The following is a 57,273-nucleotide window of genomic DNA, read 5'->3' as shown; positions in this document are numbered from 1 at the left end:
TGAAGGTGAACAGCCCGCTTTCCACGTGCGGCAAGAAGGCATCCTGCTGGCTCTTGTTAAAACGGTGCACCTCGTCGACGAAGAGGATGGTGCGGCGGCCGGAATTGGCGCGGATCAACTGGGCCCGCTCAACCGCCTCGCGGATGTCCTTCACCCCCGACAGCACCGCCGACAATGCCATGAATTCGGCGTTGAAGGAGTCGGCCATGAGCCGCGCCAGCGTCGTCTTGCCCACGCCCGGCGGCCCCCACAGGATCATCGAATGCGGCTCGCCCGATTCGAACGCCACGCGCAAGGGCTTGCCCGGCCCCAGCACATGCTGCTGGCCGATCACGTCATCGAAGGATTGCGGCCGCATGCGCTCGGCCAGGGGGATCAGGTTCATCTTGAAATCAGTCGGTGCGGCGGCAGGTACATCCGCCGCCAAAGGCAGTAGTCTAACGCAGAGTCGTGTACACGCACTGCGACGTGGGCCAGACTGGCGCCGGGCGCGCGTTTCCGCTTAGCGGTTAAAATACCGGTTCGCCGCGCGGCTCGTCCGCGCCAGTCGCCACCTTTCCCGCTTTAGCATCCCATGCCATTTGTCGTCACCGATTCCTGCATCCAGTGCAAGTACACCGATTGCGTCAGCGTCTGTCCGATGGACTGCTTCGTTGAAGGACCGAATTTCCTGGCCATCGATCCCGATGGCTGCATCGACTGCTCGATGTGCGTACCGGAGTGCCCGGTCGGCGCGATCTATAACGCCACCGACTTGCCGGCGGCACTGGCGCATTTCGAAGGCCTCAATGCCCGGCTGGCCAAGCATTCCGGTTGGAAGCCCATTACCAGGGTACAGGCGCCGATGGCCGACCATGCGCAGTGGAAGGACGTGAAGGACAAGCTGCCGATGCTGAAAATGGCCGACGGCAAATAAGCCCCGGCCATGAACGGAAAAGCCCCGCAAGTTCGCACTTGCGGGGCTTTTTCATGGGCCGCAACAATCTAGTTGCTGCTCAGTTGTTGAATACGTCCGCCCCCTTGGGGATGGTGAAGGTGAAGCTGTTGACCTTCAGCGGCGGGTTCTTCTCGAAGCTGTCGAAACTGAGCACCGAAACCTGCCCAAAGGAGTCGTGCAGCTCCATCGCCACCGGCATGCCGTTCCTGAAGCCGATGCCGATGCGGTCGAACGTCGTGTCGCGGCTCTTGGGCACTGCCTCCAGCCATTCCAGGCCGTCCCTGGCGCCCGCCTCCTTCAGGGTGAAATTCTTTTCCAGGTCGTTGCTGCCGAACAGGATCGCCGCCGGTGAAGAACCCAGCGCATTGCCCAGTTTCTTGGTGGTGACCTGGTTCAAGTCCTTGTCGTAGATGAACAGCTTTTCGCCGTCGGCCTGGATCACCTGCTCATAAGGCTTCTGGTAAGTCCAGATGAATTTGCCCGGGCGCGAAAACACGAAGGCGCCGCTGGAAGTGTTGACCACCTTGGCCGCGCCATTGTCGTTCCGCACCAGGCGCTGGGTGAAATCGCCCTTGGCCGATTGGGTGCTGGCGACGAATTGCTTGAACTGCTCCAGCGCGGCTGCCGAGGCCCGGCCCGGCGTCAGCGCGGTGAAGATGATCGCTCCGGCCACGGCCAGCGCCGACAGCGACGCCGCCGCAAGGATGCGGCGCAGGTTGATGGCGCGCGCCCGGGCTGGTCCCCGGCCGCGGCGTTCGATTGCTTCAAACAGGGGATGCCTGGAATTGTTCATATCGTTTCCGTTCTTACAGTTGCGCAACAAGGTAAAGGCGGCCGCTCCTGGCCTGCCGCCTTGTCCCCGCTTAGTCGGCATCGTTGCCCGCCGGCACCAGGATCTCGCGGTTGCCGTTGGACTGCATGGTCGATACCACGCCGCTCTGCTCCATCTGCTCCAGCAGGCGCGCGGCGCGGTTGTAGCCGATGCGCAGGTGGCGCTGCACCAGCGAGATCGAGGCGCGACGGTTCTTCAGCACCACGGCCACGGCCTGGTCGTACAGCTCGTCACCCTCGCCGCCGCCGACGCCCGCGCCGGCTCCGCCGCCTTCGGCATCTTCCAGCACGCCGCCCTCTAGGATGCCTTCAATGTAATTCGGTTCCCCCTGGGCCTTGAGATGGTCCACCACGCGGTGGACTTCATCGTCGGAGACGAAAGCGCCGTGCACCCGCACCGGCAAACCGGTGCCGGGCGGCATGTACAGCATGTCGCCCATGCCCAGCAGGGTCTCCGCGCCCATCTGGTCGAGGATGGTGCGCGAGTCGATCTTGGACGATACCTGGAAGGCGATGCGGGTCGGCACGTTGGCCTTGATCAGGCCGGTGATCACGTCCACCGACGGGCGCTGGGTGGCCAGGATCAGGTGGATGCCGGCGGCGCGCGCCTTTTGCGCGATGCGGGCGATCAGTTCTTCTACCTTCTTGCCCACCACCATCATCAGGTCGGCCAGTTCGTCGATGATGATGACGATGGTTTCCAGCTGCTCCAGCGGCTCCGGCGCGTCCGGGGTCAGGCTGAACGGATTGGGGATCTTCTCGCCGCGCTTGTCGGCATCGATAATCTTCTGGTTGTAGCCGGCCAGGTTGCGCACGCCCAGCTTGGACATCTTCTTGTAGCGGCGCTCCATTTCCTCCACCGCCCAGTTCAGCGCGTGGCCGGCCTGACGCATGTCGGTCACCACCGGCGCCAGCAGGTGCGGAATGCCTTCGTAGATCGACAGTTCCAGCATCTTGGGGTCGATCAGGATCAGGCGCACCTGCTTGGGGGTGGACTTGTACAGCAGCGACAAGATGGTGGCGTTGATGCCCACCGACTTGCCCGAGCCGGTGGTGCCGGCCACCAGCAAGTGCGGCATCTTGGCCAGGTCGGCCACCACCGGGTTGCCGGCGATGTCCTTGCCCAGCGCCACGGTCAGGCTGGAGTGGCTGTCGTTGTAGACCTTGGAGCCGAGGATCTCGGTCAGGCGCACGATCTGGCGCTTGGGATTGGGCAGCTCCAGGCCCATGTAATTCTTGCCCTGGATGACTTCCACCACGCGAATCGAGGTCAGCGACAGCGAACGCGCCAGGTCGCGCGCCAGGTTGACGATCTGGCTGCCCTTGACGCCGGTGGCCGGCTCGATCTCGTAGCGGGTGATTACCGGGCCCGGATAGGCCGCGACCACCTTGACCTCGACGCCGAAGTCGGACAGCTTCTTCTCGATCAGGCGGCTGGTGAATTCCAGCGTCTCGACCGACACCGTCTGCTGCGCCGGCGGCGCTTCATCCAGCAGGGAGAGCGGCGGCAGGTCGGTATTGCTGTCGTCGAACAGGCTGGTCTGCTTTTCCTTCTGCACGCGGTCCGATTTCTGCACCTCGACGATCTGCGGCTCGATGCGGATCGGCGGCGCCTCGACGATCTTGGCGCGCTCCTGCACCACCACTTCCTCGCGCTTGACGGCGGCTTCGGCGCCGGCCTTGCGGTCGGCCCGCGCGGCGAAGAAATTGCGCACCCACAGCAAGCCATCCTCGATGGCGCCGCCGATGCGTTCCACCGCGGCCAGCCACGACACATGGAAGAACAGGGAAAAGCCCAAGCCGAACAGCAACAGCAGCAGCAAGGTGGCGCCGGTGAAGCCGAAGGTCGGTTGCACCGCCGTGCCGATCATCTCGCCCAGCACGCCGCCGGGGGAATGCGGCAGCTTGGGCGCCAGGCGATGCATGCGGGTGAATTCGATGCCGAGGCTGCCGGTCATCATGAAGACGAAGCCGACGGCGCGGATCAGGGGTTCCTGCCGGTGTTCGGGCTCGACTTCCTTTTCCATCAGGAAGCGGTTGGACAGGCGGCGGTAGCCATTCCAGACCGAGCGCCCCAGGAGCACGCACCACCACCAGGCCGACAGGCCGAAGATGTACAGCATCAGGTCCGCCATCCAGGCGCCCACGCGACCGCCCCAGTTGGCCGCGCGCGGCACCGAGCTGGCCACCGACCAGCCGGGATCGGTCTTGGAGTACGTCAGAAGGATCAGGACCAGATAGGCCAGCAGCGCGGTCAGCGCCAGCCAGCGCGCTTCGGAAATCAGCCGCACCAGGCGGTTGGGCATCGGCGGGGCCGGCGCTTTGGTGTTGCGGATATGGGCTTGACTCGTCTTCGACATAACTTCCGTGCAAAAAAAGCGTAGCCGTCATTGTAACGGCATTAGATTGGCGTCATGCGCTTTTGGGGGCTCGCGCACAGGACTCCGGGCGCGGCGGCATTATCGTTTTCACAAGTTCCCGCGCGGCAAACGGCAGGTGGAGCCGGGCCCGCGCGGCCTATCGGATGAATAGCGTAATTCCATCAGCTGGACAGGGGCCTTCGTCTATAATCTTACCCGTTTTGCAGCGCAGTATCGGCGCGCCTTTCACTGGCGCGTTCGCACCGCTGCCCCGCGGCCCTGAGTTGAAATCCCGGAATTCGTCTCAAGCTAGTTGCAACGATCCCATCAAACAGAATTAAACAGACAAAGAGTATCTTATGAGCACGCCCAAACATGCCAAGGTCCTGATCCTCGGTTCCGGCCCCGCCGGCTACAGCGCCGCCGTGTATGCCGCGCGCGCCAACCTCAATCCGGTGATGATCACCGGCGTCGAGCAAGGCGGCCAGCTGATGACCACCACCGATGTCGAGAACTGGCCGGGCGACCCGCTAGGCGTGCAAGGTCCGGAGCTGATGCAGCGCCTGCTGCAGCACGCCGAACGTTTCAACACGGAAATCATCTTCGACCACATCCACACCACCAAGCTGTCCGAACGTCCGTTCCGCCTGATCGGCGACTCCGGCGAATACACCTGCGACTCGCTCATCATCGCCACCGGCGCCTCGGCCCAGTACCTGGGCTTGCCGTCCGAACAGTCGTTCATGGGCAAAGGCGTTTCCGCCTGCGCCACCTGCGACGGCTTCTTCTATCGCGGCCGCGAAGTGGCGGTGGTCGGCGGCGGCAATACCGCAGTCGAGGAAGCGCTGTACCTGTCCAACATCGCCAGCAAGGTCACCATCATCCACCGCCGCGACAAGTTCCGCGCCGAACCGATCCTGATCGACCGCCTGCTGCACAAGGTCACCGAAGGCAAGATCGTCATCCAGTGGCACCATACGCTGGATGAAGTGGTCGGCGACGACAGCGGCGTGACCGGCATCCGGATCAAGTCGACCCAGGACGGCGCCATCACCGATATCCCGGTGCACGGCCTGTTCATCGCCATCGGCCACAAGCCCAACACCAGCATCTTCGACGGCCAGCTGGAGATGCATAACGGCTACCTCAAGACCCGCACCGGCACCGAAGGCTTTGCCACCGCCACCAGCGTCGAAGGCGTATTCGCCGCCGGCGACGTGCAAGACCATGTCTACCGCCAGGCCATCACCAGCGCCGGCACCGGCTGCATGGCGGCGCTCGATGCCCAGCGTTATCTCGAAGGGTTGGAATAAACTTTCGCTATCGCGTGAACTAGCGGCGCGGCTGCCCATCCAAAAGCCGGTGGAAGACAAGTGCTTCCACCGGCTTTGTTTTTTATCAACAGAAAGGAAAAACATGACCTTTCCCCGCGCCGCCCGGCTTTCCCCGCTTGCCTTGGCCGCCTTGCTGGCTGCCTGCAGCGCCTCCCAGGAGCCCAAACCGCATGACACCGGCGGCAGTGCCGGCTGCGATGCCGCCAAGGTCGACTATCTGATCGGCCAGAATATCAGCGGCTATATCGAGCGCAAGGCCATGCAAGAGTCGGGCGCATCCGATGTCCGTATCCTGCGTCCTGGCGACGCCGCCACCATGGACTTCAACCCCGCTCGCCTCAACATCCACACCGACCCCGGCAAGGTCATCATCAAGCTGGCCTGCGGCTGAACCACGGCCGGCGTTCTGATAAAGTAGCCCACTGGGAAGTTTGACCGGGCTGCATCATGGCGACAATCAAGGATTTTTCCGCACTCAAGGGACTGCGCAAGCAATTGCAGGCAGAAGAGCAGGCGCGCGCCGAAGCGCAGGCCGAACGCCTGCGCAACGAGGCCAAACTCAGGGAAGACACCGATATCTTCCGCAACAGCATCGGCCAGGTGGCGCCGCTGCGCGCCAAGGCGGCCGACAAGGCGCACCATCTGCCGGAGCTGCCGCCGCCCATTCCACGCCAGCATCTGGCCGACGAGCAGGCCGCGCTGCTGGAGTCGCTGTCCGACGAATTCACCGTCGATACCCTGATGGACAGCGATGAAAACCTCAGCTTCGCCCGTCCCGGCATCGGCCCCGACGTACTCAGCAAGCTGCGGCGCGGCAACTGGGTGATCCAGGCCCAGCTCGACCTGCATGGCTATCGGCGCGACCAGGCGCGCGAGGCCCTGGGCGAATTCCTGCGCCAGTCCAGGAAACGCGGCCTGCGCTGCGTGCGCGTGATCCACGGCAAGGGCCTGGGTTCGGTCAACAAGGAACCGGTGTTGAAGCACAAGGTGCGCAACTGGCTGGCGCAAAAGGATGAAGTGATGGCCTTCTGCCAGGCGCGCGCGGCAGAAGGCGGCGCCGGCGCGCTGGTGGTGCTGCTCAAGTCCAGCGAGCGCGTCTCCGGCTAAGCCGCGCAGCTGGAGCGCTCGAGTGAGGCCATCGACGCCGCCAGTTCCCGTGCGATGCCGTCGAAATCCGGCCGGTCGCCAGGCGCTTCAGAGCGGCATCGGTCGCGCAAGCGGCCCAGCCGCTCAATGGCGGGTTCCAGGCCGGGCAGCGCGCAACGCTGCAGCAATTCTTCCAGCAGACAACCGAAAGCGCTTGCCTCCATCGCCTGCAAGGCCGCCGCATAAGGAGCGGCCGGGTCGCACAAGGATGCGGCGCCGAAGTCGCCCAGCAATGCGCTGCCCGGCGCCCGATGCAAAATGTTGTGCGCATACAGGTCGCCGTGCACCACGCCGCGGCGGTGCAGATGGGCCACCGCGGCGGCCACATCGCGGGCGACCCCCAAGGCATGGCGCCACGCAAAGACGGTCTCCTCGGCGTACACATCGCGCGTGCACGATACGAGGCTGGGCGGGCCGGCAAGATTGACGAAGCTGGGCGCAATCAATGGCATCACCAGACCGTGGACGCTGTCCGGATGCCCTCGCAACCTCCCCAGCACCGGAATCAGCCCCTGATGATCGCCGGCCGCGATGGCCGCAGCCATCTCACGCCGGGGCAAACCATCGCTGGTCACCTCTCCCTTGAACAGTTTCACGGCAACCGCGCGCGCCTCGCTCCCGGTGCGCCAACGCGCCTCATGGATCACGCCGGAAGCCCCTTCGCCCAGCTTGCGCAGCAATTCAAGATCGCGCCACTCAACCGGCGGCACCTGGGCGGCGTCATCCACGGCTGCCTCAAACCCTGCGCAAAATGGATTGCCGGCCACGGCAAGCCAGCTCAATCGCGGCAATGCCGCCAGCACCTCAGGAAACGTCTCGAACCGGTTGACCGCCAGGCGCAGCAGCTCAAGGCGGCGGCAGTTCGCCATCTCCGATGGCAGGGAACGCAGGCGATTGCCCGCCAGCATCAACTTCTGCAGCCGTGTGCAACGGCCGATTTCAGGAGGCAAGGCTTCGATGCGATTGTCGGTCAGCACCAGCCAGCGCAACGCCGCGGGCAACGCCGCTCCCGGCACGCGGCCGATGCGGTTGGCCTTGAAACCGATCATCTCCAGGCGCGCGCAGCGGCCCAGCACGGCGGGCAGTTCGGCAAACGCATTGTCGGAGCAAAAGATGATGCGCAGCTGATGCAAGCGCGGCAAGTCGTCCGGCAAGGCACTGAGTTGGTTGCCGCTGAGGTCGAGGATCTCAAGCGTATCGGCGAGATTGAAAATCTCGCGCGGAAATTCGCGCAGCCCGCAAGACAGCGAAAGCCGTTTGATGCCGGCCAGCGCACCGCTGCGTAATTGTTCAAGGGTATGCATACCGCCTGCCCGCCAAAAGAAAGCGCGCAGTGTATCAGGGACGGCGAACATCCCGGAACCCGGGCGATACGGGTTCTTGGAACGCATGTCATCAACAGGTCAATAAGCCAATAGACCAATAGACGTGAGATGCGCCCTAGAACAGATCCATCTGCCCCGAACCTGTACTGGCCTGCTGCCGCGCCGTCGGCGTCACCAGCGGCCGCCGGAACTGGCTGGCGTCGAGCGTGGCGAAGGCGCGGTTACGGTGGGTCAAGCCCAGCCGCCGGCTGGCTTTCTCGAAACGTTGCTGCAGCAGGTCGGCCCAGGCGCCGACGCCGCGCATGCGGGTGGCGAAATCGGCGTCATAGTCCTTGCCGCCGCGCATGTCTTGGATACGGTTCATCACGCGCGCGGCGCGCTCCGGGAAGTGCGCCTGCAACCACTGCCGGAACAAGGGGCTCACTTCCCACGGCAGGCGCAGCACGATGTAGCCGGCCTGCCCGGCGCCGGCCTCGATGGCGGCTTCCATCACGCGCTCAAGGTCCGGCTCGGTGATGAACGGGATCACCGGCGCGATCGAGACGCTGACCGGAATGCCGGCCGCGGCCAGTGTCCTGATCACCCGCAGGCGCCGCATGGGGCTGGCCGCCCGCGGCTCCAGCGTGCGCGCGATGGCAGGATCCAGCGTGGTGATGGTGACGGCGGCGATGGCCTGGCGTTTGGCCGCCATCGCCGCCAGCAAGTCGATGTCGCGCTCGATCAGCGAAGACTTGGTGATCAGCGCCACCGGATTGCCGCAGTCGTGCAGTACCTGCAGCACCCGCCGCGTCAGTTGCAGTTCGCGCTCGATCGGCTGGTAGGCATCGGTATTGATGCCGACCGTGATGGTGTCGGGCACGTAGGATGGCCGCGCCAGTTCGCGCAGCAACAGCTCGGGCGCGTTGGTCTTGGCAAACAGGCGGCTTTCGAAGTCCAGCCCCGGCGACAGGCCGAGATAGCTGTGCGACGGCCGCGCGAAGCAATAGATGCAGCCGTGTTCGCAGCCGCGATAGGGGTTCAGCGACAGGCTGAACGGCAAATCGGGCGAGCTGTTGCGGCTGAGGATGGACTTCGCCGTCTCTTCGGTGACGATGGTTTTCAGGGGCGCAGGTTCGTCCGCGTCGTCCGCGTCGTCCATATCGTCCGCCCCTTCCCGCTCCCTTGCCAGCGTCATCGCCTGCCAGCCGTCGTCGAACGCTTCCCGGCTGACCGATTCGTAGCGTCCGCGCAGATTGGTCACGGCGCCACGGCCCTTGCGCGCAATCTGGCTGGGGTGGATATAAGACTCCGGCGTCAACGTCGGATCGTCGTCGGCAAGCGCTTGGGGCTGCTCGGGGAACGGCGCGGCGATGCCTTCTGGAAACTTGGGAAACCTGGAGGATTTGGACATGATGGAGGCACGAAATACTGTGTTTATATACAGTATATTGCACCCTGCCATCCCGGCCTGCAAACCCTGTTTCAATTTTCCCTTGCCGGCCGGCCATATCGCCGCCGCAAGGGGGAGGCAAGCGCGAATTAATCGGTTATGCTTGGCCCACCTCGCTTCCCAATCCATAAGAAATCGAACAGGGAGGATCAGGACCTCGGGTCCCAAAGGAGACAACGATGCAACACCAGGCAAACCGGCCGGATACCGGCGCGTCCCTGCTGAGCAATGCCCCTGTGCTGCAGCCTGTGGCCGACAATCAATTGCTCGACCTGCAAACCATCGAGCGTTCGCACCAGCGCAGTTCTGCCTATGGCATCACCCGCCAGCAACGGCCCGACCTGGATACGCTCTCGCGCCCCGACCTGGCGCTGACGCTGGAGTCCAACCATGCGCTGTTCGGCCATGCGCGGCCGGTGATGGAAACGCTCTACGACCAGATCCGCAATACCCACAGCATGGTGATCCTCTCGGACGCCAGCGGCACCATCCTCCATACGCTGGGCGACAGCGACTTCCTGGCCAAGGCCGACCGCGTGGCGCTGGGCGCCGGCGGACGCTGGTCGGAACAGTTGCGCGGCACCAATGCCATCGGCACCGCCCTGTTCGAACAAAAACCGACCACCGTGCATGCGCAGGAGCATTACCTCGACGCCAACCGCTTCCTGACCTGCTCGGCCGCGCCCATCTTCGACCACCAGGGCAAGGTGCTGGGCGTACTGGACGTCTCCGGCGAATGCGGCAGCTTCCACAAGCACACCATGGCTCTGGTGCGCATGTCGGCGCAGATGATCGAAAACCACCTGCTGGCCGGCAGCTTCCCCGATTGCATCACCCTGCATTTCCACAGCCGGCCGGAATTCGTCGGCACGCTGGTCGAAGGCATCGCCAGCTTCACCCCGGGCGGGCGCTTCCTGGCGGCCAACCGCAGCGCGCTGTTCCAGCTCGGGTTGCCGCTGGGGGCGTTGCAATCGCATACCTTCAGCTCGCTGTTCGGCGTGCCGGTGTCGATGCTCTCCGAGCACTACCGCAAGGCCATGCCGGGATTGATGGAGCTGTATCTGCACAGCGGCATCCAGATCCATGCGCGCGCCGAGATGCGGCTGCAGGAACAGCATTTCCAGAACACGCGCGATGCGGTCGCCGAGCCGGCCCGGCCGCCGCTCCAACCGATAACGCGGTCCGCGCCGGAACCCGGCTTGCAGGCGCTCGACACCGGCGACGCGCAGATGCGCACCGTCATCGACAAGCTGCGCAAGGTGATCGGCCGCGACATCCCCATCCTCATCACCGGCCAGACCGGCACCGGCAAGGAATGGCTGGCCCAGGCCATCCACAAGGAGGCGCATGCGGCGCATGCGCCCTTCGTCGCGGTCAATTGTTCGGCCATCCCCGAGCACCTGATCGAGGCCGAGCTGTTCGGCTACGACGACGGCGCCTTCACCGGCGCGCGGCGCAAAGGGGCCGTGGGCAAGATCGCGCAGGCACATGGCGGCACGCTGTTCCTGGATGAGATCGGCGACATGCCGCTGGCGCTGCAGGCACGCCTGCTGCGCGTGCTGCAGGAACGCGCGGTGATGCCGCTGGGCAGCAACCGCCTGATTCCGGTGGCGTTCGCGCTGGTCTGCGCCACCAACCGCCCCTTGCGCGACATGGCTGCCAGCCATGCCTTCCGCCAAGACCTGTACTACCGCATCAACGGCTTGCAGGTACGGCTGCCGGCCTTGCATGAGCGCAGCGACCTGGCGCAGCTCATCGACCATATCCTCGAGCGCGAATCCGGAGGGCAAGCGCCGCAACTGGCTGCCGAGGTGCGGCATCTGCTGCTGTCCCACCGGTGGCCGGGCAACCTGCGCCAACTGAGCAACCTGATTCGCACCGCATTGGCCATGGCGGGCAGCGAGCAATGCATCACGCTGCAGCACCTGCCTGACGACTTCCTGGAAGAAACCGGCGCCCATCCCGGCCACGCCACGCCAATGCCCATGTCGGCGCCGGCTGCCTTGTCATTGCAAGACAACGAATGGTCGGCCATCGAGCACGCACTGCAGGCGCATGGCGGCAACGTCAGCGCCGCGGCCAAGGCGCTGGGCATCTCGCGCAACACCATCTACCGGCGCATCAAGGCCCGCGGCAGCTGAATCGATCAGCGGTTAACCAACTGCGGCAAGGCGTCGAACTCCTCGTCGGTGAATAGCCGCGAACGGGTCAGGAATCGTTTGCCGCTGCCATTGTCCAGCGAGAACATGCCGCCGTTGCCATTGACCACGTCGATGATCAGTTGGGTGTGTTTCCAATATTCGTACTGCTCGGCGCCGATGTAGAACGGCACGCCGTCAAGCTCGCCGAGATGCACGTCGGTATCGCCCAGCGTGAACTCGCCGGCGGGGTAGCACATCGGCGCGCTGCCGTCGCAGCAGCCGCCGGACTGGAAGAAAATCAGCTCGCCGTGGCGCTGTCTCAAGTCGCGCAGTAACCCGATCGCCGCCTCGGTCGCCCTCACGCGTTCCGGTGCCTGCATTGCCGTCTCCATGTTCTTTGTCTCCGCGATGAAAAACGGCGCCGGCCGCTGCCCGGCGCCGCCACCCCATATCGCCCGGCTCAGAAGAAGCCGAGCGCCTTCGGGCTGTAGCTCACCAGCAGGTTCTTGGTTTGCTGGTAATGGTCGAGCATCATCTTGTGGTTCTCGCGGCCGATGCCGGACTGCTTGTAGCCGCCGAACGCCGCGTGCGCCGGATACAGGTGATAGCAGTTGGTCCACACGCGGCCGGCCTGGATCTCGCGGCCCATGCGGAAAGCGCGGGTGCCGTCGCGTGTCCACAGGCCAGCGCCCAGGCCATAAAGCGTGTCGTTGGCGATCGCCAGCGCCTCCTCTTCGTCCTTGAAGGTCGTCACCGACACCACCGGGCCGAAGATCTCTTCCTGGAAGATGCGCATCTTGTTATTGCCCTGGAACACGGTGGGCTTGACGTAATAGCCCGCGCCCAGGTCGCCGCCCAACGCCTCGCGCCCGCCGCCGGCCAGCACCTTGGCGCCTTCCTGCTTGCCGATGTCGATATAGGAAAGGATTTTCTCCAATTGCTCTTGCGACGCCTGCGCGCCGATCATGGTGCCCTTGTCGAGCGGATTGCCCTGCTTGATGGCGGCCACGCGTTGCAGGGCCCGTTCGATGAAACGCTCATAGATCGACTCTTGCACCAGCACGCGCGAGGGGCAGGTACAGACTTCGCCCTGGTTCAACGCGAACATGGCGAAACCTTCCAGCGCCTTGTCGAAGAACTCATCGTCCTTGTCCAGCACGTCGGCGAAGAAGATATTGGGCGACTTGCCGCCCAGTTCCAGCGTCACCGGGATCAGGTTTTGCGAAGCGTATTGCATGATCAGGCGGCCGGTGGTGGTTTCGCCGGTGAAGGCGATCTTGGCGATGCGCTTGTTGGAGGCCAGCGGCTTGCCTGCTTCCACGCCAAAACCCTGCACCACGTTGAGCACGCCCGGCGGGATCAGGTCCTGTATCAGTTCCAGCAGCACCATGATCGAGGCCGGCGTCTGTTCGGCCGGTTTCAATACCACGCAATTGCCCGCAGCCAGCGCCGGCGCCAGTTTCCACACCGCCATCAGGATCGGGAAGTTCCACGGGATGATCTGCCCGACCACGCCCAGCGGCTCATGGAAGTGGTAGGCGTAGGTATCGTTGTCGATGGTCGAGATGCCGCCCTCCTGGGCCCGGATGGCGCCGGCGAAGTAGCGGAAGTGGTCGATCGCCAGCGGGATGTCGGCGGCCAGGGTTTCACGGATGGGCTTGCCGTTGTCGATCGTCTCGGCGGTGGCCAGCAACTCCAGGTTGGCCTCCATGCGGTCGGCGATTTTGAGCAGCAGGTTGGCGCGCTCGGTGGGCGAAGTCTTGCCCCAGGCCTTCTTGGCCGCATGTGCGGCATCCAGCGCCAGTTCGATGTCTTCCGCACTGGAGCGCGCCACTTCGCAGAAGGCGCGGCCAATCACGGGGCTGATGTTCTCGAAGTACTCGCCCTTGACCGGCGGTACGAATTTGCCGCCGATGAAATTGTCGTAGCGTTGCTTGAACGGGTCGCGTACGCCGAGCTTGCTGATGTCTGCCAGATTCATGTCGTCTCCATGGGTTTATAGGAATGAAAGCCCGGGAGGGATCGCTTGCCGCGCATGTTCAGGAATAAGCCGGCAAACGTCCCAACCTGGGGTTCAACCGGATATGGGGCAAACCGCATGCCAGCGCGCTGGCGCGGCGCCCGTATCGCGCTGCCGCCGGCAAAGCCCCTTGGCGGCGGGCTGGCGCCATGCCGGCATGTGGGCACATATGCGCCGCCTGTTGCAAGCGTGTGCCAGCCTTGTGTCAATCTGGAACATGCGCCTGCAACACCCTTGGGACATTCAATTGACGAAAGCGGCGTCGCCGGCCATCACGGTGGTATCGACATAGTCCGATCCGCCGTGGCGGGTGGCGGAAAAGTTGAGCGGGAAGCCGCGATGGTCGAAGTTGTGTTCATTGATGCCTGCCAGCGCATCGATGAGCTTCTCGCGCGTCGGATTGCGGCCGGCGCGGCGCAAGGCCTCGACGAACACGCGCGCCGAGATGAAACCTTCCATGCTGCCGAAAGAGAATTCAGATACGCCGCTGCCCAGCATCATCTTGCGGTAGTCGGCCACCAGCGGCATGGATACCTGCCAGGGCGAGGGCACGATCTGCGTGATGATCACGCCGCGCGACAGCGGCCCCAGCGCATCGGCCAGCGCCCGCACCCCAATGACGGATGCGCCGAAGAAACGGCCTTGGTAGCCGGCTTCATGCATGCCGCGCACCACGGCGGAATTGATCGCCGGGTCGCCGTTGACCAGCAGCACGGCGTCGGGCCGCAAGGCCATCATGCGCCGTATCAGGGCCGGGAAATTCCCATTGACGTTGCCTTCGATCAGGGACAGGGAAATCGAGCGCGCTTCAGCCTCTTCTTCCAACCCGGACAACAGTTGCCGGCCGAAATTATTGTTCTGGTAGACCAGCGCCACGCTCTTGACGCCAAAGCGGCCGAAGCGCTCCAGCAGATAGCGGTATTCACGGGTATAGCTGGCCCGCATCGTGAAAACGTAGCGATTGACATTGCGGTACAAGGAAGGGGCGCCGGTGCAGGGAAACAAGAACGGCACGCGCGCCCTGGTGATCGCCGGCAAGGAAGCGTCGATCCCCGGCCAGCCGGCGTAGCCGAACAGCGCAAACACCCGGTCCACATTGAGCAGCCGTTCGGTATTGGCCAGCGCGGCATCGGCCTGGTAACCGTCATCGCGGGTCAGCACCTCTATCTTGCGGTCGTATATGCCGCCTTGCGCATTGATCTCGGAAAAATAGGCCTTGGCGCCAATCGCACATTGTCTCGCCAGCGAGGACAACGGCCCGGTGACGCCGATGGATTGGCCAATGACGATGCGGTTCGGATAGACGCCCGGTTCGGCTCGCGCCGGCCCGCAGGCCGCTGCCGCCAGGCAGAGCAACAGGGCGCGCCACCGCTTGCCCATCGCCAGCTGGCGCCTGGATGCCGGCCGCAAGCACCGCAGCGCGGCGATGGCAATGCCGACAACATGAATGACCGCACCCGGCATGACCTCTCCCATTGCAAGAATCGCTGCATCTGCAGCCAGTGTCATGCTGGAATTGGATGGGAGGCAAGAAAAAACCGGCCAGCGGCCGGTTTCGGTCAGACGGCGTCAGCGCCGGTTTCACCAGTCCGGATTCGGATCACCTGCTCGACTTCCTGTACGAAGATCTTGCCGTCGCCGATCTTGCCGGTGCGGGCGGCCTTGATGATGGCATCCACGGCCGGTTCGACCGCGCCATCGTCAACCACCACTTCGATCTTCACCTTGGGGAGGAAGTCCACGACGTACTCGGCGCCGCGGTAAAGCTCGGTATGGCCCTTCTGGCGGCCGAAACCCTTGACTTCGGTGACCGTCAGCCCCGTGACTCCCACCTCGGCCAGTGACTCTCGCACCTCGTCCAGCTTGAACGGTTTGATAATAGCGGTCACTTGTTTCATGATAACTTCCTCTCTTGACATGTCCAAAAAAATCGATTGTTAACTAAAAAACCATAAGTAGATAGCTAACTTTTTATTTAACTTTATCGGCACTTACCTGCACGGCATGCACATGCAGCTCAATTGGCCGATGTCTGCCGTATTCATCCTGCCGGCCAGCGTCGGCTGCCAGCGCCCTTTTGCATTGTCAGTCAGGAGCATCCCGCTTTCAACCTCCCGTGGCAGGAAGTCGCCTAAAAAAAGCGCTCGCGGCCTCGATGCGCGGCAACCGGCTGTCAGGAGTCTGCGTCCGGTATCCGCGCCAGTCCATCGATCCAGACCGTTGCCTCCGAATCGCTGGGAGCGCGCCAGTCGCCGCGCGGCGAAAGCGAGCCGCCGCTGCCCACCTTGGGCGCATTGGGCACGCAAGAGCGCTTGAACTGGCTGGTCTTGAAGAAGCGGAACAGGAAGATGCCCAGGTTCTTCTTGATCTGCGCCAGCGTGTATTCGTTGTGCGCGCCGTGCAGGCCGTCGGGCCAGTGCCCGGCCTCGCGGTCCTGCCAGGCCGTATGCGCCAGGAAGGCAACCTTCGCCGGGGTGAAACCGTAGCGCAGGATGTAGTACAGGTTGAAGTCCTGCAACTCATAAGGGCCGATGAAATCCTGGGTGCGCTGGCCGGGCTCGCCGGCCGAGGCGCCCGGCACCAGTTCGGGGCTGATCTCGGTTTCCAGGATCTGCATCAGCACTTCCGGATGCTTCAGCCCCAGCGATGCGGATTCGGCCACCCAGCGCACCAGATGGGTGATCAGGGTCTTGGGCACGCTGGCGTTGACGTTGTAATGCGACATGTGGTCGCCCACGCCATAGGTGCACCAGCCCAGCGCCAGCTCTGATAGGTCGCCGGTGCCGATGACGATGGCGCCGTTGTGGTTGGCCAGGCGGAACAGGTGGTTGGTGCGCTCGCCCGCCTGCACGTTTTCGAAGGTGATGTCGTACACCGGCTCGCCGCGCGAATACGGATGCTCCAGGTCTTTCAGCATCTGTTCGCAACTGGGGCGGATATCGATTTCCTGCGCCGTGCAGCCGACCTGCTCCATCAGCTTGTGCGCCTGCACCAGCGTGCGGTTGCTGGTGGCGAAACCGGGCATGGTATAGGCCAGGATATTGGTGCGCGGCAGGCCCAGCTTGTCCATCGCCTTGGCGCACACCAGCAGCGCATGGGTGGAGTCGAGCCCACCGGAGACGCCGATCACCACCTTCTTGATATTGCTGGAAGACAAGCGCTGCACCAGCGCCTGCACCTGGATGCTGTAGACCTCGCGGCAACGCTCGTCGCGCTGCGCATTGTTGGCCGGCACATAGGGGAAGCGCGCCACGCGGCGCTTGAGCGGCAGGGACTTCTGTTGCGGCACGTCAACCTCGAAGCCGACCACCTCGAACTTGCGCACCTCATCGGCATGGCGGCGCACCGACTGGCCGAACGTGGTCTGGTGAAAGCGCTCACGCGACAGGCGCTCCAGGTCGATGTCGGCATAGATCACATGGGCCTGCTCGGCAAACCGCTCGGACTCGGCCTGCAATTCACCGTTTTCATAGATCAGCGCCTGGCCGTCCCAGGCCAGGTCGGTGGTCGATTCGCCATTGCCGGCCGAGGAATACAGGTAAGCCGCCAGGCAGCGCGCCGACTGCTGCGCCACCAATTGATGGCGATAACCGGACTTGCCGACCACGATGTTCGAGGCCGACAGGTTCACCAGCACCGTCGCCCCCGCCAGCGCGGCAAAGGAAGACGGCGGGATCGGCACCCAGACGTCTTCGCAGATTTCGATATGGAAGCGGAAATCGGGGATATTGCGGATGTCGAACAGCAACTGGCTGCCGAACGCGACGTCCTGGCCCAGCAGATGCACGCGACGGGTAATGGCGCAATCGGCGCTGCTGAACTGGCGCGCCTCGTAAAATTCGCTGTAGTTGGGCAGGTAACTCTTGGGCACCACCCCCTGGATGCGGCCGGCCGCCACCACCACGGCGCAGTTGTACAACTGGTGATCCACCTTCAGCGGCATGCCGACAATCAGCACGGCCGGCACGCGCAGCGAGGCGTCCAGCACCGATTGCAAGGCCTGCAGCGAGGCATCCAGCAAGGCGCGCTGCTGGAACAGGTCTTCGCAGCTATAGGCCGACAGTCCAAGCTCCGGGAAGGAAACCAGCACCGCCCCTGCGGCGGCGGCCTGCTCGGCCAGTTCGATGGTGCGTGCGGCGTTGTAGCCGGGATCGGCCACCTTGCACTGGGGCACCGCCACCGCGACGCGGGCGAAGCCGTGGCTGTACAGATTGAAGAATTCGCTTTGCATGTCGTATTTTCCGCTGCCTGATGGCACCCGATTGCCGCGCCTGCGACGCGTTTTTTCATTTTGCGTAGAATGCCTGTTCGATGCCTTGCCGCGGCAAGCGCAAATGGCAACCGAAGAAACAGGCAACGCAACCTAAATTGCAGTCAATGGATTATCGCACGCGAATCGTTTCTTCTCTGGCCGAGATCGGCCAAGCGGCATGGGACGGCCTGGTCGCCGCCCAGGATGAAGCCAATCCCTTCCTTTCCTACGCTTTCCTGCACGCGCTGCACGAGAGCGGCGCAGCCAGCGCCGAGACCGGCTGGCAGCCGCATTTCCTGACCGTCTGGCATGAGGAACGACTGGCCGGCGCCCTGCCCCTGTACCTGAAATCGCATTCCTACGGCGAATACGTGTTCGACTGGGCCTGGGCCGAAGCCTACCAGCGCCACGGCCTGGCGTACTACCCCAAGCTGCTGTCGGCCATTCCTTTCACGCCGGTACGCGGCAGCCGCCTGCTGGCATGCGGCGAACCGGCGCGCTCGGCGCTGCTGACGGCGCTGCAAGCCTTGCAGCAGGACGGAGCGCACTCCTCCACCCATATCCTCTATCCGCCGCCGGAGCAGGCCCAGGCGCTGGCCGATGCCGGCTTCCTGCTGCGCAGCGGCGTGCAATTCCACTGGCATAACGAGGGCTACGCCAACTTTGACGAATTCGCCGCCACGCTGGATCGCAAGAAACGCAAGAACATCCTGGCCGAACGGCGCAAGGTGGCCGAGCAAGGCGTGCGCTTTCTCACGCTGCGCGGCAAGGAGATCGATGAAGCGCACTGGCGTTTCTTCCACCGCTGCTACCGGCGCACTTACGCCGACCACTACTCCACGCCTTACCTCAATCTGGACTTCTTCCTGCGCATCGGCCAGGCCATGCCGGACAACCTGCTCCTGACCGTGGCCCAACGCGACGGCAAACCCATCGCCTCCTCGCTCACGGTGTACGACCGCAGCACGCTGTACGGCCGTTACTGGGGCGCGCTGGAGCATGTTCCCTGCCTGCATTTCGAAACGGCCTACTACCAGCCGCTGGAATTCTGCATCGCCGAGAAGATCGCCTGGTTCGAAGGCGGCGCCCAGGGCGAGCACAAGATGGCGCGCGGCTTCCTGCCGCAAAAGACCTGTTCGGCGCACTGGCTGGCGCATCCCGGTTTCTACGACGCGGTGGAACACTTCCTGCAGCGCGAAAGCGGCGGCATCGACGATTACATGAGCGAACTCAACGAGCGCAATCCGTTTCGCACCGCGTAAGGTTCACCCAAAAAAGAAGGCCGGCAAATGCCGGCCTTCTGTCCTTCTGTCATAGCCTCAGACGTTGTCAGGAGTTACTTGTAACCGACGCGATCCAGCATCTGCAACACCTTCTGCTGGTTGGCGCCGACCGCGCCGACGTTGATCACTTCGGCCTTGAACGAACCCATCTTCAGCAATGCCGGGTTATCGGTCTTGACGCTCTTGACCGCCGGCCATTCGTTGTTGCCCTCGGCGAAATAGCGCTGCGCATTGTCGCTGGCCAGGTACTCCAGGAACTGCACCGCCTCGGCCTTGTGCGGCGCATGCTTGGCCACGCCGGCGCCGGCGATGTTCACGTGGGCGCCATAGCTTTTCTGGTTGGGCCAGACGATGCCGACCTTCTCCATCAACGCCACGTCTTCAGGCTTGGTCGAGCGCAGCAGGCGCGCCACGTAATACGAGTTGGAAATGGCCACGCCGCACTCGCCCGAACCGACTGCCTTGATCTGGTCGGTATCGCCGCCCACCGGCTGACGCGCCTGGTTGGCGACCATGCCCTTGAGGATTTCCTCGGTCTTGGCGGCGCCGTTATGCTCCAGCAGGGAGCCGAACAGCGAGACGTTGTAAGGGTGCGCGCCGCTGCGGGTGCACAGCTTGCCCTTGTTCTTCGGATCGGCCAGCGATTCATAGGTGTCCACATCTTCCGGCTTGACGCTGGCCTTGTTGTAGACGATCACGCGGGCGCGGGTCGAGAAGCCGAACCACTGGGCGCCGTCGCTGCCTTCCTTGCTGTGCAGGTTGGCCGGGATGCGCTCATCGAGCACCTTGGACTTGATCGGCTGGAACAAACCTTCGCTTTGCGCTTTCCACAGGCGCGCGGCATCCACCAGCAGGATCACGTCGGCCGGGCTGGACGCGCCTTCGCTTTTGAGGCGGGCGACGATGCCGGCGTCGTCGCCGTCGATGCGGTTGATCTTGATGCCGGTGGTCTTGGTGAAATCGGCATAGAGCGCTTCGTCAGTCTGATAGTGACGCGCCGAATAGAGGTTGAGCACCTTTTCCTGGGCGACGGAAGACAGCGCGGTACCGGCCAGCAAAGCGCCGACCACGAGTTGACGAGAGAACATGAACTATCCTTTTCCAAAAAATTGATCGAATGCCGCGGCCTTAGAGATCCGGGCTTCTTTTTTTGGCGCTGGAGGCGGTCCGGGAAATGAAGCGGTTTGCCCGACCGGGAAACGGCAAGGTGCAGCACCTTCCACTTCCGCAGAGTTGGCATCGTGCGATGCCTTGTTGTAGGTATGAGGCCGTTGCTGCGGCACTTGCATCGCCGCGAATCAAAAACCGGATGCGACTATATCACAAATAAGAAGCATTACTATTTAAATCACAAGACCCGCGCAATACCAAAAAATACCCAAAAAAAATACCCAAAAACATTCAATGGAAAACTGGTCCTTGAAAACAAAATACCCCTGCCGACTCACGACGGCAGGGGTATGGCGAAAACGGGCGCGCCAACCGCTCAGGCCAGAACCTTGAGCGCGAAATCGACGCCGATACCGGCCCACCACTCCTGTTCCCTCTGGATCCAGAAGGAAATGCTGGGATGCTCCTTGACATAGTCGCGCCGGATTTCCATTTCGATCTTGCTCTTGAACTTGACCTTCACCTTCTCCAGGTCAAGCGTGATATGCGAATGCCGGAACATCACCGCCAACCGCAACGCCAGCACCGATTTGGCGAAATCGACATCGGCCAGCATCTCGCTGATCTTCTTCAGGTTGCCCTTCTGCCCCAGGATCAGCGTGCTCATCAGGCGTTGCTCGCGCGTGGTGAAACCCGGCAGGTCGGCGTTGGCGATCAGGTAAGACGAATGCTTGTGGTAACCGGTGGGCGACACCACCAGGCCCGCCTCGTGCAGCAAGGCGCTCCAGTACAGGTAACGCGCATAAGAATCGGTGGCCGGCTTGAGCAACTCGAAAAAGCCCAGCGCGGTGTCGGCCACGCCATGGGCGCGCGCCGCGTCGACATGGAAACGGTGGGAAAAGTCATTCACCGACATATCGCGCCGGTCCGCCTTGGTGGCGCGCAATTGCAGGTCCCACATCACGCCCATGCGCAACCCGGCTTCCACCGGCGTGACGACTTCGATGCCGAATTCCTGCATGAAACCGATCAACACCGCCAACCCGCCCATGATGACGCCGGCGCGGTCGGGCTTCATGCCATCCAGCTCGATCTGGCTCACATGGCCGAAGTCGATCAGGCGCTGCATCAGGTCTTCCAGGCCGGCCAGGGTGACGCGGCCATCGCCCATGCCGTTGCGGGCGATCGTGTCGGCGATGGCGCGTATGGTGCCGGAAGAGCCATAGATGTTGACGCCGCCATGAAAACTGAACAGGTGTACCGCGTCCTCCACATACGAGCGCGCCGACAGGATCGCGCGCTCGAACGCGGCCGCGGTGATGGCGCCATCCTGGAAAAACGCCAGGCTCTGGTTGACGGTGCCGATGCCAAAGGACTCGACATGGCGGATATGCCCGCCCAGGCCGCGGACGACCTCGGTCGAGCCGCCGCCGATATCGATCACCATGCGCTCTTCGTTGGGCTCGGCCAGCACCCCGGCCACGCCCATGTAGATCAGGCGCCCTTCCTCCTCGCCGGAAATGATTTCGACCGGATAACCGATGGCGCGCTCCAGCTCTGGCAACAGCTCGTGCGCGTTCTTGGCCACGCGCAGGGTATTGGTCGCCACCACGCGCACCGCTTCCAGCGAGTAGTCGCGCAGGATGGCGCGGAAACGGGTCAGCGAGTCGAGCGCGCTCTTGCAGGCTTGCTCGGTGAGGTAGCCGTTCTTGTCGATGCCGGCCGCCAGGCGGATAGGATCGCGCGCGCTCTTGATGACGCGGATGCCTTCATTTTCATATTTTCCGATATGCAAACGAAAGCTGTTGGAACCGAGATCTACCGCTGCAAACATTCATTCCCTTCCGAACAGGCTCTATGACCCGATGATTCTTGAAAATACTTAAAACGATTTAATCCGCCCTAACCGAGCAGACAAGATAATCGGCTTACGTGACAGTTTGATGACACTTTGGCACGCCGGAAGCGCCATACGGCGCACCGTCCACCGCCTCATCCCATGGCTGCCGCCCGCAAAGCCGCGCGCGGCCTGTAAAATGACGATCCTGTACGCTGCATTGCGGCACGAATATTATTTTATACAATTTATTCAATTTTCTCCGATGCCGGGCATTCTTTATCTCATTCCCAACACCCTCGGCCCTGTCGACATTCCCCTCCAGGCAGATGGCACGCCGCACCCGCTGGACGCCATCATCCCGCGCGAAGTACAAGCCGTGGCCGCGCGCCTGGATTATTTCGTCGCCGAAAACGCCAAGACGACGCGCGCCTTCCTGAAACTGCTGGGCAGCCGCCAGGCGCTGTCCAAACCGATCCAGGAAATCGGCATTGCCGAGCTTAACGTCAATACCGACGCCTCGGCCTTGCCGGCCCTGCTGGCGCCGCTGCGCGAAGGCCGGGACGGCGGGCTGATTTCCGAGGCCGGGGTGCCGGCCGTGGCCGATCCTGGCGCCAACCTGGTGCGCATGGCTCACCGGCAAGGCATCCAGGTGCGTCCGCTGGTCGGCCCGTCATCGTTGCTGCTGGCGGTGATGGCCAGCGGGCTGAACGGCCAAAGCTTCGCCTTCAACGGCTACTTGCCTACCGATGCCGACGCGCGCGGCAAGCATATCCGCCAACTGGAAGATCGCTCGCGCAAGGAGAAGCAGACCCAGTTGCTGATCGAAACGCCTTACCGCAATGCCGCCATGCTGGAAGCATTGTCCAGTCATTGCCAGAGCAACACGCTGGTGTGCGTGGCGACCGACTTGAGCTTGCCGACGGAGTCGGTGCGCACGCAGACGGCGGGGCAATGGAAAGCGGCGCTGGCGGCTGGCAAGGGGCCTGATTTCCATAAGAAGCCGACGGTATTCATGTTATTGGCGGATTGAGAGATCCAGGATGCTTGAGTAAAAAAACAAAGGCCGGCTGAAGTATCAGCCGGCCTTCTGTTTTCCGGTCGCCGCGTTCAGCGCAACGCAGGCAGCGGCGACGCCATCAGGGTCTTGGCGACACCCGCCCCGAAGGCCACGCCGAACTTCTTCAACACGCGGTCGGAAAGCTTCTCGGCCTGGGTGTAGTCGACCACGTCCTCAGCCTTGATCTCATCGCGCGCCACGCTGTCGACCGTGCCGTAACCGTCCGCCAGGCCCAGCTCGACCGCCTTGGAACCGGTCCACACCAGGCCGGAGAAGGTCTCGGGGGTTTCCTTCAGTCGCGTGCCGCGACCCTGGCGCACCACTTCGATGAACTGCCGGTGGATCTCGTCCAGCATGGACTGCGCATATTCACGCTGCTTGGCGCTTTGCGGGCTGAACGGGTCGAGGAAACTCTTGTTCTCGCCGGCCGTCAGCAGGCGCCGCTCGACGCCCAGCTTGTCCATCAGCCCGGTGAAACCGAACCCGTCCATCAGCACCCCGACCGAACCGATCAGGCTGGCCTTGTTGACGTAAATGCGGTCGGCCGCGGCAGCGATGTAATAGCCGCCGGAGGCGCACATTTCCTCGACCACCACGTAGATCGGCTTCTTCGGATACTCCTTGCGCAGGCGGGTGATCTCGTCGTTGATCATGCCGGCCTGCACCGGGCTGCCGCCGGGGCTGTTGATCTTGAGGATCACGCCGACCGAATCGGTCGCGGCAAAGGCCTTGTCCAGCGCCGGGATCACCACGCCGGCCGAGCCCTGGCCTTCGGATTCGATGGTGCCCTTGATTTCCACCAGCGCGGTATGCCGGCCCAGCGGTTCGCTCTCGGTCTTGCCGTAGGTGAAGGCCATCCAGACGCCGAACACGATGACCATCAGGATCACGATGCGGAAGAAAATGCTCCAGCGGCGCCGCGCGCGCTGTTCCTTGACCGCGAACAGCGCCAGCTTTTCCAGCACGTCGCGCTCCCAGCCGGTGTGTTTCTTGTCGTCGCGCCCGGCCTTGGACGCGGCGGCCTGCTCGGGAGCAGGCGTGGCGCCGGCCGGCGGCGGCGATTGGGGATTTTCGAATTCGTTATTGCTCATATGCTCACTCAAAACGAAAGGCGCTTCTTAGGCGCCTTCGCGGATTGCCCCGGGGCTCATGCCCCGGCAGCCTTGACCAGTTCATCCGGGCGCCAGTAAATCCGGCCATCCCGCTCTACCGTCATGATCTTACGCAAATGCGCGCCGGTACAAGGGCCGCCTTCGCATTTTCCGGTATCGGGCGCGTAAACCGCGCCATGTGTTGCGCACATGAGATACAGGCCGCTGGATTCAAAGAATTCGCCCTCGAACCAGTCCAACTCCACCGGCACATGCGCGCAGCGGTTCAGGTAGCCGTACACCTGGCCGCCATAGCGCACCACGAAGCCGCTGGTGTCGTCGCCGTGCACCAGCACCGGAAAGCGCTTGCCGCGGCCGCCCTCTTCGATCTCGGAAGAGGCGCAAATATCGATTTCGGTCTGGCTGCTCATGGCGTTGGCAATCAATCTGGCGATGGCGAAAGGCAGCGGCGCCATGCCGCTTGCCGGGGTCGGGGTCAGGCGTTGTCAGTGAGCCATTGGTGCAGCTCGCGGATCGATTTGGCGCAATACAGCGGATCGAGCGCCTCCAACTGCGCCGCCGGATGCGCGCCGAACTCCACTGCAACGCCTTTGGCGTTGGCGTTGATGGCCATCTGCAGGTCGTGGGTGGTGTCGCCGATCATCAGCGTGCGGCCCATGTCCTGCCCCAGTTCGCGCGTCAGCTCCTGCAACATGGCCGGATGCGGCTTGGAAAAGGTCTCGTCGGCGCAGCGGGTGGCGTCGAACACCGACAACAAGCCGGTGCTGTTCATCGCACGGTTCAGGCCGACCCGGCTCTTGCCGGTGGCCACTGCCAGGAAATAACCTTGTTGCGACAGGTCGGCCAGCATCTCGGGCACGCCGTCGAACAGCGTCAGATCCTTGTCCTGCCCCAGGTAATGGTGGCGGTAGCGCTCGACGATGCGCGGATAGTATTTGGGGTCGACATCGGGGATGGCCGCCTGCATGGCGTCTTGCAGGCCCAGGCCGATCACGTAGGAAGCGGCGCTCTTGTCGGGGATCGGCAGCCCGAGATCCCGCGCCGCCGCCTGGATGCAGCGCACGATGGTCGAGGTGCTGTCCATCAGGGTACCGTCCCAGTCGAAGACGATCAGGTCGAATTGCTTTCTAGCCATGTTTTTCGTTCACTCTCGGCAGGCCCGCCGGCATCGCGACGATGGCCGGGCGGACATGCAAAATTGTTAATGCCGGCCAGAAAGTATCACATCCGGCGCGCCACGGCATCGATCTTCAGTCGTCCGCGGCCGGCGCGGACTGGCCGGACCATAGCGGATCGCTGCCGACATCTTGCAGGCTGCGCAGGAAATTCTCGCATTCGGCCGGCAAGGCCGCTTTCAGCGTCACGGTCTCGCCGCTGTCCGGATGGGTAAAGCTGATCTGCCAGGCATGCAGGAACATGCGCTTCAAGGCGATGCGACGGCCATCGGGCTTCTGCAACGCCTTGTTGAGCGCGAAATCGCCGTACTTGTCATCCCCCACGATCGGGAATCCGCTGGACGACAGGTGAACCCGGATCTGGTGCGTGCGGCCGGTCTTGAGTTCGGCCTCCAGCAGCGCGAACTCGCCGAAACGTTGCAGCAGGGAAAACACCGTATGCGACGCCTGGCCGTCGGCCTGCACCCGCACCCGCCGCTCGCCGTCGGGCGTGCTGTATTTAAACAATGGCAACTTGATGTGCTGGCGCGCATTCTTCCAGTCGCCCTGCACCAGGGTCAGGTAGCGCTTGTCGGTCACGCCGTCGCGCATCTGGTCGTGCAGGTTGGTCAGGGCCGAGCGCTTCTTGGCAATCAGCAATACGCCGGAGGTGTCGCGGTCGAGCCGGTGCACCAGTTCCAGGAACTTGGCCTGCGGACGGGCCGCGCGCAACTGCTCGATCACGCCGTAGCTCACGCCCGAGCCGCCGTGCACCGCCACGCCGGCCGGCTTGTCGATCACCAGCATATGGCTGTCTTCAAGCAAGATCCGGAATTCGGCGCCGGGCACGGCAATTTCTTGCTTTTCTGCAACTCGTATTGGCGGAACGCGCACCACATCGCCGTCGACCAGGCGGTAGGTCTGGTCGATGCGGCCTTTGTTGACGCGCACCTCTCCCGACCGCAGGACACGATAGATATGGCTCTTGGGAACGCCTTTGCAGATCCGCAGCAGGAAATTGTCGATCCGCTGTCCGGCGTCTTCTTCGGAAATGGTCAGCAACTGCACTTGAGGGACGCTGTGCGAGCCTGCTGCGTTCCGGGGAGCCGCCGCCGTTTTGGCGGATTCAGAAGCCCCCCTAGAAAATCTCGCTAAGTCCTTCATTTTGAATATATAATCGTTCGACGCTGGTCAAAAAACCACGTCAGTAGAATAAAAAGGAACATTCTACACAAGAGGAGACTTCGTCAGCCTCGCGAATTGCAAAATTGACGAAGGGGGCCCCGAAAATGACGACGTGCGGCACTGCAGATGCCCAAAACGGCGCTGCGACGGCTGCAAAGCAGCCGTAAATGCCGCTCGACAGATTAACAAGGCCTCGAAACGAGTACGCATCTTCCCTGCGCGAGTCCAGTTTGCACCGCAGTTGCAATCGGATAACGCACTTGGAAGTGGAACAGAATTGTTTGGATCATCAGGATAAAAGTCTGGCAAGACTCGCATCCGTTGACCCGGATTCTGGATCGCAGCGCACAGCTCGCTGGCAACAAGCAGCGCAACAAGTGGTTGGCCCACATGGCCGGCCGCGATTTGCAGCGCTTTGCCCGGGCCGGGCCGCGAGCCAAAGCCGGATCACCGCGAAGCTTGCCGGTTGATGCATTGAACCCGATCGCCGTCGCCAACCCATATAAACATGAATCGTTTGGCTCCACAGACCAGCTTACCGTCCGCAGCAGACCGTGCGACCGCTTATTGCGGAACGCCGGGCGCGGATACGGCGCTGCCCGGCGTTCCCGTCCATCGCATCCGCGCCCCGTTGTGCTTGAGTGCCTCATTTGCTTGTTAAACAAGCTGCACTCCACACAGTAAGGCAATTCCCTCCCCGATCACTTCGTTCCCGCGTACATCCCCTGTACTTTTGACGCCGACTCCGCAACCGGACGGCGCCATTTGAAGGATCTTCGGATCCCGGAGTGAAAACATGAAACGTATGTTGTTCAACGCTACGCAGCAGGAAGAGCTGCGCGTAGCCATCGTTGACGGTCAGAAACTGATCGACATCGATATCGAAACGACTGGGCGCGAACAACGCAAGTCCAACATCTACAAGGGTGTCATCACCCGCATCGAACCCTCGCTGGAAGCCTGCTTCGTCAACTACGGCGAAGAACGTCACGGTTTCCTGCCGTTCAAGGAAGTGGCCCGCACCTACTTCAAGGAAGGCATCGATGTCCGCAACGCCACCATCAAGGAAGCGCTGCGCGAAGGCCAGGAAATCATCGTCCAGGTCGAAAAGGAAGAGCGCGGCAACAAGGGCGCGGCCCTGACCTCGTTCATCTCGCTGGCCGGCCGCTACCTGGTGCTGATGCCCAACAATCCGCGCGGCGGCGGCGTCTCGCGCCGCGTCGAAGGCGAAGACCGCCAGGAACTGCGCGAAACCATGGACAAGCTGGACCTGCCCGGCGGCATGTCCGTGATCGCCCGCACCGCAGGCATCGGCCGCAACGTCGACGAACTGCAGTGGGACCTGAACTACCTGATGCAACTGTGGCGCGCCATCGAAGGCGCCGGCCAATTGACATCGGGCGCCTTCCTGATCTACCAGGAATCCTCGCTGGTCATCCGCGCCATCCGCGACTACTTCCAGCCCGATATCGGCGAAATCCTGATCGACACCGACGACATCCACGACCAGGCCCAGCAGTTCATGACCCACGTGATGCCGGACATGATCCACCGCGTCAAGCGCTACCGCGACGACGTGCCGCTGTTCTCGCGTTTCCAGATCGAACACCAGATCGAAACCGCCTACTCGCGCACCGTGCCGCTGCCTTCCGGCGGCGCCATCGTGATCGACCACACCGAAGCCCTGGTCTCGGTGGACGTCAACTCGGCGCGCGCCACCCGCGGCAGCGACATCGAAACCACTGCGTTCAACACCAACCTTGAAGCGGCCGACGAAGTGGCCCGCCAGTTGCGCCTGCGCGACCTGGGCGGCCTGATCGTGATCGACTTCATCGACATGGAGAACAGCAAGAACCAGCGCGAAGTCGAAGGCCGCCTGAAAGACGCCCTGCACCACGACCGCGCCCGCGTCCAGATGGGCAAGATCTCGCGCTTCGGCCTGATGGAACTGTCGCGCCAGCGCCTGCGTCCGTCGCTGTCCGAAGGCAGCCACGTGACCTGCCCGCGCTGCAACGGCACCGGCCACATTCGCGATACCGAATCGTCCGCCCTGCAAGTCCTGCGCATCATCCAGGAAGAGGCGATGAAGGAAAACTCCGCCGCCATCCATGTGCAGGCGCCGGTCGACGTGGCCGCCTTCCTGCTCAACGAGAAGCGCGGCGAAATCCTGAAGATCGAAACGCGCCACCGCGTGACGATCATCATGATCCCCAACAAGCACCTGGAAACCCCGCACTACAAGATGGAGCGGATCAAGCACGACGATCCGCGCCTGGACGACGTCCAAGCCAGCTACGCCATGGCCGAGCAGGCCGACACCGACATCGGCTACAGCAAGCGCCAGAAGGAAGACGTCAAGCCGCGCCAGGAAGCCGTGGTCAAGGGCATCACCCCGGACCAGCCGGCCCCCATCGTCGAGCGCCGCGCGCCCGAAGCAGCCCCTGTGCCGCCGCCGACCCTGGCGCCTGAAGCGGGCCTGTTGGGCAAGATCTTCAGTTTCTTCCGCAAGAAACCGGTCGTTCCCGCACCGGCCCCGGCTCCGGTCGAAGCCAAGGCGCCGGCCAAGCGCGAGGGCGATCGCAACAACCGCGACCGCAACGGCCGTAACCGCAACCGCAGCGAACGCAGCAACGAGCGCGGCAATGAACGCGGCGGCGAACGCAATGCCCGCAACCGCGACGGCAACCAGGCTACCCCGGAGCTGAAGACCGGCGACGCCATCGAAGGCAAGCAGCAACGCTTGCCGCGTCCGCCGCGCGAAGGCCGTGAGCCGCGCGAACCGCGTGAGACCCAGGCCCGCGAAGGCCTGGAAAACAAGGAAGGTCGCCGCGAGCCGCGCGAAGCTCGTGAACCGCGTGAAGGCCGCGAAGGCCGTGAACAACGCGAACCGCGCCAGCCGCGTGAACCGCGCGCCCCGCGCGGCGAACGCAAGGAAGCCAAGCCCGAAGATGGCCTGCCGCTGGAAGCCGCACTGGCAGCCGGCGCCGCCACCGCGGGGGTGGCAGTCGCCGCCGGAACGGTAGCGATCGCCTCCGACGAGCAAGCGGCGCAAGTGGAAGGCGCACAGGTCGAAGCCGGCGAAGGCGCGGAAGCGTCCGAAGGCGGCACCGAACCGCGCCGCCGCCGCCGTCGTGGCGGCCGCAACCGCCATCGCCGCGAACGCGACGAAAACGGCAACGTGATTGAAGACGGTTCGGAAGCCGGCAATGCCGACGCCGCTGACGGCGCCGACAACGTCGCCGCTGCAGCAGTGGTTGGCACAAGCGAAGTCGCCGCTGGCGAAGCGGTCGATGCCGCCATCGCGCAAGCTTCCTTTGCCGCGTCGCCGGTTCCGCAAGACATTCCGGCTGAAACGCCGGCAGTTGTAGCGCCAGTCGAAAGCGCAGCCACGGTTGAAAGCGGCGTGAATTCGGTGGAAGCCGTCGCCGCAGCAGCAGCGGAAGCGACCGAAGCGGTATTCGCACACAGCGAAGCGATCGAGCCGCCGGCGCAGTCCATCGACGCCAGCTTCGCCCCGGCGCCGGCCTTCGAACCGGTCCAGGCTCCCGCTGCCGTCCCGGCAGCATCGGAAGCGCCGCTGGAATTGGTGCAAGCCGCCGAGCCCGCCAGCGCCCCGTTGGCGCCGCAGCCGATCAGCTTGCCGGATGCCGTAGTGGAAAGCGCGGCCGCACCGGTCCAGAAAGCCCCGTCGCAAGCCGCAGGCAATCCGGCACAGTGGGACTCGCTGAACCAGATGCTGTCCCAGGCCGGCCTGACCCTGGCCACGACCGACCCGGTCAAGCTGCAGGCCGCACAGGCCGCCGCGGCCGACTTCGTGACGCCGCCCCGTGTGCCGCGCGAACGCAAGCCGCTGCCGCCCCAATCGACCGAACCCTTGGTCCAGGTTGAGACGCGCCGCTGATTGGCTTGAGCAGTGATGGAAAAGGGAGCTTCGGCTCCCTTTTCCTTTTATCGGAGGCGACAGGTTACAGTTAAGCACCCGGCAGGCAAATACAGTGGCGCCGGCGCCATGCGGCCAGGCAAGCGCCAGCCATGCCGCCACGGCTGCAAAGCCCCTTGCTGCGTGGAACCGCTGCCGGCCCGCGCCTGCCCACGTTTGCCCATGCCTGCCGACAATAGCGAATATGCACAATTGTGCATCTACCCCGTATTGCCAGCCGTGCTATCGTTACATATCTGTATCAGCCAGCCTGTATGAACAAGCGCGTCATTCCCATCGTTGATTATCGGCAAGCCGTGCCATTGAGCCTGGGGGCGGCCCTGTTGCCGGTTCCCGCGGAGCCCGTCGGCCTGCTGGCCGATGCATTGGGGCGGCCGCTGCACGATCTGCGCATCTCCGTGACGGATCGCTGCAATTTCCGTTGCGTCTATTGCATGCCCAAGGACGTATTCGACAAGCAATACCAGTTCCTGCCGCATTCCGCCCTGCTCACCTTCGAGGAAATCACCCGTGTGGCGCGCCAGTTCGTGGCGCATGGCGTGCACAAGATTCGCCTGACCGGCGGCGAACCGCTGCTGCGCAAGAACATCGAACGCCTGGTCGAGATGCTGGCCGCGCTGCGTACGCCCGAGGGACGCGAGATCGACCTCACGCTGACCACCAACGGCACCTTGCTCAAGCAGAAGGCCCAGGCCTTGAAGGATGCCGGCCTGAAGCGCGTGACCGTCTCGCTCGATTCGCTGGACGACGAAAACTTCCGCCGCATGAACGACGTCGACTTCCCGGTGGCGCGCGTGCTGGAAGGCATCGAGGCCGCGCATGCCGCGGGCCTGGGCCCGATCAAGATCAACATGGTGGTCAAGCAAGGCCTGAACGACCACGAGATCCTGCCGATGGCGCGCCGTTTCAAGGGCACCTCCACTATCCTGCGCTTCATCGAATACATGGACGTGGGCAGCTCCAACGGCTGGCGCATGGACCAGGTGGTTCCATCCAATGAGGTAGTGCGCCGCATCGCCGCCGAATTGCCGCTGGTCGAAGCCGACCCCAACTACACCGGCGAAACCGCCGAACGCTGGCGCTATGCCGACGGCAGCGGCGAGATCGGCGTCATCTCCAGCGTCACCCATGCCTTCTGCCAGGATTGCTCGCGCGCCCGGCTGTCCACCGAAGGCAGCATCTACACCTGCCTGTTTGCCAGCGAAGGCCATGACCTGCGCGGCATCGTGCGCAACGGCGGCAGTGATGCCGAGCTCGCCGGCGCCATTGCCCGGCTGTGGCATCAACGCGGCGACCGCTATTCCGAATTGCGCAGCGAGCAGCAAGATGCGCGCGCGCTGCGCAAGGTCGAGATGTCGTACATCGGCGGCTAGGCCCGCCTCCTTTCAACCAGCCGCATCATGTCAGCCGTACCTGCCATCGCCGCCAGCCATATCACCGGCCTCGTCCTGGCCGGCGGACGCGCCACGCGCATGGGCGGCGTCGACAAGGGCCTGCAAGAGCTGCACGGCAAGCCGCTCGCCCAGCATGTGCTGGAACGGCTGGCGCCGCAGGTCTGCACCCTGGCGGTCAACGCCAACCGCTCCCAGCAGCGCTATGCCGCCTTCGGCTATCCGATCTGGCATGACCTCGCCCCCGACTTCCCCGGCCCCCTGGCCGGCCTGCAATGCGGGCTCTCGCACTGCGCCACGCCGTTCCTGGCGACCGCTCCCTGCGATTCGCCACTGATTCCCTACGACCTGGTGGCCCGGCTGGCCGATGAGATGATCGCCAGCGGCGCCGACGCCGCTTTCGTCGTCACCGGAAAAGACGGCAGCAGGCAAGCCCATCCGGTATGCTCGCTGCTGAGAAAGTCGACCCTGCCCTCGCTTGACGCCTTCCTCGCCGCCGGCGAACGCAAGATGGAACTCTGGTTCGCCACGCTGCAATGCGTGGAAGTCGATTTCCCCGACGAACGCGCCTTCTGCAATATCAATACCGGGCTGGAACTGCAGCAGCTTGAACAAGAACGATGACCCAGACCTCTCCGCATTCCCTCCACGACATCATCAGTTGCATCAGCGGCTACGATCCCAATGCCATGACGGTGACGCAAGCGCAAGGCGTCATCCATGACTTCATCCGTCCCATCGAAGCGGTAGAAAAAGTCGCCATCCGCAGCGCCCTGGGCCGCGTGCTGGCGCAAGACATCGTCTCCCGCATCGACGTGCCCGCCCACGACAATTCGGCCATGGACGGCTACGCCATGCGCGGCGAAGATATCGCCGCGGGCAATGAGGTGCGCCTGGCGATCGCCGGCGCGCTGCATGCCGGCGCCAGCTTCGATGGCGAAGTGCTGCGCGGCCAATGCGTGCGCATCATGACCGGGGCGCCCATGCCTGCCGGTTGCGATACCGTGATCCCGCAAGAATTGACCGCCGATGCCGACCGGCACGGCGTCACCATCCCCGCCGGCCGCGTGCGCCCCGGCGACAACCGCCGCCTGCGCGGCGAAGACCTGGCGCTCGGCACCGTGGCGCTGCCGCGCGGCCGGCAATTGCGCCCGTCCGACATCGGCCTGTTGGCCTCGCTCGGCATTGCCGAAGTGCCGGTGCAGCGCCGCCTGCGCGTGGCCTTTTTTTCCACCGGCGATGAATTGCGCTCGGTGGGCGAGCCGCTCGACCCGGGCTGCGTCTACGACTCCAACCGCTACACCCTGCACGGCATGCTCACGCGCCTGGGCTGCGACATCCTCGACCTGGGCGTGGTGGGCGACGACCCGGCCGCGCTGGAAGCCGCCTTCCGCAGCGCCTGCGAAGAAGCCGACGCAGTCATCACCTCCGGCGGCGTCTCGGTCGGCGCCGCGGACTACACCAAACAGATCATGGCCAGCCTGGGCGACATGCTGTTCTGGAAAATCGGCATGCGTCCCGGCCGCCCGCTGGCCTTCGGCCGTATCGCATCGAACGGCCGCGACGCCTACCTGTTCGGCCTGCCCGGCAATCCGGTGGCGGTGACGGTGAGTTTCTATTTCTTCGTGCGCGACGCCCTGCTGCGCCTGGCCGGCGCCGAAGCATCGCCGCTGCCGCGCCTGCGCGTGCGATCGGCCGGCGCCATCCGCAAGAAGGCCGGCCGCACCGAATACCAGCGCGGCATCCTCGCGCCCGATGCGCAAGGCGTGTGGTCGGTCCGGCTCACCGGCACCCAGGGCTCGGGCATCCTGCGCTCGATGTCGGATGCCAACTGCATCATCGAACTGGAACATGACCGCGGCGATGTGGCAGCGGGAGAAGAAGTGTCGGTGGTGGTGTTTGACGGCCTGGTTTGATGCGCCTATGCAGTGCCAAGAATAAAAAAGGGACGGCAAGCCGTAATGCCGTTCAGTTAAGGCTAGTTCTGAAGCACTCACACAGAGTCCGTTCGGGCTGAGTAGGCCCGCCAGGGCCGTATCGAAGCCAGCGTATCACCGTTGGCGCTCTTGCCTGCCCTTCGATACGCTGCTGCGCAGCTACTCAGGACGAACGGAGTCTAGACTCCACAAACAAAAATGCCGTTCAGCGCTTAACTGAACGGCATTAGACGGCAAGCCGTCCCTTCTCCCCTTCTGTTTTCCCATCCAGGTCTCAAGCGCCTTCGGCATCGTCCCCCAGATCCAGCTCTTCCGTCCCCAGCAATTTCTGCGCGCTCTCGGCCGGCAAGGCTTCGACCGACTTGAGCTTGCGCGTCATCTGGCGCGTGCGGGTTTCGGCCTGGTCGATGTTCCTGGCCGCGCGTTCCAGCGCAAGTTTGGTCGAGGCCAGCACATCGCCGAACTTGCCGAACTCGGTCTTGACCGCCCCCAGCACCTGCCACACTTCCGACGAGCGCTTCTCCAGCGCCAGCGTGCGGAAGCCCATCTGCAGGCTGTTGAGCAACGCCGACAAGGTCGATGGGCCGGCGATGGTGACGCGGTGCGTGCGCTGCAGGTCATCCGACAGGCCCGGACGGCGCATCACTTCCGCGTACAGGCCTTCGGTCGGCAAGAACAGGATGGCGAAGTCGGTGGTCAGCGGCGGCGACAGGTATTTGTCGGCGATGGTCTTGGCTTCGCCGCGCACCGCGCGCTCCAGTTCCTTGCCGGCGGTCGCCACGCCATCGGCATCGGCGCGCTCGGCCGCATCCACCAGGCGCTCGTACTGCTCCTTCGGGAACTTGGCATCGATCGGCATCCACACCGGCGTCGCGTCATCCTTGGCGCCCGGCAGGCGGATGGCGAACTCCACCCGCTCGCCGCTGCCCGGCACGGTCTCGACGTTCTTGGCGTACTGCTCGGGGGTGAGCATCTGCTCCAGCAAAATCTCCAGCTGCACTTCGCCCCAGGTGCCGCGCGTCTTGACGTTGGTCAGCACGCGCTTCAGGTCGCCCACGCCGGTGGCCAGCTGCTGCATCTCGCCCAGGCCCTGGTGCACCTTGTCCAGGCGGTCGGACACCAGCTTGAACGACTCGCCCAGGCGCTGCTCCAGCGTGGCGTGCAGTTTCTCGTCCACGGTCTTGCGCATCTCTTCCAGCTTTTGCGCGTTGTCGTTCTGCAGGTCCTTGATCTTGGATTCCAGCGTGGCGCGCACCTCGGCCATGCGCTGGGAGTTGGACTCGGTCAGCGCCGACAATTGCTGGTTCAAGGTATCGCCGAAGCGCTTCAAGGACAGCGCCTGTTCCTCGCGGTTGACCTGGGCCTGCAGCGTCAGCGACTGGCGCATGCCGTCGAGCTGCTGGGCATTGGTTTCATTCAACTTCACCAGTTGCTGGGCGAAGCCGTCGATCTGGTTGTTCTGCAGCGCCGCCACGCTGGAGATCTGCGTGGCCAGCGTCTGCTGCAGCTGGGCGAAATTGGCGCCCAGCTCCTGCCGCGTGCTTTGCGCACTGGCCTGCACCTGGCTACGCAGTTCGCGTTCGATGCGCTCGCCGGTGTCTTGCTGGTGGCGCTGCAAGTCCTGCTTGAGCTGCTGCAAGGCGACCTCGGCGCCGTTGTCGTCCTTGCGGCCGGAGCGCAGCAGCACCAGGATTTGCAGCACGATGCCGACCGCCACCAGGCCGACGAGTATCAGTTCAAAGGATGTCATGGAGCAAAAGAAATTGCGGCCCGCGCATCGCTGCCACAGGCCTTGGAAAAAAGATATGCCATGGTGCGCGATTGCGGCGCGCGGCGCAAGCGCAAGACGTTTTACTCCGCCTTGTTGCGCATCCAGTCGGCGGTCTGGTAAAAGGCCGCCAGCAGGCGCTTTTGCAGCTCCTCCGGCAGGCCGACATCCTGCATCGCCCACGCCATGCAGCGCAGCCACTGGTCGCGCTCCGAGACGCCGATGGCAAAGGGCAAATGGCGCGCGCGCAGGCGCGGATGGCCGAACTGCTCGATGTACAGGTTGGGGCCGCCGGTCCAGCCGGACAGGAACATATAGGTCTTTTCGCGCGAACCGTCCAGCGCCGGCGGATGCAGCGCGCGGATACCGGCGAACTCCGGCTCCAGGTCCATCAGGTCGTAGAAACGGTCGACCATCTCGCGCAGCTTCCCTGCGCCGCCGATCAGGTCGAACGTGGTGGGTTGGTTAGGGTCTTCGATTTGCATAGGCCAGCATGATACAAGATCAGGCCTCCCTCAGCGTTTGCAGCGGCGGGCGGCCCAGCACATGGCGCAGCCCGGCCCAGCCGCCGATGGCCGAACACCCGGCGCCGATGACCATGCCGGCGATCCATACCAGCGGGCTGAACGTCCAGTCGAAATTGAAGACGTAATGCGCCAGCGCCCAACCGATGGCAGCCGCGCCGCTGGCCGCCAGCAAGCCCGCCACCGAGCCCACCAGCAGCACCTCGATGCGTTGCGCCCGGGAAAGCTCGGCCCGCGTCGCGCCCAGCGCCCGCAGCAAGCCCGCCTCGCGCACCCGCTCGTCCTGCGAGCCGGCCAGCGCCGCGTACAGCACCAGCACGCCGGAGCACAGCGTGAACAGGAACAGGAATTCGACCGCCGAAATCACCTGCCCCACCACGTCCTGGATCTGGCGCAGCACGTTGCCGATATCGACCACGGTCAGGTTCGGGAAATCGCGCGTGAGCGTATTGCCCAGCGCTTCCTGCGACGGCGCCAGATGGAAGGCGGTGATCCAGCTTTGCGGCGCGTCGCGCATCGTTTGCGGGTTGATGATCACGAAGAAGTTCACCCGCAGCGAGCCCCACTCCAGCTTGCGCAGGCTGGTCACCGGCACATCCACCAGCTGGCCGGCGATATCGAACTGCAGCCGGTCGCCCAGCCGGATCCCCAAGGTCTGCGCCAGGCCGCGCTCGACCGAGGCCTCCGGCTTGCTGTCGTCATACCAGTTGCCGGCCACGATGCCGTTGCCGGACGGGATGTCTTTCATGGTCGACAGATTGAACTCGCGGTCGACCAGGCGCTTGGCGCGGTCTTCCTTGTAATCGGCCGCGCTGATCTGGCGGCCGTTGATCTGCACCAGGCGGCCGCGGATCATCGGATACAGCTGCGGCTGGGCGACGCCGCCCTGCTCCAGTGCGCCGGTCACCGCCGCGCGCTGGTCGGGCTGGATATTGATCACGAAACGGTTGGGAGCATCCGGCGGCGTCGCTTGTTGCCAGGCGCCGACCAGGTCGCCGCGGATCACGGTCAGCAGCAGCAAGGCCATCAGGCCCAGCCCCAGCGCCACCACCTGCATCACGGCCGCCGCCGGGCGGCGCTGCAAGCCGTCGATGGCGAAACGCCAGCTCTGGCTGTCGAACAGGCCGCGCAGCGAACGCAAGGCGCGCAGGCACAGCCACGCCACCAGCGCAAACAGGCCGAAACCGCCGAGAAAACCGGCCACCGTCAACAGGCCCAGCTTGAGGTCGCCGGCCTGCCACAGCAGCAGCCCGGAAAACACCAGTGTGCCCAGCACATAGGTCAGCACCGTCAGGGTCTGCGGCGTGCCCTGCTCGCGCCGGATCACGTGGTTGTGCGGCACGTTGCGCAGTTGCAGGATGGGCGGCAGCGCAAAGCCCACCAGCAGCAGCAAGCCGGTGGCCATGCCCTGCAGCGCCGGCTGCCAGCCGGCCGGCGGCAATGCGGTCGGCATGAAGCGGCCCAGCCATTGCAGCAACGCCAGATGCGCCGCATAGCCGAGCGCCACACCGATGGCGCTGGCGGCCAGGCCGACCAGCACGAACTCGATCAGGTACAGCGCCGTGACCTCGTTTTGCGTCATGCCGAAACAGCGCAGCATGGCGCAGGCATCCAGATGGCGCATCATGAAACGGCGCGCCGCCATGGCCACCGCCAGCGCCGCCAGCATGGCCGACAGCAGCCCCACCAGCGACAGGAACTGCTCGGCGTGATCCAGCGTGGCGCGCATTTCAGGGCGGCCGCTCTCCAGCGATTCGATGCGCACGGCGCGCATCTTCTGCGCCTCGATCTGCCGCTCCACTTCCTGCTGGAAGGCTTTGACCGGCTCCGGCGCGCCCGCCAGCAGCAAGCGGTAGGTCACGCGCGAGCCTGCCTGCACCAGGTTGGTGGCGGCCAGGTCGCTGTCGGCCAGCATCACGCGCGGCGCGAAATTGACAAACGCGCTGCCGCGGTCGGGTTCCACCGAAATCACAGCGGCGATACGGAAATCCTTGTCGCCCAGCTTCAGCATGTCGCCCACGCGCACATCCAGCGCGGACAATATCTGCGGATCGACCCAGACGGTGCCGGCCTGCGGAATCCCGCCGGCAACATGGTCGGCGCCGTCGGCGCCTTGCAGCTTCAACTGCCCGCGCAACGGATAACCCGGCGTGACCGCCTTGATCGACGACAGCACCGAGCGCGCCTGCTCGCCGTCCCCGGCTTGTGCCATGCTGGGGAACACGACAGTCTGGGCCTGCGCCAGGCCACGTTCTTGCGCCTGCTGCAGCCATTGCGCCGGCATCGCCTGGTCGGCGGCGACCAGCAGGTCGGCGCCCAGCAGTTGGTGGGCGTCGCGCGTCATGCCCGCGCGCATGCGGTCAACAAAAAAGCTGACGGAAGACAGCGCCGCCACCGCGACGATCAATGCGATCAGCAGGAAGCGCAACTCGCCGGTGCGCCAGTCGCGCCGGGTCATACGCAATGCGTGTTCAAACATGCCGTGGCCAATTCCTGGTCGGAGTAAGGTCGATGAGACCAAAAACAATAAGGAAGCGGCCTGCCGCCACAAGGCCGGCAGGCCACTGCTCTTTGACTTGCGTCGTTCAGGCTGCCAGCGACGACATGTCGATCACGAAGCGGTACTTCACATCGCTCTTGAGCATGCGCTCGTAAGCCTGGTTGATGTCCTGGATCTTGATGATCTCGATGTCGGAGTGGATGCCGTGTTCGGCGCAGAAATCCAGCATCTCCTGGGTTTCCTGGATGCCGCCGATGAGCGAGCCGGCCAGGTGGCGGCGCTTGAAGATGAAGTTGGCCACCGAGGGCGACGGGTGCGGATGTTCCGGCAGGCCGACCAGCGTCATGGTGCCTTCGCGCTTCAACAGCACCATGAAGGCGTCCAGATTGTGCGGGGCGGCCACGGTGTTGAGGATGAAGTCGAAGCTGTTGGCATGCGCGGCCATCTGCGCCTCGTCCTTGGACACCACCACTTCATCGGCGCCCAGGCGCAGCGCGTCTTCCCGCTTGTCCGGCGAAGTGGTGAACAGCACCACGTGCGCGCCCATCGCATGCGCCAGCTTGACGCCCATGTGGCCCAGCCCGCCCAGGCCGACGATGCCGACCTTCTGACCGGGGCCGACCTTCCAGTGGCGCAGCGGCGACCAGGTGGTGATGCCCGCGCACAAGAGCGGCGCGGCGCCGGCCGGGTCCAGCTTGTCGGAGACCGACAGCACGAACTTCTCGTTGACCACGATGTTGTTGGCGTAGCCGCCGTAGGTATAGCCGCCGCTGACCTTGTCCGGCGCGCTGTAGGTGCCGGTGAAGCCGTTCTCGCAGTATTGCTCCAGGCCTTCGCCGCAGCTTGGGCAAGTCTGGCAGGAGTCCACCATACAGCCGACGCCGGCGATCTGGCCGACCTTGAACCTGGTGACGTGCGCGCCGACCTTGGTAACGCGGCCGACGATCTCGTGGCCCGGCACTACCGGGAAGGCAGTCGCCTTCCATTCGTCGCGCGCCATGTGCAGGTCGGAATGGCAAACGCCGCAGAACAGGATGTCGATCTGCACGTCGTGCGCCCCGACCTCGCGCCGCTCAAAGCTGAATGGCGCCAATGGGGAAGTTGCATTTTGTGCAGCGTAACCTTGCGATTTCAGCATGGGAAAGTCCTTTCGGAAACAGGGGAGGAAAATAGCCGTCCGCCGCCAACCGGCGAAAACGGACAGGCCTGGCATTCTGGTTTTCAGCGGCAAAACCGAAGCGGCATTGCGCCGCCAGCCTGGGCCAAGAATAGGCCGTTGAACAGGCCGTTGAAAACCCCGCTATGGTAATACGATGCCGCCGATCTTGCTGGCGACAGCAACAAACGGCCGCCCATCAGCGCAGCCACAAGGCCGCCAGCCCCACGGCCAGCAACACGCAGCAGGCCATCAGCGCCCGCGTGCGCCGCCGTACCGCATCGAGGGTGGCAACCAACTGGGCATTCTGCTCGGCCAGCGTGTTGATCAGCCGGCTGGCCTCCAGTTGTTCAGTTTCCAGTTGTGCGATGCGCGCGGCCAGTTGCGCCGTGTCGCCGGGCGCCAGCATCGCGCCTTCGTGCGCATCGGCTTCCGACTTGGCGCGACGCGTGCGCGACCACAGATCGCGGGCGCCGCGCACAATCCCGGGCGTGGCTTGCACCACGTCCACCCAGGGGATCAGTTTGAGGGCGGACATCCAGCTCAGTCCCATTGGCGGCACTCCTTTCAGCAATCAGAAACGGCTTGTTGCAATTGGCCGAGAACCTCGGTCTTGCTTGCTCTTCTAAGAACCAGTTTGTTTGCGCAGCTTCCAGAAGATCGCAGACAACAACTCACTAGCACAAGCTAAGACAAGCAAAACCCGATTTTATCCCGTTGGACGCATATGTCCCCACCGATACCGTTCGTTTCCCGCATGAAAATGTCGGCTGTATCATGTGCGCCAGCCTTTCCGGAGAAATACCCATGACACCATCCATCCGCTTCGCCCTGTTGCTGGCCCTGCTGCCCCTGTGCGGCGCCAGCGCCGGCGCTTACGCACTGGATTGCAACAAGGCCGCCACCCAGGCCGACATGAACGGCTGTGCCGGCCGGGATCTCAGCCAGGCCGACACCGAACTCAATGAGACCTATCTCGCCTACCGCGCGAAACTGCGCCCGGCACAGCAAAACCAGATCCGCGATGTGCAGCTGGCCTGGATCAAGTATCGCGACCTTTCCTGCCGCTTTGAGAGTTCAAACGCGGCGGGCGGTTCCGCCGCCGGCATGGTGTTGCAAAATTGCCTGGCCGACAAGACGCGCCAGCGCGCCAAGGAGCTCCAGGCCTTGTCCGGCTGCCCGGAAGGCGATATTGCCTGTGTGCGTTGAGCGATTCTCCCGCTAGGCAGGCGCAAGCTTTCATGCTGTAATGCCTTCGTCTGCGGACCACCCGTCCATGCCGGCATCCCAAGGGCCCTGTTCCCATTGGATCTATGAGTGCGAGCAATCTCTCCAGATCCCATGGAAACAGGCCCGAATCCACACTGTCCCGGGAGATTCCATGAAAAAAATGCTGATCGCTATCACTTCTTTCGCACTGGCCACCCCGCTGCTGCTAGCCGCACCCGCCATGGCGGAGAATTCGCAACAAACCAAGATGGCCGCCTGTAACAAGGATGCCACCGGCAAAAAAGGCGACGAGCGCAAGGCCTTCATGAAAGATTGCCTGTCCAGCAAACCCGCCCAACCCATGACGCAACAAGACAAGATGAAGCAGTGCAATGCCGACGCCACCGGCAAGAAGGGCGACGAGCGCAAGGCCTTCATGTCTTCCTGCCTGAAGAAAGACAAGTAAGCATCCGCCGACTGCCGTCGGCAATGCTGCAAATGACAAGCCCCGGCATGCCGGGGCTTGTCGTTTAGCGCCGCTAACGATACGCGCTCAGTGCGCAGTACGCTTGAAGAAAAACAGGCCGGCGCCGACCAGCATCAGTACCCCGCCGAAAAAGCGGTTCTGCGCCTTCATCGCCTTTTGGTTGCGGAAGAAGCGCTGCAAGCGGCTGGCGGCAAACGCATAGCCATGCATCACCACCAGGTCCACCGCCACCATGGTCACCGCCAGCACCAGCAATTGCAGCCACAGCGGACGGTCGTGGTCGATGAATTGCGGCAGCACCGCCACCATGAAGACGATGCCCTTGGGGTTGGTGGCATTGGTCAGGAAGCCGGTCATGCAGCGCTGCCACCAGGCCTGGCCGCGCGCGGCCAGCACATTGGCATTGGCCGCATCCAGCGCTTCGCCCTCCGGCTTTGCCACCGCCACCGGTGCGCGCCACTGCGAGAAACCCAGATAGATCAGGTAGGCCGCCCCCAGCACCTTGATCGTGTTGAAGGCGGCTTCGGATGCCACCAGCAGCGAGCCCACGCCGGCGCCGGCGATGACCAGCACCACCACCAGCGCGATCTCCAGCCCGAGGATGGTGGCGCTGGTGCGGCGCACGCCATAGTTAAGGCCATGGCTCATCGACAAGACCGCGCCCGATCCGGGCGAAACGGCGATCACGCAAGCGGCGATAAAGAATGCGAACCAGGTTTGATAAGCCATGAAACTCTCAATGATGCGGTTGGAAAAGCTCAACATTATATAGGCCTTGTTCCAGAAGGCTTGCCGGCCGCATTTGTCCTGTACCCGGGCTCGACAATGCGCCGCAGAACTTTGCCGCCCGTACGGCATCGGAAACAATATCCGACCACCACAGGAGAACCGGCATGAACATCCACCTTTCCTTCGGCCCGCTGGCAGCGTTGATCGCCGGCATCCTGATCCTGGTCATGCCGAGGCTGCTCAATTACATCGTGGCGCTGTACCTGATCGTGATCGGACTGGTCGGTTTGTTCGGGCACGGCAAGTTCATCTGACGCGCCGCTCGCCCTCCCCCCCCCAACACCGGCAAAAGCGACGGCAACGATTGCTTACAAATCTGCGATGAAATGAAACACTTTGATGTCGTCCACCGGATCGGCAATTCGTTATTGGAAGTAAGGCGCCGCGATAAGCGAAAACCCAACGTCAGGGGCCGAGAACAACCTCCACTTTCAAAAGGAAATTGCCATGAAAACCAAATCCGTCATCGTCGCTTCCCTGCTGACCGCCCTGGCACTGCCGGTGTTTGCACAGACCGGCGCCGCCGCTACCCCGGCCGCAACGCCAGCCGCTCCTGCAGCGGCCAAGACTGATGCCGCCCCCAAGGCAAAGACCACGCATGCCAAGCACAAGAAGGTCGCAAAGAAGAGCGAAAAGAAGGAAGCCGCCGGCACTGAAGCCAAGCCGGCCGCCGATGGCGCCAAGAAGTAAGGCCGCATCGTTCAAAGAGCAATTCCGGAGTGCCTCGGCACTCCACCCATGTCTGGGATGACTGGGGTGCCGCATCATCTGTCGCGAGACATTGATGCGGCATTTTTTTTTGCGGCGCTTGATCAGTCGGCTTGCCAGCGTATGCGCACACGCTCGCCGCCGCTTGCGAAATGGGCGCAATCCATGCCGATGCCCGCGGCAAAAATCAAATCGCCGCCGGCGAACAGCAGCGGCAGGAATGGCCGCTCCCAGGCCGGCACATCGGCCGTCTGGAAATGCTGCTTGAGGCTGCGCGCCGGACGGTTGTCGGCCAGCTTCACCCGCTCGCCCCCGCTGCGCCCGCGGATGGACAAGGCTTGCCTTTGCAGCCAATCGATGTCGAAACCCGGTTGCGCATCGTCGCCGGCAATGCATTCGAAATGCAAGGCGCCGTAATACGCATCGACGCGCAGCCGCGCTTCGCCATTCCACTTCAAGCCAATCTCCACCTCCTCCGCCGGCGGCGTACGGCGCGGCGAGAGAAATATCCGTTCCCGGTAGCGATGCACTTCGCCATCCGGATGCGACACGCATAGCTGCGCCTCGACACCGGCCTGCAGCAATTGCTCGCGCATCTCCAGCATCCACGCCGTCGATGGCATGCGCATGCCGCGCAAGGCGAACCAGTGGCGCATCAGGTTGAAGAAGCGCTGTTGGCTCAACTGGCGCAAGGCAGGCATCAGCAGGTGATCCTCATGCCGGCACTGCGCAAGATCCTGCTCGGCAACCTCATGCAGCAGTTGCTGCGCGCCCTGCGCATGCCCGGCCGCACGCGCCAGGCGCTGCTGGAACCCGGGAAAGGCATGGCCCAGCGCCGGCATCACACGGTGCCGCAAGGCGTTGCGTGCGTAGCGTGTGTCGGCGTTGGATTCATCCTCGATGTGGGAAATGCCCTTGCCGGCCGCGTACGCTTCGAGTTGTGCCCGCGCCATTCCCAGCAGCGGCCTTGCGATCGGCGTGGCATCGTCGCCCAGCAAAGCGGGCGCGGTATTGCAGCGCTCCATGCCCGACATGCCGGCCAGGCCGCTGCCGCGCAACAGCTGCAGCAATACGGTTTCGGCCTGGTCGTCCAGATGGTGCGCGGTCAACAGAATGTCGACGCCGTGCTCGCGGCACATGCGCCCCAGCACCGCATAACGCGCCACGCGCGCAGCCTCTTCAACACCGGAATCGGCCACCTTGGAAAGCTGCACGCGTTCGGCAAAGAACGGCAGCTGCAAATCCCGGCAGCGCGCTTGGCAATGCGCCATCCAGCCATCGGCATTGGGGCTCAGGCCGTGATGCACATGCAGGGCCAGCAGCGAAAACCCCCGCCCGGCGGCGAATGCGGCGGCGACATCGAGCAATACCGAGGAATCGAGCCCACCGCTGTACGCCACCGCCAAGACCGCCGGCCGGCCGGCCGGCAACCGGCCCGCCAAGGTTTGTTCCAAGGCCTGCTGCATGGCTTGCGCCACTTTTTGTACAGCGCGGGGATTCTCGGACATGGAGGCGAAATCGGACATGGAGGCAGAGCAACAGATGGGTGAACAGGCAACTCAGGAAACCAGACGCCAAACATAATCGCAACATAAGCAAGGGCGCCCTACAAACGACAAGCGCCAGCGACCGGAATCGCTGGCGCTTGTCTTGCCCCGGCTGCCTCGCCTGCATTGCTGCGGCGAAGCAAAGGCGGCTTATTCCGCCGAGTTCAGTTCCTTGAACTTGCCGTAGGCCATCAGCTTTTCGTGGCGGGCAGCCAGCAGTTCCTTGGTCTTCACGCCCTGGAACTGGCGCAGCGTATCCGACAATGCGCGCTTCAACAGCGCGGCCATCTGCTTCGGATCGCGGTGGGCGCCGCCCAGCGGTTCGTTGACGATCTTGTCGATCAGGCCGATCGCCTTGAGGCGATGCGCGGTCAGGCCCAGCGCTTCAGCGGCGTCGGCGGCGCGGTCGGCGGTCTTCCACAGGATGGAAGCGCAGCCTTCCGGCGAGATCACCGAATAGGTCGCGTATTGCAGCATCAGCACCGAGTCGCCCACGGCGATCGCCAGCGCGCCGCCGGAACCGCCTTCACCGATGATGGTGGCAATCAGCGGCACCTTCAGCTCGGCCATCACATACAGATTGTGGCCGATCGCTTCGGACTGGCCGCGCTCTTCGGCATCGATGCCGGGAAACGCGCCCGGGGTATCGACGAAGGTAAAAATCGGTAAATTGAATTTTTCGGCGACCTTCATCAGGCGCATCGCCTTGCGATAGCCTTCCGGCTTGGGCATGCCGAAGTTGCGCATGGCGCGTTCCTTGGTGTCGCGCCCCTTCTGGTGGCCGATCACCATGCACGCCTGGCCATTGAAACGGGCCAGGCCGCCGACGATGGACTGGTCGTCCGCGAAAGTGCGGTCGCCGTGCAGTTCGTGGAAGTCGGTGAAGATTTCGCGCACGTAGTCCATGGTGTACGGACGTTGCGGGTGGCGCGCGATCTGGGACACCTGCCAGGGCGTGAGCTTGGCGTAGATGTCCTTGGTCAGTTGCTGGCTCTTCTTGACCAGGCGCTCGATCTCTTCGGAGATGTCGACGGCCGAGTCGTCCTGTACAAAACGCAACTCTTCGATCTTGGCGTCCAGCTCGGCGATGGCCTGCTCGAAGCCCAGAAAAGTCGTTGTCGATTTACTCATTGTGTTCCTTTGTTCAACAAGTCCGATGGTATGCCGTGATGCCCGCGCCATGCGGGGTACGGCTTCGTCATCGGTTTGCCTTCAATCTTGCGAGGAGCGGAGTATACACCAGCGGCCACTCCTGCCCTCGCTCCCCTGTATCGTTCAATAGTCCGACGGCAACGGATCCAGGCTGCGCCAGAGATACCATGTGGCAACGGTGCGCCACGGCTCCCAGTTCGCGGCGACTTCCCTGGCATCGCTGCGCGAGACCGGCTCGCCCGAGAAATAGCTGATGCTGATGCCCTTGAGCAAGCCGAAGTCGTCCAGCGGCAGCACGTTGGGGCGCAGCAGATTAAATATCAAAAACATCTCCGCTGTCCAGCGGCCGATCCCGCGGATCTGGATCATTTCCGCAATGACGGCCTCGTCCTCCATCTCGATCCATTTGTCGGGGTGGACGGTCTTGGCCTTGAAATGGTTGGCCAGGTCGAGGATGTACTCGGCCTTGCGCCGGGACAAGCCGCAGGCGGCCAGACCATCCAGGCCGGTACGGATCACCTGGGCCGGCGTGCATTTGGGGCAGGCTTCCAAAAAGCGTTGCCACACGGCATTGGCCGCCTTGGTCGAGATCTGCTGGCCGATCACCGAACGCGCCAGCGTGGTGAAGGCGTCGCCGCGCACCGTCAGTTGCAGATCGCCGAACTGGGGAATGATCTTGCGCATGATGCGGTCGCGCTTCATCAGCTCGGCCTTGGCTTCTTCCCAATAGCCGGGGACGATCAGCGTCGGATCGACCGGACTTGTTTTTCTGATGGTATTCAAATCAAGCTCTCCGCCATTCGGTCAGCCCGCCCGGTTTGTCTTCCAGAATGATGCCGGCGGCAGTGAGCTCCGCACGGATGCGGTCTGCCTCGGCAAAGTTTTTGCCCTGCTTGGCCGCCTTGCGGGCGGCGATCAACGCTTCGATCTGCGCTTCATCCAGGCCGTCTTCCTGCGCGCCGCTGCGGCCCTTCAGGAATTCGTCCGGCGTACGCTCCAACAGCCCCAGCACGCCGGCCAGCGCCTTCAACTGGCGCGCATGCTGCGGCGAGCGGCTGCGGTTGACTTCATTGGCCAGCTCGAACAGCACCGAGACCGCCACCGGGGTGTTGAAGTCGTCGTTGAGCGCCTCGGCGAAACGCAGCGCATGCGCTTCGCCCGCATCCAGCGCGCCTTCCTGCGCCGGCACGTCTTTGAGCGCGGTGTACAGGCGCGTCAGTGCCTGACGGGCATCGTCGAGGTGGGCGTCGGAATAGTTCAGCGGGCTGCGGTAATGCGCGCGCAGGATGAAGAAGCGCACCACTTCCGGGTCGTACTTTTGCAGCACTTCGCGGATGGTGAAGAAGTTGCCGAGCGACTTCGACATCTTCTCGTTGTCGATGCGCACGAAACCGTTGTGCATCCAATAATTGACGAAGGTGTGGCGGTGCGCCCCTTCGGACTGGGCGATCTCGTTCTCGTGATGCGGAAACTGCAAATCCTGGCCGCCGCCATGGATGTCGAAATGGTCGCCCAGCAGGTCGCTGGACATGGCCGAGCATTCGATATGCCAGCCGGGCCGGCCACAGCCCCATTGCGAATCCCATTTGGCTTCGTCCGGCTCGCCTTCCTTGGCGGCTTTCCACAGTACGAAATCGAGCGGATCGCGCTTGCCGGTGTTGACATCCACCCGCTCGCCGGCGCGCAGGTCGTCGAGCGACTTGCCGGAGAGCTTGCCGTAGCCGGGGAAGTCGCGCACGGAATAATTGACGTCGCCGTCGGTCGCCTTGTAGGCCAGGCCGTTGCGCTCCAGCTTGCCGATCAGTTCCAGCATCTGCGGCACGTATTGGGTGGCGCGCGGCTCATGGTCGGGGCGCTGCACGCCCAGGGCGTCGGCATCCTCGTTCATGGCCGTGATGAAACGCTCGGTCAGCTGGTAGATCGATTCCCCGTTTTCCTGCGCGCGTTTGATGATCTTGTCTTCGATATCGGTGATGTTGCGTACATAAGTCACGTCGTAACCGGACTTGCGCAGCCAGCGCTGCACCATGTCGAACACCACCATCACGCGTGCGTGGCCGAGGTGGCAATAGTCATACACGGTCATGCCGCACACGTACAAGCGCACCTTGCCTGGTTCGATCGGGAAAAAGGTCTGCTTATCACGCGCCAGCGTGTTGTAAATTTTGAGCTCGCTCATGGGACGGGAATTCTGGGTTCGGCTGCACTGGAGACAGTGCCGTGGTCATGCTTCGCGCTTCGGGCCGCGCGCCGGGAAGAGTGCTTCCGGACGGGCGCTCGCCCCTTCGATCATTGTTCTAGCAACGCTTTCGACATGAACGCGACACGATAGCCAAACCTCTTTTTGTGGTGCTTGTTTGATATAAAATGCCTGCTTTCGTCCGAGTATAGCATTGATAAACCATGCCCCCAGAATCACAAGAACAGACATCTATTCATGGTTTGCGCGGTTTGATCAATAGAACTGCCCACAAGACGGCGCTGCTGTCCGGCCTGGTCGCCGCCCTCTTCGCCATCCCCGCGCATGCCAGCGAGATGTCCGACATCAACAAGCTGATGCGGTCGGGCCAGTATGCCGAGGCGCTCACGAAAACCGACGCCATACTCGCGAAACACCCGCGCGACGCGCAGATGCGTTTCACGAAAGGCCTGATCTTAGCAGAACAAAATCGTTCTGCGGAGGCCATCGCGGTGTTCGTCAAACTGACCGAAGACTTCCCCGACCTGCCCGAGCCGTACAACAACCTGGCCGTGCTATATGCCGCCAACGGGCAATACGACAAGGCGCGCGCGGCGCTGGACATGGCCATGCGCACCAACCCGACCTATGCCACCGCGCTGGAGAATCTTGGCGATGTCTACGCCAAGCTGGCCAGCCAGGCCTATGACAAGGCCTTGCAGATCGATCCGGGCAACAACGTCCCGCAGCCCAAACTGACGCTCTTGCGCTCGCTCAACGGCAATGCCACCGGCGGCACCGTGCCGCGCCTGGCCAGCGCCGCTCCCGGCCAGGCCGCGCAGGCGCAGCGGGACGCCAAGGCCAAGGCCGATGCCGCCGCCGCCGAACAGCAGGAACGGGTGAAGGCGCTGGCCGCCGAGAAGGCCGCGCAGCAAGCCGCGGCCGACAAGGCGGCGGCGGAAAAGACGGTCATCGCCAAGGCTTCGGCCGACAAGTCCTCCGCTGAAAAGGCGGCGGCTGAAAAGGCGGCTGCCGAGAAGGCCGCGGCGGACAAGGCGGCAGCGGAGAAAGCCGCCGCTGACAAGGCCGCCGCAGACAAAAAGGCGGCCGAAGACAAAGCGGCCGCCGACAAGAACAAGGCCGACAAGGCGGCGTCCGAGCAGAAGCAGAAGGAACAGGCCGAACGCCTGGAGAAAGAAAAGGCTGCCCGGGCCGAGAAGGAAAAGGCCGCCCAGGCCGACAAGCTGGCGGCAGCCGAAAAGGCCGCTCAAGCCAAGGCCGCGGCAGAAAAAGCCCGGGCCGACAAGGCCAAGGCATCCGCCGACGCCGACCAGGACAAGAACCTCGTGCTGGCCTCGCTCAACAGCTGGGCCAAGGCCTGGAGCGACAAGGACGTGAAGGGCTACCTGGCCCACTATGCCAGCGATTTCGAAACGCCCAAGGGCGCGACCCGCAAGGAATGGGCCGAGGAACGCCGCGCCCGCATCGAGGACAAGGGCCATATTACCGTCAAGGTAAGCAACGCCCAGGTCGCCATCAAGGGCAATACCGCCACCGTGCGCTATCGCCAGATATATAATTCCAACCGGCTGACAGTGGACAGCCGCAAGACCCTGGTCTTCATCAAACAGGGCAACAAATGGCTGATCAAACAGGAACGATCGGGAGGGTAATCGATGGCTCAAGCTTTACAAGGGCGTCCGGCGCGCATGCTGGGGCGCCTGCTGATGTTATGTCTGGCCGGCCTGCCGACCACCGGCAGCGTTGCCTCCTCGTCTTCCATCCCGCCGCAAAGCGCCGGCCCGGCCGCGCCCGGCAAGCCCGACCCCGAGGCCTTGCTGATCGACGTCTACAAGGACCTCGGCGCCAACCGCCTGCGCGAAGCCCAGGCCAAGGCCGACGCCCTGGTGGCGGCCTATCCGACCTTCCGGCTCGGCCATCTGGTGCAAGGCGACCTGCTGCAGATGCATGCGCGCCCGGTGCGCAATTTCGGCGCCATGGCCGACGCCCCGCCGGACAAGCTCAAGGAATTGCGCGACGAAGCCATGGTGCGCATCCGCTCGCTGCAGGAAAAACCCGATCCCAGCCTGATCCCCCAAGCCGTGCTGCAAATGGGCGAAGACCAGAAAACCGTCTTGGTGGTCGATACCTCGCGCTCGCGCCTGTACGTCTACGAGAACCAGGACGGCCAGTTGAAGTACCAGACCGACTACTACATCTCGCAAGGCCGCTTCGGCGCCAACAAATCCAAGGAAGGCGACCAGCGCACCCCGATCGGCGTGTACTACGTCAACAATCGCATTCCCGGCCCCAAGCTGCCTGATTTCTACGGCACCGGCGCGCTGCCGCTGTCCTATCCCAATGAATGGGACAAGCGCAACGGCCGCAGCGGCTACGGCATCTGGCTGCACGGCACGCCGTCCGACAATTTCAGCCGTCCGCCGCTGTCCTCCGACGGTTGCGTGGTGCTGGCCAATCCGGACCTGCAAAGCCTGTACTCCACCGCAGAGGTCGGCAAGACCATGGTGGTGATCAGCCAGGGCGTGCAATTCGTCAACAAGGGCGAATGGGACAAGCAGCGCCAGGCCGCGACCGCCATGCTGGAACAATGGCAACAGTCGCTGGAAAATTCCGACAGCGAGAAGACCCTGTCCTACTACTCGCGCGATTTCCGCTCGGCCCTGGGCGAAAGCCTGCCGACCTGGTTCTCGCGCCAGCAAAAGAGCATGAACGGGGCGCGCTTCACCAGTGTCAAACTGCGCGATGTCAGCCTGTTCCGCTATCCGGGCCCGGATGACATGATCGTCAGCACTTTCATCCAGGAAAGCGCCGTCGGCAAGAGCAAAAACGCGATCCGCAAACGCCAGTACTGGGTCAAGGAAGGATCGGAATGGAAAATTATTTACGAAGGTAATGCATGATGATTTCTCGTCGTAGCCTGCTGCGCGGCCTGGCCGCGCTCTCCCTGTCCGCCGCCCTGTCGGCGCCGGCTTTCGCCGCCGACGCGCCGCGCGTGCTGATCAAGACCAGCATGGGCGACATCGTGGTCGAGCTCAATCCCGAGAAAGCGCCCGGCACCGTCGACAACTTCCTCAAGTACGTCAAGAAAGGCCAGTACAACGGCACCCTGTTCCACCGCGTGATCAACGGCTTCATGATCCAGGGCGGCGGCTACGACCGGAACATGCGCGAAAAGGCCACCGACGCGCCGATCAAGAACGAGGCCAATAACGGTTTGAAGAACGAGGTTTATACTATCGCCATGGCGCGCACCTCGGCCCCGCACTCGGCCACGGCCCAATTCTTCATCAACGTGGCCAACAACGCCGCGCTGGATTACCCGAGCCGCGATGGCTGGGGTTACGCGGTCTTCGGCAAGGTGGTCCAGGGCGCCGATGTGGTCGACAAGATCAAGCAGGCGCCCACCGGCGCCGGCGACGTGCCGGTGACCCCGGTCGTGATCGAATCGGCAACGCTGGTCAAATAAGCGTCGCGCAACACCTGACCCAGGGACAGGCGGGCCATCGGATGCCCGCCTCGTTTTTTTGTTTTCACCCTGATTTTTACCATTTTCACTGTTCAGCAAAGGATTCAACATGGCAGTTCTGCTCACCACCAACCACGGCAACATCAAGATCGAACTGGATGCCGAAAAAGCGCCGAAGACCGTCGAGAACTTCCTGGCTTACGTGAACGCCGGCCACTACAACGGCACCATTTTCCACCGCGTGATCGACGGCTTCATGATCCAGGGCGGCGGCTTCGAGCCCGGCATGAAGCAGAAGGAAACCAACGAACCGATCGAGAACGAAGCCAAGAACGGCCTCAAGAACGAGCCCTACACGCTGGCCATGGCCCGCACCGCCGCGCCGCACTCGGCCTCGGCCCAGTTCTTCATCAACGTCAAGAACAACAGCTTCCTGGACTTCCCGGGCCAGGACGGCTGGGGCTACTGTGTGTTCGGCAAGGTGGTCGAAGGCACTGAAGTGGTCGACAAGATCAAGGGCGTCAAGACCTCCCGCACCGGCATGTTCGCCGACGTGCCGGCCGAAGATGTCGTGATCGAAAAGGCGGAAGTGGTCTGACGCCACTCCCCACCAGACGATGACGATTTTCGCGTCCTCACAAAAAGCGCAGCCGACGGTTGCGCTTTTTGTTTCCGACCTCCACCTGCAGGCGTCGCTGCCGCGCACCACCGCAGCCTTCCTCGAATTCCTGCAAACCCATGCGACGCAAACGCAGCAGCTCTACCTGCTGGGCGACATCTTCGAATACTGGGCCGGCGACGACGATCTCGTCACGCCCTACAACCGCGAGATCGCCGATGCCCTGAAGGCGTTGCAGCCGCATGGCGTGCAGGTCTTTTGGATCGCCGGCAACCGCGACTTCCTGGTCGGGACCGGGTTCGCGCAAGCCGCCGGCCTGACGCTGCTGGACGACCCGCATGTGATCCGCCTGGCCGGGCGCGAGATCGCGCTGGCCCACGGCGACGCGCAATGCACCGACGACGCCGCCTACATGGCCTTCCGCGCCCAGGTGCGCCAGCCGGCCTACCAGCAACAGTTCCTCGCCATGCCGCTGGCGCAGCGCAAGGCCATCATCGAGGGCATGCGCAAGAACAGCCAGGACTCCAACCAGAACAAGTCCCACGAGATCATGGACGTCAATGCCGAGGCCATCGGCCAGCTGTTCGCACAGACCGGCGTCAACGTGCTGATCCACGGCCATACGCACCGCACCGCCCTGCATGTGCTGGGCAGCGGTGAAGGCCAGCGCCTGCGCTATGTGCTGCCGGATTGGGAATACGATATCCAAACGCCGCGCGGCGGCTGGATCAGCCTGACGGCGGATGGCGTGCTGCATCGCTTCGATGCGGTGGGTAGTGAAATTAACTGATTGGCTTGCCGTAAAAATGACACTGGGTCCCGGCCTTCGCCGGGACGACGGGGTACTTGATCTTGGAAGCCGTCGTCCTGACGAAGGTCAGGATCCAGCGGCGTTCAGTCAACAGTAACATCCTGCATCAGCCTCAATCCACCAGCTTGTTCAATTGCTCGGCATCGAAGCGGCTCAATTCCTCGAAGCGCTGACACCCTATCCCCGCGCCCTTGAGCGCGGCCAGCATCACCTCGATCTGCTGCTCCTGTGCCGCCACCTGGTTGATCAACCCGTGCAGGGCCTTTGACAGCGGATCATCGCCATTGGGCATGACGCCGTAAGCGGCGAAGATGCGCGCCGCAGCCGGCTCGCGCGGATCCTGGGGCGCCGCGCGTTGCACGATGCGCGCCGGATTGCCGACCGCCGTGGCGCCGGCCGGCACCTCCTTGGTCACCACCGCATTGGAGCCGACCTTGGCGCCGTCGCCTACCGTAAATCCGCCCAGCACCTTGGCCCCGGCGCCGATGATCGCGCCGCGCCCCAGCGTGGGATGGCGCTTGGCGCCCTTGGCCAGCGAAGTGCCGCCCAGCGTCACGCCCTGGTAGATGGTACAGTCGTCGCCGATCACCGCGGTCTCGCCGATCACCACGCCGAAACCGTGGTCGATGAATACGCGGCGGCCGATGGTCGCGCCCGGATGGATCTCGATACCGGTCAAGCCGCGCGCGATGTGCGAGATGAAACGGCCCAGCCATTTGAAGTCCGCCAACCAGCAGGCATTGGCCCAGCGGTGCATCACCACCGCATGCAAGCCGGGATAACAGGTCAGCACTTCCCAATTGTTGCGCGCGGCGGGATCGCGCTCGCGGATGCTGGCGATGTCTTCACGGAGTCGGCTGAACATGGTAGTGCTTCCTGGAACGGGCTAGTAAAAAATGCTGATGCAAAAAAATCGCCGGACATCAAGTCCGGCGACGGTGTCGTACCTGAGACGACCGGACTTATTTAGGCAGACGCTGACGTCGCGCTTCGTAAAGACAGACGCCGGAAGCGACCGACACATTCAGGCTCTCGACCGAGCCGAACATCGGGATATTGACCAGCACGTCGCAGGTCTCGCGCGTCAGGCGGCGCATGCCCTCGCCTTCCGACCCCATCACCAGCGCGGTAGGTCCGGTGAAGTCGCCCTCATACAAACCCTTCTCGGCATCATCGGTGGTGCCGATGAGCCATACGCCGCGCTCCTTCAGGTCGCGCATGGTGCGCGCCAGGTTGGTGACGGTGATGTAGGGCACGGTATCGGAAGCGCCGCTGGAGACCTTCATGGCAGTGGCATTCAGGCCCACCGCGCGATCCTTGGGGGCGATCACCGCGTGCGCGCCGGCGCCGTCGGCCACCCGCAGGCAGGCGCCCAGGTTGTGCGGATCGGTAATGCCGTCCAGGATCAGCAGCAACGGCGGGCCCTGCACCGCATCCAGCAATTCGTCCAGCGTGCGCGCCAGCGACAGCGTGGCGGCCTTGGCCACCACACCCTGGTGGCGGCGCGTGCCGACCATCGCCGACAAGCGCTGGTCGTCGGCCTGGATGATGCGCACATTGGCTTCCTTGGCCGCGTGCAGCATGTCCAGCATGCGGCGGTCGCGGCGGTCGGCGTCCACATAGATTTCATCCACCGACGATGCCTCGTGGCGGATGCGGGACGTGACGGCATGGAAGCCGAAAATCATTTTGCTCTTCATAAAACCTGCTTGTTTCTTCTCTTATTACTGCGATGACTAACTATGGCTTGCTACGGATCAAGGGCAAACCTCCAGCGCCGCTTCAGCGCTTCTTCTTGCCCTTGGAAAATCCCTTGGCCGCCGCCCGCTTGCGGTCGGTTTCGCCGGCGCGCGCGTGCGGCGCGGCGCCTTTGGCCTTGGTCGCTTTGGCCGGCTTGGGCGGAGCCGCCTTTCTGGCTTGTGCCGCCGGCTTGGCCGCCCCGTTGGGCTTGCCGCGCGCGGCGCTTTCGGCGCGCTTGGCTTCGTTCTTGATCAGCGTGCGGATGCCCGGCTCGTTGACCAGCGACAGGTCGATCTTGCGCGCATCCAGGTCGACCCGGCTGACCTGCACGGTCACGCGGTCGGTCAGCTGATAGCGGATGCCGGTGCGCTCGCCGCGCAGCTCGTGGCGCGCCTCGTCGTACTGGAAGTAATCGGCGCCCAGTTCGGTGACGTGCACCAGGCCTTCGATATACAGCGCATCGAGCTGCACGAAGATGCCGAAGGTGGCCACACCCGAGATGGTGCCGGTGAACTCTTCGCCCAGCTTGTCGCGGATGAAATAGCACTTGAGCCATGCCTCGACATCGCGCGAAGCCTCATCGGCGCGGCGCTCGTTGGCCGAACAGTGCAGGCCCAGCGCTTCCCAGATGGCCAGGCTGCCCTGCTTGCCGTCGCCGCGCGGCTTTTTGCCGGCAGCCAGGTCGGCCGCCCGCTGTTGCTGCTGCATCTTGCGCGCCGCCGGCGAGATCGAGGTGTTCAGCGCGCTGCTGTCGATGCCCTTGGGTTCATAGCGCTTGCCTTGCAAAACGGCCTTGATGGCGCGGTGCGTGAGCAGGTCGGGATAGCGGCGGATCGGGCTGGTGAAGTGCGCGTAGGACTCATAAGACAGGCCGAAGTGACCGATGTTGTCCGGGCTGTAGACCGCCTGCTGCATCGAGCGCAACAGCATGGTCTGGACCAGCACCGCATCCGGGCGCGCCTTGATCTTGGGCATCAGCTCGGCATAGTCGGACGCGCTGGGCGTGTCGCCGCCGCCCAGGGAAAGGCCGGTTTGCTTGAGGAAGTTGCGCAGCTGCGTCAGCTTTTCCTTGGTAGGGCCGGCGTGGATGCGGTACAGGGCCGGGTGTTCATGGCGCTTGAGCAAGTCGGCGGCGCAGACGTTGGCCGCCAGCATGCACTCCTCGATCAGGCGGTGCGCATCGTTGCGAGTGCGCGGCAGGATCTTCTCGATCTTGCCGGCGGCGTTGCAGACGATGTAGGTCTCGGTGGTCTCGAAGTCGATGGCGCCGCGCGCCTGGCGCGCCTGCAACAGCGCCTGGAACACTTCATACAAGTGCGTCAGGTGCGGCACCAGGCCGATGCGGCGCGCCGCTTCCGGTCCCTTGGTGTTGGTCAGGATGGACGCCACTTCGGTATAGGTCAGGCGCGCGGCCGAATGGATCACGGCCGGGTAGAACTGGTAAGCCTTGATCTCGCCCTTGGCGGTGATCACGGCATCGCACACCAGCGTCAGGCGGTCGACATCCGGATTGAGCGAACACAGGCCGTTGGACAGCTTTTCCGGCAGCATCGGGATCACCCGGCGCGGGAAGTAGACCGAGGTGCTGCGCTCCAGCGCATCGGCATCCAGCGCGTCGTTCGGCTTGACGTAATGGCTGACGTCGGCGATCGCCACGATCAAGCGGTAGCCGTTGGCGCGACCGATCTTGACCGGCTCGCAGTAGACGGCATCGTCGAAGTCGCGCGCATCCTCGCCGTCGATGGTGACCAGCGGCACGTCGCGCAGGTCGACGCGGTCCTTGAGGTCGGCCGCGCGCACTTCGCTGGGCAGCTTGGCCGCCAGCTTCTTGGCCAGGTCCGAGAACTCATGCGGCACGCCGTATTTGCGCACCGCGATTTCGATTTCCATGCCCGGGTCGTCGATGTCGCCCAGGATCTCGACGATCTTGCCCACCGGCTGGGTATAACGCGAAGGCTGCTCGGTCAGTTCAACGCTGACCACCTGCCCCGCCTTGGCCTTGCCGGGCGAACCGGCCAGCAGTACGTCGTGGCCGATACGCTTGTCTTCCGGCGCCACCACCCACACGCCGTTCTCATTGAGGAGACGGCCGATCACATGGGTATTGGCGCGATCCACCACTTCCACGATGGTGCCTTCCGGCCGGCCGCGGCGGTCGGTGCCGACGATGCGCGCCTGGACGCGGTCGCCGTGCATCACCTTCTGCATTTCCTTCTCGGGCAGGAACAGATCGTCGCTGCCGTCGTCCGGCAGCAGGAAACCGAAACCGTCGCGGTGGCTGGACACCCGCCCTTCGATGAAATTGGGCGAATGGGTCAGTTGGTAGTTGCCGGCCCGGTCGGGCTTGATCTGGCCGTCGCGCTCCATGGCGTTGAGCCGTCGCGTCAGGCCGTCCATCTCTTCAGGCTTGACGCCAAGCGCCGCTGCCAGACTGGGCGCGCCTTGCGGCGTGGGCGAAGTGCGCAGGATGCCGAGGATTTCTTCCCGGCTGGGAATGGAGTAAGGAAATTGGCTCAAAAGTGTCGTTTGCGCAATTGTTATCGATGGAACCGGCGCGATCGCTCCGGTCAGGTTGGATAGTCCCTAGTGTAACGGAGTTGCGGCCATTTACCTAACCGCAATACCCGGTCCGCAGCACCGTTCGGCGGAACAAGCACGAAAAAATCGCAAATTCCTCCCCACAAGAGCATTGACAAGATCCCCCTATCGTATATAATCACGTTCTTTCGCGTTATTGCCCACGTGGCGGAATTGGTAGACGCGCATGGTTCAGGTCCATGTGCCGCGAGGTGTGGGGGTTCGAGTCCCTCCGT

49 protein-coding genes (1 of these 49 only partly in view) are annotated in these 57,273 nt (G+C 63.6%); 20 read left to right on the top strand and 29 right to left on the bottom strand.

The genetic code is table 11. From position 1 onward, the window contains the following. On the bottom strand, positions 1-385 hold the beginning of the coding sequence (locus AC07N6_RS23715) for a replication-associated recombination protein A (RefSeq protein WP_494780187.1). Its footprint begins 908 nt before the window's first position; only the first 385 of its 1,293 coding nucleotides appear in the window; the start codon lies at positions 383-385; its stop codon lies off the left edge, out of view. A gap of 189 nt (positions 386-574) precedes the next feature. Between AC07N6_RS23715 and fdxA the strand changes: the two genes are divergently transcribed. After that, the gene (gene fdxA / locus AC07N6_RS23710) at positions 575-916 is read left to right on the top strand and encodes a ferredoxin FdxA (RefSeq protein ID WP_494780188.1); all 342 of its coding nucleotides are present in this window, start codon (positions 575-577) and stop codon (positions 914-916) included. 79 nt (positions 917-995) lie between these two features. Here fdxA and lolA read toward each other — a convergent pair whose 3' ends face one another. Together lolA and AC07N6_RS23700 are read right to left on the bottom strand one after the other, a co-directional pair. Then, complete coding sequence (gene lolA, locus AC07N6_RS23705) at positions 996-1,730, bottom strand: outer membrane lipoprotein chaperone LolA (RefSeq protein ID WP_494780189.1); 735 nt, start codon at positions 1,728-1,730, stop codon at positions 996-998. 70 nt (positions 1,731-1,800) lie between these two features. Further along, positions 1,801-4,128, bottom strand: a complete 2,328-nt coding sequence (locus AC07N6_RS23700; RefSeq protein ID WP_494780190.1) for a DNA translocase FtsK — start codon at positions 4,126-4,128, stop codon at positions 1,801-1,803. A gap of 359 nt (positions 4,129-4,487) precedes the next feature. On the opposite strand from AC07N6_RS23700, the gene trxB reads away from it, so the two are divergent. The 3 genes from trxB (at position 4,488) to AC07N6_RS23685 (ending at position 6,569) form a co-directional block, all read left to right on the top strand. After that, complete coding sequence (gene trxB / locus AC07N6_RS23695) at positions 4,488-5,441, top strand: thioredoxin-disulfide reductase (protein ID WP_494780191.1); 954 nt, start codon at positions 4,488-4,490, stop codon at positions 5,439-5,441. A gap of 103 nt (positions 5,442-5,544) precedes the next feature. Then, positions 5,545-5,853, top strand: coding sequence for an I78 family peptidase inhibitor (locus AC07N6_RS23690; protein WP_494780192.1), 309 nt, complete (start codon positions 5,545-5,547; stop codon positions 5,851-5,853). 56 nt (positions 5,854-5,909) lie between these two features. After that, positions 5,910-6,569 carry a Smr/MutS family protein gene (locus tag AC07N6_RS23685; RefSeq protein ID WP_494780193.1) on the top strand — a complete coding sequence of 220 codons (660 nt, stop codon included), beginning with the start codon at positions 5,910-5,912 and terminating at the stop codon, positions 6,567-6,569. Here the strand turns inward: AC07N6_RS23685 and AC07N6_RS23680 are convergent. After that, positions 6,566-7,912, bottom strand: coding sequence for a leucine-rich repeat-containing protein kinase family protein (locus AC07N6_RS23680; RefSeq protein WP_494780194.1), 1,347 nt, complete (start codon positions 7,910-7,912; stop codon positions 6,566-6,568). The genes AC07N6_RS23685 and AC07N6_RS23680 overlap by 4 nt on opposite strands. A 136-nt stretch (positions 7,913-8,048) precedes the next feature. After that, positions 8,049-9,323 carry a PA0069 family radical SAM protein gene (locus AC07N6_RS23675; protein ID WP_494780195.1) on the bottom strand — a complete coding sequence of 425 codons (1,275 nt, stop codon included), beginning with the start codon at positions 9,321-9,323 and terminating at the stop codon, positions 8,049-8,051. 218 nt (positions 9,324-9,541) lie between these two features. Between AC07N6_RS23675 and AC07N6_RS23670 the strand changes: the two genes are divergently transcribed. After that, a complete protein-coding gene (locus AC07N6_RS23670) occupies positions 9,542-11,503 on the top strand; it encodes a sigma-54-dependent Fis family transcriptional regulator (protein WP_494780196.1) in 1,962 nt (653 codons plus the stop codon). Positions 11,504-11,508: 5 nt separating this feature from the next. Here the strand turns inward: AC07N6_RS23670 and AC07N6_RS23665 are convergent, their stop codons facing one another. From AC07N6_RS23665 to AC07N6_RS23645, 5 genes are all read right to left on the bottom strand, one after another. After that, complete coding sequence (locus AC07N6_RS23665) at positions 11,509-11,883, bottom strand: DUF779 domain-containing protein (protein ID WP_494780197.1); 375 nt, start codon at positions 11,881-11,883, stop codon at positions 11,509-11,511. A gap of 80 nt (positions 11,884-11,963) precedes the next feature. Further along, a complete protein-coding gene (gene adh, locus AC07N6_RS23660) occupies positions 11,964-13,484 on the bottom strand; it encodes an aldehyde dehydrogenase (protein WP_494780198.1) in 1,521 nt (506 codons plus the stop codon). A 282-nt stretch (positions 13,485-13,766) separates the two neighbouring features. After that, positions 13,767-14,987, bottom strand: coding sequence for an ABC transporter substrate-binding protein (locus AC07N6_RS23655; protein ID WP_494780199.1), 1,221 nt, complete (start codon positions 14,985-14,987; stop codon positions 13,767-13,769). A gap of 95 nt (positions 14,988-15,082) precedes the next feature. Beyond that, positions 15,083-15,421, bottom strand: a complete 339-nt coding sequence (locus AC07N6_RS23650) for a P-II family nitrogen regulator (protein ID WP_494780200.1) — start codon at positions 15,419-15,421, stop codon at positions 15,083-15,085. Between the two features lie 275 nt (positions 15,422-15,696). Next, complete coding sequence (locus AC07N6_RS23645; RefSeq protein ID WP_494780201.1) at positions 15,697-17,754, bottom strand: NAD(+) synthase; 2,058 nt, start codon at positions 17,752-17,754, stop codon at positions 15,697-15,699. A gap of 146 nt (positions 17,755-17,900) precedes the next feature. On the opposite strand from AC07N6_RS23645, the gene AC07N6_RS23640 reads away from it, so the two are divergent. Then, on the top strand, positions 17,901-19,037 hold the full coding sequence (locus AC07N6_RS23640; protein ID WP_494780202.1) for a GNAT family N-acetyltransferase: 1,137 nt from the start codon (positions 17,901-17,903) through the stop codon (positions 19,035-19,037). Positions 19,038-19,111: 74 nt separating this feature from the next. On the opposite strand, the gene AC07N6_RS23635 is transcribed toward AC07N6_RS23640, so the two are convergent. After that, entirely contained in the window at positions 19,112-20,146 is a 1,035-nt protein-coding gene (locus AC07N6_RS23635; RefSeq protein ID WP_494780203.1) for an extracellular solute-binding protein, read from the bottom strand. Between the two features lie 398 nt (positions 20,147-20,544). Further along, positions 20,545-22,002: a Ppx/GppA phosphatase family protein gene (locus tag AC07N6_RS23630; RefSeq protein ID WP_494780204.1), complete on the bottom strand. Its 1,458-nt coding sequence runs from the start codon at positions 22,000-22,002 to the stop codon at positions 20,545-20,547. 268 nt (positions 22,003-22,270) lie between these two features. On the opposite strand from AC07N6_RS23630, the gene AC07N6_RS23625 reads away from it, so the two are divergent. Continuing rightward, positions 22,271-23,038 (top strand): SAM-dependent methyltransferase, encoded by a 768-nt coding sequence (locus AC07N6_RS23625; RefSeq protein ID WP_494780205.1) that lies wholly within the window; start codon positions 22,271-22,273, stop codon positions 23,036-23,038. 77 nt (positions 23,039-23,115) lie between these two features. Here AC07N6_RS23625 and AC07N6_RS23620 read toward each other — a convergent pair whose 3' ends face one another. The 4 genes from AC07N6_RS23620 to AC07N6_RS23605 all read right to left on the bottom strand — a co-directional run bounded on the left by AC07N6_RS23620 (position 23,116) and on the right by AC07N6_RS23605 (position 26,495). Beyond that, positions 23,116-24,156 (bottom strand): S49 family peptidase, encoded by a 1,041-nt coding sequence (locus tag AC07N6_RS23620; protein WP_494780206.1) that lies wholly within the window; start codon positions 24,154-24,156, stop codon positions 23,116-23,118. Between the two features lie 56 nt (positions 24,157-24,212). Next, positions 24,213-24,587, bottom strand: a complete 375-nt coding sequence (locus AC07N6_RS23615) for a Rieske (2Fe-2S) protein (RefSeq protein WP_494780276.1) — start codon at positions 24,585-24,587, stop codon at positions 24,213-24,215. A gap of 65 nt (positions 24,588-24,652) precedes the next feature. Further along, on the bottom strand, positions 24,653-25,312 hold the full coding sequence (locus AC07N6_RS23610; protein ID WP_494780207.1) for an HAD-IA family hydrolase: 660 nt from the start codon (positions 25,310-25,312) through the stop codon (positions 24,653-24,655). Positions 25,313-25,427: 115 nt separating this feature from the next. Then, the gene (locus AC07N6_RS23605; RefSeq protein WP_494780208.1) at positions 25,428-26,495 is read right to left on the bottom strand and encodes an RluA family pseudouridine synthase; all 1,068 of its coding nucleotides are present in this window, start codon (positions 26,493-26,495) and stop codon (positions 25,428-25,430) included. An 817-nt stretch (positions 26,496-27,312) separates the two neighbouring features. Here AC07N6_RS23605 and AC07N6_RS23600 point away from each other — a divergent pair. The 4 genes from AC07N6_RS23600 to moeA all read left to right on the top strand — a co-directional run bounded on the left by AC07N6_RS23600 (position 27,313) and on the right by moeA (position 33,763). Beyond that, positions 27,313-30,417, top strand: coding sequence for an Rne/Rng family ribonuclease (locus AC07N6_RS23600; RefSeq protein ID WP_494780209.1), 3,105 nt, complete (start codon positions 27,313-27,315; stop codon positions 30,415-30,417). Positions 30,418-30,710: 293 nt separating this feature from the next. Then, positions 30,711-31,829: a GTP 3',8-cyclase MoaA gene (gene moaA / locus AC07N6_RS23595; RefSeq protein ID WP_494780210.1), complete on the top strand. Its 1,119-nt coding sequence runs from the start codon at positions 30,711-30,713 to the stop codon at positions 31,827-31,829. A gap of 27 nt (positions 31,830-31,856) precedes the next feature. After that, positions 31,857-32,471 (top strand): molybdenum cofactor guanylyltransferase MobA, encoded by a 615-nt coding sequence (gene mobA, locus AC07N6_RS23590; RefSeq protein ID WP_494780211.1) that lies wholly within the window; start codon positions 31,857-31,859, stop codon positions 32,469-32,471. Beyond that, entirely contained in the window at positions 32,468-33,763 is a 1,296-nt protein-coding gene (gene moeA / locus AC07N6_RS23585) for a molybdopterin molybdotransferase MoeA (protein ID WP_494780212.1), read from the top strand. Before mobA ends, moeA begins: the two co-directional genes overlap by 4 nt. 295 nt (positions 33,764-34,058) lie before the next feature. On the opposite strand, the gene AC07N6_RS23580 is transcribed toward moeA, so the two are convergent. From AC07N6_RS23580 to AC07N6_RS23560, 5 genes are all read right to left on the bottom strand, one after another. Next, the gene (locus AC07N6_RS23580) at positions 34,059-35,534 is read right to left on the bottom strand and encodes a DNA recombination protein RmuC (protein ID WP_494780213.1); all 1,476 of its coding nucleotides are present in this window, start codon (positions 35,532-35,534) and stop codon (positions 34,059-34,061) included. A gap of 101 nt (positions 35,535-35,635) precedes the next feature. Then, positions 35,636-36,037 carry a group II truncated hemoglobin gene (locus tag AC07N6_RS23575; RefSeq protein ID WP_494780214.1) on the bottom strand — a complete coding sequence of 134 codons (402 nt, stop codon included), beginning with the start codon at positions 36,035-36,037 and terminating at the stop codon, positions 35,636-35,638. A gap of 19 nt (positions 36,038-36,056) precedes the next feature. Then, positions 36,057-38,555, bottom strand: a complete 2,499-nt coding sequence (locus AC07N6_RS23570) for an ABC transporter permease (protein ID WP_494780215.1) — start codon at positions 38,553-38,555, stop codon at positions 36,057-36,059. A 106-nt stretch (positions 38,556-38,661) separates the two neighbouring features. Further along, entirely contained in the window at positions 38,662-39,714 is a 1,053-nt protein-coding gene (locus AC07N6_RS23565) for an NAD(P)-dependent alcohol dehydrogenase (RefSeq protein WP_494780216.1), read from the bottom strand. 217 nt (positions 39,715-39,931) lie between these two features. Beyond that, on the bottom strand, positions 39,932-40,285 hold the full coding sequence (locus AC07N6_RS23560; protein ID WP_494780217.1) for a hypothetical protein: 354 nt from the start codon (positions 40,283-40,285) through the stop codon (positions 39,932-39,934). 254 nt (positions 40,286-40,539) lie between these two features. Between AC07N6_RS23560 and AC07N6_RS23555 the strand changes: the two genes are divergently transcribed. Both AC07N6_RS23555 and AC07N6_RS23550 read left to right on the top strand, forming a co-directional pair. Continuing rightward, positions 40,540-40,941 (top strand): lysozyme inhibitor LprI family protein, encoded by a 402-nt coding sequence (locus AC07N6_RS23555; RefSeq protein ID WP_494780218.1) that lies wholly within the window; start codon positions 40,540-40,542, stop codon positions 40,939-40,941. Between the two features lie 172 nt (positions 40,942-41,113). Next, a complete protein-coding gene (locus AC07N6_RS23550; RefSeq protein WP_494780219.1) occupies positions 41,114-41,407 on the top strand; it encodes a PsiF family protein in 294 nt (97 codons plus the stop codon). Between the two features lie 87 nt (positions 41,408-41,494). On the opposite strand, the gene AC07N6_RS23545 is transcribed toward AC07N6_RS23550, so the two are convergent. Beyond that, positions 41,495-42,157: a LysE family transporter gene (locus AC07N6_RS23545; RefSeq protein ID WP_494780220.1), complete on the bottom strand. Its 663-nt coding sequence runs from the start codon at positions 42,155-42,157 to the stop codon at positions 41,495-41,497. Between the two features lie 164 nt (positions 42,158-42,321). Between AC07N6_RS23545 and AC07N6_RS23540 the strand changes: the two genes are divergently transcribed. Together AC07N6_RS23540 and AC07N6_RS23535 are read left to right on the top strand one after the other, a co-directional pair. Then, complete coding sequence (locus tag AC07N6_RS23540) at positions 42,322-42,471, top strand: DUF3096 domain-containing protein (RefSeq protein ID WP_494780221.1); 150 nt, start codon at positions 42,322-42,324, stop codon at positions 42,469-42,471. A 193-nt stretch (positions 42,472-42,664) separates the two neighbouring features. After that, positions 42,665-42,907 (top strand): hypothetical protein, encoded by a 243-nt coding sequence (locus tag AC07N6_RS23535; RefSeq protein WP_494780222.1) that lies wholly within the window; start codon positions 42,665-42,667, stop codon positions 42,905-42,907. 122 nt (positions 42,908-43,029) lie between these two features. On the opposite strand, the gene tilS is transcribed toward AC07N6_RS23535, so the two are convergent. From tilS to cysS, 4 genes are all read right to left on the bottom strand, one after another. Next, positions 43,030-44,433: a tRNA lysidine(34) synthetase TilS gene (gene tilS, locus AC07N6_RS23530; RefSeq protein ID WP_494780223.1), complete on the bottom strand. Its 1,404-nt coding sequence runs from the start codon at positions 44,431-44,433 to the stop codon at positions 43,030-43,032. 189 nt (positions 44,434-44,622) lie between these two features. Further along, complete coding sequence (locus AC07N6_RS23525; RefSeq protein ID WP_494780224.1) at positions 44,623-45,603, bottom strand: acetyl-CoA carboxylase carboxyltransferase subunit alpha; 981 nt, start codon at positions 45,601-45,603, stop codon at positions 44,623-44,625. Between the two features lie 144 nt (positions 45,604-45,747). Further along, positions 45,748-46,407, bottom strand: coding sequence for a DNA-3-methyladenine glycosylase family protein (locus AC07N6_RS23520; protein ID WP_494780225.1), 660 nt, complete (start codon positions 46,405-46,407; stop codon positions 45,748-45,750). A 1-nt stretch (position 46,408) separates the two neighbouring features. After that, positions 46,409-47,803: a cysteine--tRNA ligase gene (gene cysS / locus AC07N6_RS23515; protein ID WP_494780226.1), complete on the bottom strand. Its 1,395-nt coding sequence runs from the start codon at positions 47,801-47,803 to the stop codon at positions 46,409-46,411. Positions 47,804-48,027: 224 nt separating this feature from the next. Between cysS and AC07N6_RS23510 the strand changes: the two genes are divergently transcribed. From AC07N6_RS23510 to AC07N6_RS23490, 5 genes are all read left to right on the top strand, one after another. Further along, positions 48,028-49,476, top strand: coding sequence for a nuclear transport factor 2 family protein (locus AC07N6_RS23510; RefSeq protein ID WP_494780227.1), 1,449 nt, complete (start codon positions 48,028-48,030; stop codon positions 49,474-49,476). 36 nt (positions 49,477-49,512) lie between these two features. Then, entirely contained in the window at positions 49,513-50,724 is a 1,212-nt protein-coding gene (locus tag AC07N6_RS23505) for a L,D-transpeptidase family protein (RefSeq protein WP_494780277.1), read from the top strand. Further along, on the top strand, positions 50,721-51,290 hold the full coding sequence (locus AC07N6_RS23500) for a peptidylprolyl isomerase (RefSeq protein ID WP_494780228.1): 570 nt from the start codon (positions 50,721-50,723) through the stop codon (positions 51,288-51,290). Before AC07N6_RS23505 ends, AC07N6_RS23500 begins: the two co-directional genes overlap by 4 nt. Positions 51,291-51,399: 109 nt before the next feature. Continuing rightward, entirely contained in the window at positions 51,400-51,888 is a 489-nt protein-coding gene (locus tag AC07N6_RS23495; RefSeq protein WP_050466249.1) for a peptidylprolyl isomerase, read from the top strand. Between the two features lie 19 nt (positions 51,889-51,907). Next, entirely contained in the window at positions 51,908-52,699 is a 792-nt protein-coding gene (locus AC07N6_RS23490) for a UDP-2,3-diacylglucosamine diphosphatase (RefSeq protein WP_494780229.1), read from the top strand. A gap of 133 nt (positions 52,700-52,832) precedes the next feature. On the opposite strand, the gene cysE is transcribed toward AC07N6_RS23490, so the two are convergent. From cysE to rnr, 3 genes are all read right to left on the bottom strand, one after another. Beyond that, positions 52,833-53,585, bottom strand: a complete 753-nt coding sequence (gene cysE, locus AC07N6_RS23485) for a serine O-acetyltransferase (protein ID WP_494780230.1) — start codon at positions 53,583-53,585, stop codon at positions 52,833-52,835. A gap of 97 nt (positions 53,586-53,682) precedes the next feature. Then, positions 53,683-54,420: a 23S rRNA (guanosine(2251)-2'-O)-methyltransferase RlmB gene (gene rlmB, locus AC07N6_RS23480; protein WP_050466246.1), complete on the bottom strand. Its 738-nt coding sequence runs from the start codon at positions 54,418-54,420 to the stop codon at positions 53,683-53,685. Between the two features lie 82 nt (positions 54,421-54,502). Next, positions 54,503-56,977 (bottom strand): ribonuclease R, encoded by a 2,475-nt coding sequence (rnr, locus tag AC07N6_RS23475; protein ID WP_494780231.1) that lies wholly within the window; start codon positions 56,975-56,977, stop codon positions 54,503-54,505. Positions 56,978-57,273: the final 296 nt, after the last annotated feature.

It is taken from the genome of Herbaspirillum sp. GW821-FHT09A12 (assembly GCF_059418325.1).
Note: the sequence above shows the minus strand (reverse complement) of the source record. Positions and strands in the feature narration are given on the sequence as shown.

What these genes read in the sequence shown, in the direction of transcription:
- tilS (WP_494780223.1), bottom strand. Translation starts at nt 44,433, where the DNA reads ATGTCCGAGAATCCCCGCGCTGTACAAAAAGTGGCGCAAGCCATGCAG.
- AC07N6_RS23505 (WP_494780277.1), top strand. Translation starts at nt 49,513, where the DNA reads ATGCTGGGGCGCCTGCTGATGTTATGTCTGGCCGGCCTGCCGACCACC.
- AC07N6_RS23605 (WP_494780208.1), bottom strand. Translation starts at nt 26,495, where the DNA reads ATGAAGGACTTAGCGAGATTTTCTAGGGGGGCTTCTGAATCCGCCAAA.
- AC07N6_RS23545 (WP_494780220.1), bottom strand. Translation starts at nt 42,157, where the DNA reads ATGGCTTATCAAACCTGGTTCGCATTCTTTATCGCCGCTTGCGTGATC.
- moeA (WP_494780212.1), top strand. Translation starts at nt 32,468, where the DNA reads ATGACCCAGACCTCTCCGCATTCCCTCCACGACATCATCAGTTGCATC.
- AC07N6_RS23565 (WP_494780216.1), bottom strand. Translation starts at nt 39,714, where the DNA reads ATGCTGAAATCGCAAGGTTACGCTGCACAAAATGCAACTTCCCCATTG.
- trxB (WP_494780191.1), top strand. Translation starts at nt 4,488, where the DNA reads ATGAGCACGCCCAAACATGCCAAGGTCCTGATCCTCGGTTCCGGCCCC.
- cysS (WP_494780226.1), bottom strand. Translation starts at nt 47,803, where the DNA reads ATGAGCGAGCTCAAAATTTACAACACGCTGGCGCGTGATAAGCAGACC.
- AC07N6_RS23645 (WP_494780201.1), bottom strand. Translation starts at nt 17,754, where the DNA reads ATGCAAAGCGAATTCTTCAATCTGTACAGCCACGGCTTCGCCCGCGTC.
- AC07N6_RS23690 (WP_494780192.1), top strand. Translation starts at nt 5,545, where the DNA reads ATGACCTTTCCCCGCGCCGCCCGGCTTTCCCCGCTTGCCTTGGCCGCC.
- AC07N6_RS23600 (WP_494780209.1), top strand. Translation starts at nt 27,313, where the DNA reads ATGAAACGTATGTTGTTCAACGCTACGCAGCAGGAAGAGCTGCGCGTA.
- AC07N6_RS23615 (WP_494780276.1), bottom strand. Translation starts at nt 24,587, where the DNA reads ATGAGCAGCCAGACCGAAATCGATATTTGCGCCTCTTCCGAGATCGAA.
- fdxA (WP_494780188.1), top strand. Translation starts at nt 575, where the DNA reads ATGCCATTTGTCGTCACCGATTCCTGCATCCAGTGCAAGTACACCGAT.
- AC07N6_RS23620 (WP_494780206.1), bottom strand. Translation starts at nt 24,156, where the DNA reads ATGAGCAATAACGAATTCGAAAATCCCCAATCGCCGCCGCCGGCCGGC.
- AC07N6_RS23575 (WP_494780214.1), bottom strand. Translation starts at nt 36,037, where the DNA reads ATGCAAATCGAAGACCCTAACCAACCCACCACGTTCGACCTGATCGGC.
- AC07N6_RS23555 (WP_494780218.1), top strand. Translation starts at nt 40,540, where the DNA reads ATGACACCATCCATCCGCTTCGCCCTGTTGCTGGCCCTGCTGCCCCTG.
- adh (WP_494780198.1), bottom strand. Translation starts at nt 13,484, where the DNA reads ATGAATCTGGCAGACATCAGCAAGCTCGGCGTACGCGACCCGTTCAAG.
- AC07N6_RS23535 (WP_494780222.1), top strand. Translation starts at nt 42,665, where the DNA reads ATGAAAACCAAATCCGTCATCGTCGCTTCCCTGCTGACCGCCCTGGCA.
- AC07N6_RS23685 (WP_494780193.1), top strand. Translation starts at nt 5,910, where the DNA reads ATGGCGACAATCAAGGATTTTTCCGCACTCAAGGGACTGCGCAAGCAA.
- AC07N6_RS23680 (WP_494780194.1), bottom strand. Translation starts at nt 7,912, where the DNA reads ATGCATACCCTTGAACAATTACGCAGCGGTGCGCTGGCCGGCATCAAA.
- AC07N6_RS23670 (WP_494780196.1), top strand. Translation starts at nt 9,542, where the DNA reads ATGCAACACCAGGCAAACCGGCCGGATACCGGCGCGTCCCTGCTGAGC.
- rlmB (WP_050466246.1), bottom strand. Translation starts at nt 54,420, where the DNA reads ATGAAGAGCAAAATGATTTTCGGCTTCCATGCCGTCACGTCCCGCATC.
- moaA (WP_494780210.1), top strand. Translation starts at nt 30,711, where the DNA reads ATGAACAAGCGCGTCATTCCCATCGTTGATTATCGGCAAGCCGTGCCA.
- AC07N6_RS23495 (WP_050466249.1), top strand. Translation starts at nt 51,400, where the DNA reads ATGGCAGTTCTGCTCACCACCAACCACGGCAACATCAAGATCGAACTG.
- AC07N6_RS23550 (WP_494780219.1), top strand. Translation starts at nt 41,114, where the DNA reads ATGAAAAAAATGCTGATCGCTATCACTTCTTTCGCACTGGCCACCCCG.
- AC07N6_RS23540 (WP_494780221.1), top strand. Translation starts at nt 42,322, where the DNA reads ATGAACATCCACCTTTCCTTCGGCCCGCTGGCAGCGTTGATCGCCGGC.
- AC07N6_RS23525 (WP_494780224.1), bottom strand. Translation starts at nt 45,603, where the DNA reads ATGAGTAAATCGACAACGACTTTTCTGGGCTTCGAGCAGGCCATCGCC.
- AC07N6_RS23630 (WP_494780204.1), bottom strand. Translation starts at nt 22,002, where the DNA reads ATGTTTGCAGCGGTAGATCTCGGTTCCAACAGCTTTCGTTTGCATATC.
- AC07N6_RS23700 (WP_494780190.1), bottom strand. Translation starts at nt 4,128, where the DNA reads ATGTCGAAGACGAGTCAAGCCCATATCCGCAACACCAAAGCGCCGGCC.
- mobA (WP_494780211.1), top strand. Translation starts at nt 31,857, where the DNA reads ATGTCAGCCGTACCTGCCATCGCCGCCAGCCATATCACCGGCCTCGTC.
- AC07N6_RS23580 (WP_494780213.1), bottom strand. Translation starts at nt 35,534, where the DNA reads ATGACATCCTTTGAACTGATACTCGTCGGCCTGGTGGCGGTCGGCATC.
- AC07N6_RS23500 (WP_494780228.1), top strand. Translation starts at nt 50,721, where the DNA reads ATGATGATTTCTCGTCGTAGCCTGCTGCGCGGCCTGGCCGCGCTCTCC.
- AC07N6_RS23665 (WP_494780197.1), bottom strand. Translation starts at nt 11,883, where the DNA reads ATGCAGGCACCGGAACGCGTGAGGGCGACCGAGGCGGCGATCGGGTTA.
- AC07N6_RS23655 (WP_494780199.1), bottom strand. Translation starts at nt 14,987, where the DNA reads ATGCCGGGTGCGGTCATTCATGTTGTCGGCATTGCCATCGCCGCGCTG.
- AC07N6_RS23610 (WP_494780207.1), bottom strand. Translation starts at nt 25,312, where the DNA reads ATGGCTAGAAAGCAATTCGACCTGATCGTCTTCGACTGGGACGGTACC.
- AC07N6_RS23490 (WP_494780229.1), top strand. Translation starts at nt 51,908, where the DNA reads ATGACGATTTTCGCGTCCTCACAAAAAGCGCAGCCGACGGTTGCGCTT.
- AC07N6_RS23650 (WP_494780200.1), bottom strand. Translation starts at nt 15,421, where the DNA reads ATGAAACAAGTGACCGCTATTATCAAACCGTTCAAGCTGGACGAGGTG.
- AC07N6_RS23640 (WP_494780202.1), top strand. Translation starts at nt 17,901, where the DNA reads ATGGATTATCGCACGCGAATCGTTTCTTCTCTGGCCGAGATCGGCCAA.
- AC07N6_RS23635 (WP_494780203.1), bottom strand. Translation starts at nt 20,146, where the DNA reads ATGTTCTCTCGTCAACTCGTGGTCGGCGCTTTGCTGGCCGGTACCGCG.
- AC07N6_RS23510 (WP_494780227.1), top strand. Translation starts at nt 48,028, where the DNA reads ATGCCCCCAGAATCACAAGAACAGACATCTATTCATGGTTTGCGCGGT.
- AC07N6_RS23625 (WP_494780205.1), top strand. Translation starts at nt 22,271, where the DNA reads ATGCCGGGCATTCTTTATCTCATTCCCAACACCCTCGGCCCTGTCGAC.
- AC07N6_RS23560 (WP_494780217.1), bottom strand. Translation starts at nt 40,285, where the DNA reads ATGGGACTGAGCTGGATGTCCGCCCTCAAACTGATCCCCTGGGTGGAC.
- cysE (WP_494780230.1), bottom strand. Translation starts at nt 53,585, where the DNA reads ATGTTCAGCCGACTCCGTGAAGACATCGCCAGCATCCGCGAGCGCGAT.
- lolA (WP_494780189.1), bottom strand. Translation starts at nt 1,730, where the DNA reads ATGAACAATTCCAGGCATCCCCTGTTTGAAGCAATCGAACGCCGCGGC.
- AC07N6_RS23675 (WP_494780195.1), bottom strand. Translation starts at nt 9,323, where the DNA reads ATGTCCAAATCCTCCAGGTTTCCCAAGTTTCCAGAAGGCATCGCCGCG.
- AC07N6_RS23570 (WP_494780215.1), bottom strand. Translation starts at nt 38,555, where the DNA reads ATGTTTGAACACGCATTGCGTATGACCCGGCGCGACTGGCGCACCGGC.